Consider the following 57,671-nt stretch of genomic DNA (forward strand, 5'->3'; position numbering starts at 1 on the left):
AAACGCCGTAGCGCCGATGGTAGTGTGGGGCCTCCCCATGCGAGAGTAGGGAACTGCCAGGCATCAAATAAAGCAGAAGGCTCAGTCGAAAGACTGAGCCTTTTTGCGTTTACCAACAACCTGTCCATCGTGTTATCCAAAAGTATTCCTCCCACATCGCTAAACTACCCTCCACTGCACATCAGGCTATGAAATTCATCTACGCTCATTCCCAGCTTTCTAAGTTCACTGAATTTGCGAGATCTATCACAAATCGATTGTTAACAATTATGTAACATGATATTTACTTTTGTTTGCTGCTACCTGACGTTATACGCGCGCAGACAGTTCATGTTACAAGCTGGAGCGATTATTAAATGACAGAAAATACGCTAACTTCCCGTGGATCTACGACGGGAAGCGATACTCGTCGTCGCGTGTGGGCCATCGTTGGGGCATCCTCGGGCAACCTGGTCGAATGGTTCGATTTTTACGTTTACTCCTTTTGCTCGCTCTATTTCGCACATATTTTCTTTCCTTCCGGCAATACCACAACGCAGCTGCTGCAAACCGCCGGCGTTTTCGCTGCCGGATTTTTGATGCGTCCGATTGGCGGCTGGATATTCGGCCGTATCGCCGACAGGCACGGGCGCAAAACCTCTATGCTGATCTCCGTCTGCATGATGTGCTTTGGTTCACTGGTGATTGCCTGTTTACCCGGCTATGAAACCATTGGCACCTGGGCACCCGCGCTGCTGCTGCTGGCACGTCTTTTTCAGGGACTTTCGGTCGGCGGTGAGTACGGCACCAGCGCCACTTATATGAGTGAAGTGGCGATTGAGGGACGCAAAGGATTCTTTGCATCTTTTCAGTACGTCACCCTGATCGGCGGCCAGCTGATGGCGGTGCTGATAGTCGTCATCCTGCAGCAGGTAATGAGCCATGAAGATTTACGCGCCTGGGGATGGCGCATTCCGTTTGCGCTGGGTGCTGCACTGGCGCTTGTTGCTTTGTGGCTGCGCCGCCAGCTTGATGAAACCTCGAAGGAAGAGACGCGTAACCTGAAAGAGGCGGGCTCACTGAAAGGGCTGTGGCGAAATAAGAAAGCATTCATTATGGTGCTGGGCTTTACCGCAGGAGGCTCGCTGGTTTTCTATACCTTTACCACCTACATGCAAAAGTACCTGGTCAATACCACCGGCATGACGGCAGGTAAGGCCAGCATAGTGATGACCGCGGCGCTGTTTGTTTATATGCTGGTGCAGCCGCTGTTTGGTGCGCTGTCCGACAAAATAGGCCGGCGAAACTCGATGCTCTGCTTTGGCGGGCTGGCGACTATTTTCACCGTGCCCATTCTTACCGCGCTACAGCACGTTAGTTCCCCGTACGCCGCCTTTGCCCTGGTGATGTGCGCGCTGCTGATCGCCAGCTTTTACACCTCAATCAGCGGGATCATCAAAGCGGAGATGTTCCCGGCTCAGGTAAGGGCGTTGGGTGTCGGTCTCTCCTATGCCGTGGCAAATGCGTTATTTGGTGGGTCGGCAGAGTACGTGGCGCTGTCCTTCAAGTCTGCAGGAGCAGAGAGTGCATTTTTCTGGTACGTCACGGTGATGAGCGCGCTGGCATTTCTGGTATCGCTGATGCTGCACGGGAAGGGAAAAGGACTGAGGCTATAGCTACTGCTGGGCCAGCTGCCAAAGGGAGTAACCGGCGGCAGCGCCGGCGACATCCCAGGTGAAGTCTTTCCAGCTCCAGCCGGTTCCGGCAGGCCGGCTGTCCCAGAGTTCTTTTCCGGCGCCGAGGCTTATGGAAAACATCAGACCATAAGCCCCGCTGCGATCGCGGCTGATGCCCTGATGCTGCGCATATTCGTTACCGGCGGCGGCAAGCATCGCTGAAGCAATAAAGTGTTGTGCCTTATCCTGACCGCTCCAGCTATCCTTAGCCATATGGCTACAGCCCGTCAGCATGACTGAGAAAAGTATTATCGCTCCGCGCATCACTTACTCTCCATCATATCGACAGATCAGAGGATGCGACTGATCAGTCTGTCAATGCGGATCCGCCGCAGGCGGCGAATCAGCTTGCGCACTTTGACCGGATAATCAGCAATACTTTGCAAATCGCGATAGTGCTTCACTACAGAGGTGTGCTTGCGAATGAGCTCTAGCTCTTTATCGCGCTTAGCAGACAGCTGATGCAGCGGATCGTGGATAAGCACGGCGTTTTCAAGATCCAAACGCCATGCGCGCGGATTGAGGTTATTGCCGGTCAACAGCATCCACTCATCGTCAACCCACATACCTTTAAGATGATAGCTATTATCTTCATCTTTCCACAGGCGCACGATCAGCTGATCGTTATTTACGTAATACTGCAGGCGGCTGAGAAAGCGGCGAAGATTAATTTCGTAAAGGTAAGGCAGCGCGCCGATAATTTTGAAGGGCTGATCTTCAGGAATATAGAAATCGTTCGCGGTTTTGTCGCCGACGATAATCTCAACCTGCTTCCCCTGGCGCAGAAGATGAATAATATTGCGCACCAGCACGGCCGGGAGGTTGAAGTAGGGCGTGCAGATAACCAGCTTCTGCTCGGCGCACGGCATAAGATGAAAAATAGTCTTATTAAGCTGGCTGGATTTGCCTAAGCCAACCAGCGGCGTGACAGAAAGCTGGTCGTTATCCGCCTCGCCCTGAAACTCGTAACCGGTATCGCGCAGCTCCTGGCGATAGAGGCGAATATCGTTTTTGATTTCCGGACTCTTCGGACGCTCATCGCTATCAAGGCGGTTCACGCCGCGGCCCTGAACCAGATTACTGTCAACCCAGTCGAACATAATATCGGCCATTCGCGCATTGCGAATAAACTGATAACGGTCGTAGCGATATTTATCGTGCTGATGTAAATAGACATCATTGATGCTCGCGCCGCTGTAGAGCACGGCATCATCAATAATAAAACCTTTGAAATGCAGAACGCCCAGCGCTTCCCGGGTATTAATAGGAACGCCGTAGACGGGAACGTCCACACCGGCATTCTCGGCGGCAGTTCGGCAGTACCAGTCTGCATTTGTATTGGACGCCGCGGCACCAATGCGGCCGCGCTGGGCACGGTGCCAGTCCACCAGAATGCGCACGTCTAATTCAGGACGGTTGCGTTTGGCATCGTAAATGGCCTGCAATACGCTTTTGCCGGCATCGTCCTGCTCGAGATAAAGGGCAACGATGCAAATACGCCGCGTTGCGCTGGCGATTTTTGCCAGCAGCGTTTCCCGAAAATCGGCAGGAGAATAAAAGAACTCGACATCATCAACTGACTGAGAAAGCTTAGGTAGTTGAGCAAGGTGTTGTTGATGCTTGTTACGCTTGAATTTTGACAACATCACAGTGCAATCTTCTCTGATTAATCAAGGGTCCTCTGGTCGGTACAGACGACAGAAGCGTGCAATAATACCATTACTGCCGGTTAAAGTGGTCACATTTCCGGTAACTCTCAGGCTCATAGCCTCAGCGTTAAACCTGCAATACCGTCCTCAAGCTGAATATCTACCTCAAAGCCAAGCTTGCGCGCCAGCGCTATCATGCCGCGATTATTAGGCATCGTAATACCATTAAGCCGCTGTAAGCCGTGACCGCGGGTATAGCTGATGAGCTTTTCAAGCAGACGCCCGCCGAGGCCAAGCCCTTTCAAGTCGGAGCGAACCAGCACGGCGAATTCGGCGTCAATATTATCGGGATCGGAAATGGCGCGGCTCACCCCGAGGATCTCACTGCTCTGCTCAGTGGTGTGCACCGCCACAAAGGCCATTTCGCGATCGTAGTCTATCTGAGTCATGTTCGCTAAATCATCGTGGGTAAATTCGTTGATTTCGCTGAAGTATCGGTAGTAAAGATCCTCTTTGGTCACCCGGGCAATAAACTGCTGCAGCAGCGGTTCATCCTCCGGCAGAATTGGCCGGAAAAGGCAGCGTTCGCCGTTCTTCATGGTGACCCACTCTTCAAACTGATGGGGATAGGGGCGCACCGCCAGCCGGTCTTCGCTATTGCCGGTAAAAGGGGCGATATCCAGCGTTACATCAAGAGCGGTAAACTCACCGTTTGACACCAGCAGAGGGTGAATATCCAGTCGCTGGATCTCGGGACAGTCAACGATCAGATTTGAGACTTTCACCAGCAGCTGGCTCAGACCAATAATATCCAGCGGAAGAAGCGCGCTGCGCCCGCGGATCTTGCGGGTCTTGATCGCCTGGATGACCAGATAGCGGGCCAGGTTCATATTCAATGGCGGCAGCGCGACCGCCGCGCGATCCTCTATGCGCCACTCCACGCCGCCTTCACCCAGCACGATCAGCGGACCAAACAAAGGATCGTGTTCCACCATCACGCGCAGCTCCTGTGCACCGGCGCGGTTGGCCATGCTCTGTACCAGCAGGCCATGGATACGGGCCTGGGGCCACGTCATTTTTACGCGATCGAAAATGGCATTAGCGGCCTGTTCCACTTCTGCCGGCGTGCGCAGATACAGCATCACGCCCTGCACTTCCGACTTATGGGGAATGTCCGGCGAGCGGAGCTTGAGCGCAACCGGATAGCCAATCTGCCCGGCGATGTGCACCGCCTCCGCGCTGTCCGCCGCTATCCACGTTGGAAGCGTTTGGATCCCGTAGGCCTGCAATATTGGCTGAACTTCATGGGTATCGAGCCTGCTGGCGCCTTCCTCAATGGCCTGCAGCAGCAGGGCATGGGCCTGAGCCGTATCGGCGCTGAAGGCATCTGACAGCACTGGCGTTTCCCGCAGCTGCTTCTGATTGCGGCGATACTCGACCATATGCATAAAGGCGGTTATTGCACCTTCCGGCGTGCGGTAGGTGGGGATCCCGGCATCACTGAACAGGCGGCGGGCTTCCTGGGAAGAGAATTCTCCGCACCAGTTCGTCAGCACCGTAACATATTTGCCGCGCGGGTGTTCGGCCAGGACCTGAATCAGCGCCTGCGCGCTTTCCGTACCCGGCGCGGCGGCGCTTGGGGCGTGGATCACCAACAGCGCGTCATAGTCGCGGCTGTCGAGCAGCACCCGCAGCGCCTGCTGATAGTGTTGGCTGCTGGCGTCGTCGCGCAAATCAAGAGGATTGGAGGCCTGAACGCCATCCGGAAGCGTTGTTGTTAGCGCCGCCAGCGTCTCCTCGCTCAGGCTCGCCAGTTTGCCGTTGCGTAGCCAGAGTGCATCGAGAGCCAGTGCCGCCGGGGCAGCGCCATTGCTAACGATCATGATTTTCTCACCCCGTAGCGGACGCATATGGCTCAGTGTTTCGACAGCAGAAAACAGCTCGTGTGTATCCTGCACACGCAGCAGGCCGGCGCGCTGAATCGCCGCATCCCACGCCGGATCCATTCCGGCATTAACGTGCAGCAGGCGCTGCGCCTCCGGGCTGCGGCCGCTTTTGATAACCAATATTGGCTTATTGCGCGAAGCGCTGCGTGCGGCAGAAACGAAGCGGCGCGCGTCGCTCAGATGCTCAAGATAAAGCAGGATTGCGCTGGTTTTGCTGTCGCGGGCCAGGAAATCGAGCAGATCGTCTATATCAATATCCAGGCTGTCACCGAGGGCGATGAAGTAAGAAAAGCCCATCTCACGCTGCTGCGCCCAGTCGAGAATAGTATTCGACACTGCCGCCGATTGAGAAATAAAGGCCAGCTTGCCGGGGTGTATAGGTACCGGCGAAAAGCTGGCGTTCAGGCCCTGCCAGGGTGCAAGCAGCCCAAGGCTATTGGGCCCGAGCAGGCGCATCTGATAGCGGGCAGCGCAGGCTTTTAGCTCAGCGGCCTGCTCTGGCGGTGAGGAGAGGATAATGCAGGTTTTACAGCCTTTTTCACCCAGCGCCTCAAGTAGTGCCAGGTTGCGTTTAGCGTGGGTGCAAATTACTGCCAGCTCAGGGGCGAAGGGCAGGCTGGCGACATCGGGCCAGGCGAGGACGCCGAGCACGGCCTTTCTGCCGGGTGTCACCGGCAGTACCGGGCCGCTAAAGCCGCCGGCTAGCAGGTTACGCATCATCAAATAGCCTGCGCGCTGGGGTTTCATGGACGCGCCTATCACGGCGATCGATTTTGGTCTCAGTAACGCTTCCAGTCCTCGCTGGCTCATCGCAGTCTCCCTGGTTACCTGCTGCTGATGATTTTAAACGCAATTTGCCAATTACGCTGTGACGCTTCCCTTATGATGCGGTTTTCCTGCCAGATAGCGGGTGCGAAAAAGCTGGAAGTGGTCGCTCAGCGCGGAGGCGGCCTGGGTATCCCGGGCTAGATCCAGCAGGGCAATAGCCACTTCCGCCGTGCAGTATTGTCCTTCAGCGTGCGCTTCGCGCAGACCGTAGGCAGAAACCCGGGCGAGATCGACGGAGATAACCGGCAGCGCGTCCAGCCAGGGGCTCTTGCGAAACATCTTGCGGGCCTCGGTCCAGGTACCGTCCAGCATGATAAACAGCGGCGGTTTTCCCGCCGGCGGTGCCGCAAGTACTGTTCGCGTCTCGCCGGCGTAGGAGGCCGGAAACACCACGACCGGCTGGTAGTCAGGATGACGTACCAGATCGAGCAGCGCCTGCGGCGGCTCGGTGCGCGACCACTGAAAAGCGTCTGTGTCAGGCAGGATATCGGCGATCAACCGTCCGGTATTGCTGGGCTTCATGGGTTCAGTATCAAACATGACCAGGCAAAAGCGGCAGCGGGCATGGGATGGCGCGAGCGTATCACACAGGCACTGTTTCAGCGGAAGCAGGCAGCGCTGACAGCGCCGAATGCGGTTGCCGCGGGCCAGAAAAGGGCGGGTAGAGCGTGCCAGGCGCTCGGCGCGCAGGCGAAGGACGGCGTTATCAGTCATAAAGGCTATGCAGGAAAAAACGCCATTGTCGCAGAGGGGAAAGGCGCACACAAGGCGCCCCCCGGGAGATTAGCCCTGCATGGCCTCGTTAAGCCAGCTTTCGAAAGGTGCTTTAGGCACCGCACCGTTAAGCATGTCAACCACCTCACCTTTATGAAAAATCATAATGGTGGGGATGCTGCGGATGCGATAGCGCGCGCTGAGCTCGCGTTCTGCCTCGGTATTCACTTTGACAAAACGCATCTGGCTGCTGCGCTCTTCCGCCACATCCTCAAACACCGGCGCGAAGTTGCGGCATGGGCCGCACCAGGGGGCCCAAAAGTCGACCACCACCGGCAGGTCGTCCTTCAGAATTTTATCCAGCGTCTCATCGGTTGCATTGATAACGTCGCCGTCAAACAGATCGTGACCGCAGCGGCCACACTTTGCTGCTTCAAGCGGGCGATCGTCGGGAATGCGATTAAGCGCCTTACAGCTGGCACAAACGGTATTCATAGCTAACCTCTGGGTTACAGGTTTACATCGTGACCAGACAGGTTTCGATGTTTCAATAATGTTACTTATTATCGTTGTGATTGTTTTAAACGACAAAATGATTTATTCGATGAATGCAATAGTCGCGGACTTTGGAACGAAGTCATGGCGAAGCGGCACTACATCGGGTAATCTTCGCGCTTCGCGCAGCGCAGGTGGAGATAAATAATGAGCGACGAACTGAAGAATAAAAGCGGCAAGGTCAAAGTGATGTATGTCCGCAGTGATGATGACTCGGATAAACGCACGCACAACCCACGCACCGGTAAAGGTGGTGGACGCAGCGGAGCATCCCGCCCCGAAGCCGGACGTCGACCTTCACGTGATGGAAAAACCCACGATCGCGGCCCGCGGGATCGCGATGATCGGCCGCGTGAAACTTCCCCGTGGCGCACCGTTTCGCGCGCGCCGGGTGAAGAGGCTGCTGATAAGCCAGATCACGGCGGTATCAGCGGCAAAAGTTTTGTCGATCCGGAGGTTATTCGCCGCCAGCGCGCGGAAGAAACCCGCGTTTACGGCGAAAATGCCTGTCAGGCGCTATTTATGAGCCGCCCTGACTGCATCGTTCGCGCCTGGTTTATCCAGAGCGTCACTCCGCGCTTTAAAGAGGCGCTGCGCTGGATGGCGGCAAACCGCAAAGCCTATCACGTCGTGGACGACGCTGAGCTGACTAAAGCCTCCGGTACCGAACACCACGGCGGCGTGTGTTTCCTGATCAAAAAGCGTAACGGCACCAGCGTGCAGCAGTGGGTTCGCGAAGCGGCGGAAGAAGACTGCGTGCTGGCGCTGGAAGACGTTGGCAATCCGCATAACCTCGGCGCGATTATGCGTAGCTGCGCGCACTTCGGCGTGAAGGGCGTTATCGTTCAGGATGCCGCAGTAATGGAATCCGGCGCGGCTATCCGCACCGCAGAAGGCGGTGCCGAGCACGTTCAGCCGATCACCGGCGACAGCGTTATTGATGCACTTGAGCAGTTCCGCCGTGCGGGCTACGCGATTGTGACGACCTCCAGCCACAAAGGCACGCCGCTGTATAAAGCCGAACTGCCGAAGAAAATGGTGCTGGTGCTGGGTCAGGAGCGCGATGGCCTTTCAGATGCCGCGCTGGACAGCGCCGATCTGAGTGTAGCGATTGAAGGCACCGGCAACGTTGAGAGCCTGAACGTCTCTGTTGCTACCGGCGTGCTGCTTGCCGAATGGTGGCGCCAGAATAAAGCCTGATTTTGCAGGAACAGAAAACAATGCCAGCCTCGCGCTGGCATTTTTTTACTCGCTTTCTGCTGGCAGCACCGGCATCCAGTCGATGGGTGATTCGCCGCGCTGCGCCAGCCAGTCGTTGGCCTGCACAAAATGATTGCTGCCAAAAAATCCCCGGTGCGCCGATAGCGGGGACGGATGCGGCGCTTTCAGAATGCGATGGCGCCGGGGATCAATAATTGCCCCTTTCTTCTGCGCGTGCGCGCCCCACAACATAAAGACCACGCCTTCCCGATGCTCGTTAATCAGGGCAATCACCTTGTCTGTAAACGTCTCCCAACCGAGGCTGGCATGCGAGTGCGCCTGGCCGGCGCGCACGGTTAAAACCGTATTGAGCAGCAGAACTCCCTGGCGCGCCCAGCTTTCCAGATAGCCGTGCGTCGGACGGGTAAAGCCCGGGATCGTGGCTTCAAGTTCTTTATACATATTCAGCAGCGAAGGTGGGATAGCGATACCCGGGCGCACTGAAAAAGAGAGCCCGTGTGCCTGGCCCGGGCCGTGATAAGGATCCTGACCGAGGATGACAACTTTAACGTCGCTCAGCTCCGTATAGCGAAAGGCGTTGAAAACATCCTTTTGCGGCGGGTAAATGGTGGTGCCGGACTGGCGCTCGGCGGCCACCGTCTGCAGGGTATTGATAAAGTAGGGCTGCTCTTTTTCTGTGGCCAGCACCGTATGCCAGGTTAATGCCGTCATGATTTTCCTCTCCTGCACAATTTATCCGGCTAGCTTAACCACTTCTCGGCCTATAATAAAATTTTGCGGGATAAAGTGATGTTCGTTTCCAGGAAAAGTTTAATAATTACAACGATCTTTGCCATAAGTCATCCTGCTAATTTGATCTAAAACAAAAGTCATCCTGTATAACCACGGAGCACACGTGGTTTTTATTGATTTTAGTCAATGTTCCCGGGGTGTTCGACTGATATATATACACTCATACAACAATGGTTTTACCAATTGGCCAGAGTCCGGCCAGTGAAAATGAATGAGCCTTGGGAGGCATCAAATGATTACAGGTATCCAGATTACTAAAGCTGCTAACGACGATCTTCTGAACTCTTTCTGGCTGCTGGACAGCGAAAAGGGCGAAGCACGTTGTCTGGCTGCTAAAGGCGGTTTTACAGAAGATCAGGTGGTAAGCGTCAATAAACTGGGTGAAATCGAATACCGTGAAGTACCGGTAGACGTTCAGCCGGAAGTGCGTGTAGAAGGCGGTCAGCACCTTAACGTTAACGTTCTGCGCCGCGAAACGCTGGAAGATGCGGTTAAGCATCCGGAAAAATACCCGCAGCTGACTATTCGCGTTTCCGGCTACGCCGTGCGCTTTAACTCCCTGACGCCGGAACAGCAGCGCGATGTTATCGCTCGTACCTTTACCGAAAGCCTGTAATTTTCAGGCGCGGTAAATAAAAACGCCGGGACGTGAGTCCCGGCGTTTTTTATTCTTTATCCGTTGTTTGCTCAACGGCTGCGGCTGCGGCATTCGGCTTGCGACGCTTGCCAATGTTTTTGGTATCGCGATGGCGCTTTTTAACCCGCGGCTTCTCTTTGTCTTTCTCTTTTTTCTTTTCGTCGCGTTTTGCCTGCACCTTTTTCGACGGCTTGCCGTTCAGCTTCTCGCTTGGCGGGCGAGTGGTTGGGCGCAGCTCGTCAATCACGCGCGGTTTAAGCGGCTCGTCAATGTAGCGCCCGATTTTTCCCAGCAGCAGATGATCGTGGGCTTCAACCAGCGAGATCGCGGTACCCTTGCGCCCGGCGCGGCCGGTACGGCCGATACGGTGCAGATACGTGTCACCGCTGAGAGGCATGTCAAAGTTGAACACGTGGCTGACGTCAGGAATATCGATCCCGCGCGCGGCAACGTCAGTCGCGACCAGCACGTTGACGCGACCGTCGGTCAGGCGCTTAATCGCTTCGTTACGTTTGATCTGCACCATCTCACCTTCGAGATAGCAGTTGCTGATGTTCTGCTCGCGCAGCCAGGCGGCCAGCTCGTGCACGCGCTCGCGCTTGCGCACGAAAACGATGGCACGGGTAACATCTTCCTGCTGCAGCAGATGCATCAGCAGGGCAGTTTTATGCTTCAAATCATCTGCGCGGTAGTACCACTGGTGAATTTTCTTCCGCTCGCGGGTTGACGGCGTTGCGGAGACTTCAACCGGCTCTTCCAGCAGGCGCTCGGCGAAGTCTTTAATAGCGTCACCTTCCAGCGTGGCGGAGAACAGCAGCGTCTGCTTGCGCCAGCGGGTTTCTGCGGCAATAGTTTCAATATCCTGGGCAAAGCCCATATCCAGCATGCGATCCGCTTCATCCAGAATAAGCGTTTCGACCGCGCGGCAATCGAAGTTCTCTTCTTTAATGTACTGCAGCAGGCGGCCGGTGGTGGCCACTACAATATCCTGGTTTTCGCTGAACACTTCCGCGTGGTTCATGTACGCCACGCCGCCGGTGATGGTGGCGATATCAAGATGGGTATTTTTCGCCAGTTCGCGGGCGTGGTCGGCAACCTGCATTGCCAGCTCGCGGGTTGGCGTTACGATAAGAATACGCGGAGGGCCCGATTTTTTACGCGGAAAATCCAGCAGATGCTGCAACGCCGGCAGCAAATATGCCGCCGTTTTACCGGTGCCTGTCGGCGCTGAACCGAGAACATCACGGCCTTCCAGCGCAGGCGGAATGGCAGCGGCCTGAATGGCGGTTGGGCGTGTGAAGCCTTTTTCCTGGAGTGCGTCCAGAAGGCTATCGTCGAGTTCAAGTTCGGAAAAAGTCGTTACAGTCATCGTCTACCTCAGTGTGGGGCGCTGATTATAGACGTTATGGCCGCAATCTTCATCTGTTTGTATGGCTATCTGTTCTCGGGTATTGTGCTTAGCCCCTCATCACGGGGATATTTCAGGAACGTATAAAGAATGAGTCAGCCTAAATCCGCGCTGCGCCGCAATGGATTTACTTTTAAGCAATTTTTTGTCGCCCACGATCGCTGTGCGATGAAAGTCAGTACTGATGGGATCTTATTGGGCGCGTGGGCACCGGTTGCCGGCGTCAGGCGGGTATTGGACATCGGTACCGGCAGCGGCCTGCTGGCGCTAATGCTGGCCCAGCGTACGCCGCAGAGCGTGAAGATTGATGCCGTAGAGCTCGATAGCCAGGCTGCGGAACAGGCGCGTGAAAACGCCGCTGAGTCGCCGTGGGCGGCGCGTGTTGAAGTCCACCACGCGGATATTCTTTCCTGGCTACAGGCCGAGAATGGCCGCTACGAGCTTATCGTCTGTAACCCGCCTTACTATGAACAGGGTGTCGCGTGCGCAACGCCGGAGCGCGAGCAGGCCCGCTATACCACCACGCTCGATCATCAGAACCTGCTGCGCTGCGCGGTCAATGCCGTCACCGAAGAGGGTTTTTTCTGCGTCGTGCTGCCTGAAAGTATCAGCAGCGCCTTTACCGAACAGGCGCTGTCAATGGGATGGCATTTGCGCCTGCGCACCGACGTGGCGGAAACGGATCTTCGACTGCCGCACCGCGTGCTGCTGGCGTTCTCTCCCCGGGCGGGCGAGTGCTTCTCCGACCGACTGGTGCTTCGTGGGCCGGATCAGCACTACTCTGAAGGCTACACGGCGCTTACCCAGGCTTTTTATCTGTTTATGTGAGCCAGCGGCGACAGGATGGACGGTGCGCTATTTTCCTGTAGATCCGGATAATCGAGCGTGTAATGCAGGCCGCGACTCTCTTTGCGCATCATCGCGCAGCGCACAATCAGTTCGGCAACCTGAACCAGGTTACGCAACTCCAGCAGGTTGTTGGATACCCGAAAGCGGGAATAGTACTCATCCAGTTCCTGCTGCAGCACAGTGATGCGCCGCAGCGCCCGCTCAAGGCGTTTGGTCGTGCGTACTATGCCGACATAATCCCACATAAACAGCCGCAACTCGTGCCAGTTATGCTGAATAACGACCCGCTCGTCGGCGTCTTCAACCCGGCTTTCGTCCCAGGCGGGCAGGGTGTTAGCCTGGCGAACAAACGGCAGCCGCTTCTGGATATCCTCCGCCGCAGACCAGCCGTACACCAGACACTCCAGCAGCGAGTTTGACGCCATGCGATTGGCACCGTGCAGGCCGGTATAGCTGACCTCGCCGACGGCATAGAGACCATCTACGTCGGTACGCCCGTCGCTATCGACCATTACCCCGCCGCAGGTATAGTGCGCGGCCGGCACGACCGGCACGGGATCTTTCGTCAGATCGATACCGAGCCCCAGTAGTTTTTCATAAATCATCGGAAAGTGCTGGCGAACAAACTCCTCGGGCTTGTGGCTGATGTCCAGATACATACAGTCGACGCCGAGCCGCTTCATTTCGTGATCGATGGCGCGGGCGACCACATCGCGGGGGGCCAGCTCGGCGCGCTCGTCAAAATCCGGCATAAAACGCGTGCCGTCGGGGCGCTTGAGCCACGCGCCTTCGCCGCGCAGGGCTTCGGTTAGCAGGAAGTTACGCGCCTGCGGATGAAACAGGGCGGTGGGATGAAACTGGTTAAACTCCAGATTGGCAACCCGGCAGCCGGCGCGCCACGCCATTGCGATGCCGTCCCCGGAGGAGATATCCGGGTTGGTGGTGTATTGGTAAACCTTCGACGCGCCGCCGGTGGCCAGAACCACAGACCCTGCGGCGCAGGTTTCAACCTGCTCTTTATTGCGGTTCCACAGCCACGCGCCGACCACTCTTCGCGTGCCGGGCAGGCCGATTTTGTCCGAAATAATCAAATCTACGGCATTACTGCGCTCGAAGATTTGAATATTGGGATGATTGACGGCCTTGCTGACCAGCGTGGTTTCCACCTCTTTGCCGGTTGCATCCGCCGCGTGCAGGATCCGCCGGTGGCTGTGTCCGCCTTCGCGGGTCAGGTGGTAGCCCGACTCGCCGTTAGGCTGGATCTCGGTATCGAACAGCACGCCCTGATCGATAAGCCACTGTACGCATCGGCGGGCATTGCTGGCTACGAAGGAGACGGCCTGCCGCTCGCAGAGCCCTGCACCCGCGATAAGCGTATCCTCAATGTGCGATTCAATACTGTCTGTCTCATCAAATACGGCTGCAATCCCGCCCTGGGCGTAGAATGTCGAGCCTTCACTCACCGGCCCTTTACTGAGAACTATGACGGAGCTGTGTTCCGCCAGCCGCAGCGCCAGCGACAGACCCGCGGCCCCACTGCCAATAATAAGAACGTCGCAAGTGTAGTCAGGTTTGGTTTGCATAATGTGTTTAATGCGCTAAACAAGGTGTTCGGAGATTAGCACCGGTTAGCTGTTTTTTGCACGATTTTTTTCTTTTTGGTTGTGTCGACTAAACACTGCGGCCGTGGCTCCAGGTAGGGCTGTCATAAATAGTTACCCTCAGATTTTATGATGAAAAAAAAGCTGTGGTACGGTACTCTGCTGGCTGATTTCAGACGTTTATTTTCGATATGACGCTGCATAAAGGACGGGTGGACTTATAATGAGTGATAATGATCAGTCTGCCGTAATGAACTAAAAGCAAAGGCGTAACTGAACTTTACAGCGACGACGCACTCAAACAGGTGCTTGCTCAGGGTGCAGTATTGGAATGGCGTTCTGATTACGCATGGGAATTAGGTTTGAGGAGACATTACCTCGGATGAGCGAGCAGTTAACGGATCAGGTCCTTGTCGAGCGGGTCCAAAAGGGAGACCAGAAAGCCTTCAATCTGCTGGTGGTGCGCTATCAGCATAAAGTGGCGAGCCTGGTTTCCCGCTATGTCCCATCGGGCGACGTGCCTGATGTGGTTCAAGAGTCTTTTATAAAGGCCTATCGGGCGCTGGATTCCTTCCGGGGAGACAGTGCTTTCTATACCTGGCTGTACCGCATCGCGGTGAATACAGCAAAGAATTACCTGGTTGCTCAGGGAAGACGCCCGCCATCAAGCGATGTTGACGCAAGCGAAGCTGAAAATTACGAAAGTGGCGGTGCGCTGAAAGAAATTTCGAACCCTGAGAACTTAATGTTGTCAGAAGAACTGAGACAAATAGTGTTCCGTACTATTGAGTCGCTCCCTGAGGATTTACGTATGGCAATTACGTTGCGGGAGTTGGATGGCCTGAGCTATGAAGAGATAGCCGTCATTATGGATTGTCCGGTCGGTACGGTACGTTCACGCATTTTTCGGGCGCGTGAAGCTATTGATAATAAAGTTCAACCGCTTATCAGGCGTTGACGATAGCGGAATACTGAAAAGGTATTTAGGCATGCAGAAAGAAAAACTTTCCGCCTTAATGGATGGTGAAATGCTGGATAACGAGCTGTTCAATGAACTGGCTCACTCTCCAGAATTGCAAAAAACGTGGCAGAGCTATCACCTCATTCGCGACACGATGCGCGGCGAAACCGCGCAGATGGCGCAGTTTGATATCTCCGCCAGTGTAATGGCCGCCATTGAGAATGAACCTGTACGTCAGGCGACGCCTCTTATCCCTGAATCTCAGCCAGCCCCGCACCAGTGGCAGAAGATGTCTTTCTGGCAAAAAATGCGCCCGTGGGCAGGCTCCCTGACCCAGATGGGTGTGGCCGCGTGCGTTTCTCTTGCAGTTATCGTCGGCGTTCAGCAGTACAACGGACGCGGTGAAGCCTCATCCCAGCCTGAAGCGCCGGTATTCAATACGATGCCGATGCTGGGTAAAGCCAGCCCGGTCAGCCTGGGCGTGCCTGCAGACGCCAATGCCGGAACCGGCCAGCAGGCGCAGGTTCAGGAGCAGCGTCGCCGTATCAACGCCATGCTACAGGACTATGAGCTGCAGCGTCGCCTGCACTCGGAACAGCTGCAGTTTGAGCAGTCTCAGACGCAGCAAGCTGCGGTGCAGTCCGTACCGGGTTATCAAACGTTAGGAACGCAATCGCAGTAATGAAGCAACTTTGGTGTGCTATGTCACTTGTGGCTGGTAGCCTGTTCTTCTCTGTTAACGCCTCGGCTGATGCATCGTCCGGGGCGTTATTGCAGGAGATGAATCTGGCCAGTCAGTCCCTCAATTATGAGCTGTCATTTGTTAGCATTAACAAGCAGGGCGTTGAATCACTGCGCTATCGTCACGTTCGGCTAAAGAGCCAGGCGCTGGCGCAGCTCCTGCAGCTTGACGGTCCGCGCCGCGAAGTTGTCCAGCGCGGGAATGAAATCAGCTATTTTGAACCTGGCCTCGATCCGTTCACCCTGAACGGTGACTACATCGTCGACTCTTTGCCCTCACTGGTTTATACCGATTTCAAACGGCTTGCGCCTTACTATGATTTCATCTCAGTAGGCCGCACGCGCATTGCCGATCGCCTGTGCGAAGTGATTCGCGTCGTGGCGAGGGACGGCACGCGCTTTAGTTATATCGTCTGGATGGATACGGAAACCAAGCTGCCGATGCGGGTGGATTTGCTGGACCGCGATGGCGAAACGCTCGAACAGTTTCGCGTGATAGCATTCAGCGTCGGTGACGAAGTCAGCAGCAGCATGGAGAGCCTGTCCAAAGCCAGTCTGCCGCCGCTGCTCTCCGTACCCGCCGGCGATAACATCAAATTCAACTGGTCGCCAGAGTGGGTGCCGCAGGGGTTTGTGGAAGTTGCAGGCAGCCGCCGCACGCTGCCCACTATCGAAACGCCTGTAGAGTCGCGCCTCTACTCTGATGGGCTATTTAGCTTTTCGGTTAACGTCAATCGCGCGAATGCCAACAGCGGAGAGCAGCTGATCCGCACCGGACGCCGCACGGTTAGCACCACCGTTCGCGATAATGCAGAAATCACTATTGTCGGCGAGCTGCCGCCGCAAACGGCGAAGCGCATCGCCGACAGTATTCAGTTCAGAGGCGCGCAATGATTAAAGAGTGGGCAACGGTAGTTTCCTGGCATAACGGCCAGGCACTGGTAAGCTGCGATGTAAAATCCTCCTGCAGCAGCTGCTCATCGCGAGCCGGCTGCGGCAGCCGGGTTCTCAACAAGCTCGGGCCGCAGACCGAACATACCATTCGCGTTCCCAGTGCCGAGCCGCTGAGCGTCGGTCAGAAAGTCGAGCTGGGTATCAGCGAAGGCAGCCTGCTCACTTCCGCTATGCTGGTATATATGACGCCGCTGCTGGGATTATTCGTTATTGCTGCGCTGTTTCAGATTTTGTTCAGCAGCGATCTGGCCGCCTTTGCCGGTGGCGTGCTGGGCGGCGTCGGCGGTTTCCTGATTGCCCGCGGTTTCTCCCCGCGCCTGGCCTCCCGCGAAGGCTGGCAGCCGATTATTCTGAGCGTTGGCCTGCCGCCCAATCTCCTGCGCGTAGAGACCACCTCTTCTGACGCCAGCCAGTAGCCTTTATCTTTGCTTACATCTGTCTTGCGATCTGCATTCTGTTAACCGCTATCCTTGCCGGAAGAGCATTTCCTGGCAACCGGGTTGTAGTGTAGAATGCGGCGTTTTCGAACGCTTAATCGTCAGGCGCAGACCCGCAGCCTCCAGGAATTCGTAAGGCATAACTAACGCTAACTATGAAGAATATACGTAACTTTTCCATCATTGCTCACATTGACCACGGTAAGTCGACCCTTTCGGACCGTATTATCCAGATTTGCGGTGGCCTTACCGAGCGTGAAATGGCGGCTCAGGTGCTTGACTCCATGGATCTGGAGCGCGAGCGCGGCATTACCATTAAAGCGCAAAGCGTAACCCTGGATTACAAAGCCTCAGACGGTGAAACCTACCAGCTGAACTTCATCGACACGCCCGGCCACGTTGACTTCTCTTACGAAGTCTCCCGCTCCCTCGCCGCCTGCGAAGGCGCGCTGCTGGTTGTTGATGCCGGGCAGGGCGTTGAAGCGCAGACCCTGGCGAACTGCTATACCGCGCTGGAAATGGATCTGGAAGTAGTGCCGGTACTCAACAAGATTGACCTGCCGGCCGCGGATCCCGAGCGTGTAGCAGAAGAAATTGAAGACATTGTCGGTATCGATGCCACCGACGCGGTGCGCTGCTCCGCTAAAACAGGCGTTGGCGTACAGGACGTCCTGGAGCGCCTGGTGCGCGATATCCCGGCGCCGGAAGGCGATCCGAACGCACCGCTGCAGGCGCTGATTATCGACTCCTGGTTCGATAACTACCTTGGCGTGGTATCGCTGGTCCGTATTAAAAACGGCACCATGCGTAAAGGCGACAAAATTAAAGTGATCAGTACCGGCCAGGTCTACAATGCCGATCGTCTCGGCATCTTTACGCCAAAGCGGGTCGATCGCAACGAGCTGAACTGCGGCGAAGTGGGCTGGCTGGTCTGCGCTATCAAAGATATCCTCGGCGCGCCGGTAGGCGATACCCTGACCACGGCCCGCAACCCGGCAGACAAAGCGCTGCCCGGTTTTAAAAAGGTAAAACCGCAGGTTTACGCCGGCCTGTTCCCGGTAAGCTCTGATGATTACGAAAGCTTCCGCGACGCACTCGGCAAGCTGAGCCTTAACGATGCTTCCCTGTTCTACGAGCCGGAAAGCTCTACCGCGCTGGGCTTTGGCTTCCGCTGCGGCTTCCTCGGCCTGCTGCACATGGAGATCATCCAGGAGCGCCTTGAGCGTGAATACGATCTGGATCTGATCACCACCGCGCCAACAGTAGTCTACGAAGTGCAGACTACCAATAAAGAGATCGTCTACGTCGACAGCCCGTCCAAGCTGCCGCCGCTGAACAACATCGAAGAGCTGCGCGAGCCTATCGCCGAGTGCCACATGCTGCTTCCGCAGGAGTTTCTCGGCAACGTGATCACCCTGTGCATCGAGAAGCGCGGCGTACAGACCAATATGGTTTATCACGGCAATCAGGTGGCGCTGACCTATGAAATCCCCATGGCGGAAGTGGTGCTCGATTTCTTCGATCGCCTGAAATCCACCTCCCGCGGATACGCCTCGCTGGATTACAACTTCAAGCGTTTCCAGGCCTCCAACATGGTGCGCGTCGATGTACTGATTAACGGTGACCGCGTTGATGCCCTGGCGCTGATCACCCATAACGATAATGCCCCGTATCGCGGTCGCGAGCTGGTGGAGAAGATGAAAGAGCTTATTCCGCGCCAGCAGTTTGATATTGCGATCCAGGCGGCAATTGGCAACCACATCATTGCCCGCTCTACGGTTAAACAGCTGCGTAAGAACGTCCTGGCAAAATGCTACGGCGGCGACGTCAGCCGTAAGAAAAAGCTGCTGCAGAAACAGAAAGACGGTAAAAAGCGCATGAAGCAAGTCGGCAACGTAGAGCTGCCGCAGGAAGCGTTCCTTGCGATTCTGCACGTGGGTAAAGACGGTAAATAATTAATAAGGAGTTGGCATGGCAAACATGTTTGCCCTGGTCCTCGTTATCGCCACCCTGGTGACAGGAATTTTGTGGTGCGTGGACAAATTCGTATTTGCGCCGAAGCGCCGCGAGCGCCAGGCGGAGGCTCAGGCAGCTACGGGCGATGCGCTGGATAATAAAACCCTCAGCAAAGTGGGCCCCAAGCCTGGCTGGCTGGAAACCGGCGCATCGGTATTCCCGGTGCTGGCTATCGTGCTTATCGTTCGCTCGTTTATTTATGAGCCGTTTCAGATCCCGTCAGGTTCAATGATGCCGACGCTGCTGATTGGTGACTTTATTCTGGTGGAGAAATTCGCCTACGGAATCAAAGATCCTATCTACCAGAAAACGCTGATTGAAACCGGTCACCCGAAGCGCGGCGATATTGTGGTATTCAAATATCCGAAAGATCCGAGCCTCGACTACATCAAGCGCGCCGTGGGCCTGCCTGGTGACAAAGTAACGTATAATCCGGTTGCCAAAGAGGTGACGATTCAGCCGAACTGCCGCTCCGGCCAGGCCTGCGACAGCGCGCTGCCGGTGACGTATTCCAACGTTGAGCCGAGCGACTTCGTGCAGACCTTTGCCAGCCGCGACGGCGGTGAAGCCACCAGCGGTTTCTGGCAGCTGCCGCAGGGCGAAAGCAAAGAGAACGGCATTCGTCTCGACGGGCGTGAAGAAGCGCTGGGTGACGTCACCCACCATATTCTGACCGTGCCTATCGCACAGGACCAGCTGGGCGCCTATTATCAGCAGTCCGGTCAGCCTCTGGCGACCTGGATAGTGCCGCCGGGGCACTACTTTATGATGGGCGACAACCGCGATAACAGCGCCGACAGCCGCTACTGGGGCTTTGTGCCTGAAGCGAACCTGGTTGGCAAAGCGGTAGGCATTTGGATGAGCTTCGACAAGCAGGAAGGCGAATGGCCGACCGGCGTGCGCTTAAGCCGCATCGGTGGTATTCACTAATTCCCGCCGCCTCACGCGCTGCCATTGTTATGATGGCAGCGCGAATTATTTCCCAGATTAATTCCTTCAGACTAACGACATCCCCGGTCGTTGCGTATAGAATGTCCCCCCGAAGTTTCATACTGGTACCCCAAAGGGATCCACAGCACACGAAACCGCGTTGACTTTCGTTCAGGTCGGTTCCGTGTGCTGAATTTTTTACGCATTCATCTATTGGTAACGCATGAACCCCATCGTAATTAATCGGCTTCAACGGAAGCTGGGCTACACTTTTCAACATCAGGATCTGTTGCAGCAGGCATTAACGCACCGCAGCGCGAGCAGCAAGCACAACGAGCGTCTGGAATTTCTCGGCGACTCCATTCTTAGCTATGTGATTGCTAACGCTCTTTATCACCGCTTCCCGCGGGTCGATGAAGGCGACATGAGCCGCATGCGCGCCACGCTGGTGCGCGGCAATACGCTGGCCGAACTTGCCCGGGAATTTGAACTGGGCGAATGCCTGCGCCTCGGGCCGGGCGAGCTGAAAAGCGGCGGATTCCGTCGCGAATCGATCCTCGCGGACACCGTTGAGGCACTGATCGGCGGTATCTTCCTTGACAGCGACATTCAGACCGTCGAGCGAATGATCCTCAACTGGTATCAGACCCGGCTGGATGAAATCAGCCCGGGCGACAAGCAAAAAGATCCGAAAACGCGTTTGCAGGAATATTTACAGGGTCGCCACCTGCCGCTGCCTTCCTATCTGGTTGTGCAGGTGCGTGGCGAAGCCCACGATCAGGAATTTACTATCCACTGCCAGGTCAGCGGCCTGAGCGAACCGGTGGTCGGCACAGGTTCCAGCCGCCGCAAGGCGGAACAGGCTGCCGCCGAACAGGCGCTGATAAAACTGGAGCTGGAATGAGCGACGACAAAACCTACTGCGGATTTATTGCCATCGTTGGACGCCCCAACGTCGGCAAATCCACACTGCTGAATAATCTGCTCGGGCAGAAAATCTCGATTACCTCGCGTAAAGCGCAGACGACCCGCCACCGCATTGTCGGGATCCACACGGAAGGCGCCTACCAGGCGATTTACGTCGATACCCCCGGCCTGCACATGGAAGAGAAGCGTGCCATCAACCGCCTGATGAACAAAGCGGCCAGCAGCTCTATCGGCGACGTTGAGCTGGTGATTTTCGTTGTAGAAGGCACGCGCTGGACGGCGGACGACGAGATGGTGCTAAACAAACTGCGCGACGCCCGTGCGCCGGTTATTCTCGCCATTAACAAAGTGGATAACGTGCAGGAAAAAGCGGACCTGCTGCCGCACCTGCAGTTCCTCGGCAGCCAGATGAACTTCCTCGATATCGTGCCGATCTCTGCGGAAACCGGATTCAATGTCGATACCGTAGCCGGGATCGTCAGAAAGCACCTGCCGGAATCCATTCACCACTTCCCGGAAGATTACATTACCGACCGCTCTCAGCGCTTTATGGCCTCCGAGATCATCCGCGAAAAGCTGATGCGCTTTCTCGGCGCCGAGCTGCCGTACTCCGTGACGGTTGAGATCGAGCGTTTCCAGACCAACGAGCGCGGCGGCTACGATGTCAACGGCCTGATCCTCGTCGAGCGCGAAGGGCAGAAGAAGATGGTGATTGGCAACAAAGGCGCCAAAATCAAAACCATCGGCATTGAGGCCCGTAAGGACATGCAGGAGATGTTTGAAGCCCCTGTGCACCTTGAGCTGTGGGTTAAAGTCAAATCCGGCTGGGCCGACGACGAGCGCGCCCTGCGCAGTCTCGGTTATGTTGACGATCTCTGATATTTACTGCTTTTCCTGCCGCAGGCGCGCCCGTCGCGCCTGCTCTTCCTTGCCGCAGCGAGCCTGCCGCCCGGTAGCATCGAGCTTATTACCCTCCTGCCACAATAAACAGACAGAGACTTTACGCTAATGGACGGCTGGCAGCGCGCGTTTGTCCTGCACTCGCGTCCCTGGAGCGAGACCAGCCTGATGCTGGACGTCTTCACGGAAGAGTCGGGCCGCGTGCGGCTGGTGGCAAAAGGTGCGCGCTCCAAACGCTCGAACCTGAAAGGCGCGCTTCAGCCTTTTACGCCGCTGCTGGTGCGCTTTGGCGGGCGTGGTGAAGTGAAAACCCTGCGCAGCGCTGAAGCCGTCTCCCTGGCGCTGCCCCTGAGCGGCATCACGCTCTACAGCGGGCTGTACGTTAACGAGCTGCTCTCCCGGGTGCTGGAGAGCGAAACCCGCTTCTCCGAGCTGTTCTTCGATTACCTGCACTGCATTCAGGCGCTGGCCGGTGCCAGCGGCACGCCGGAACCGGCCCTGCGCCGCTTCGAGCTGGCGCTGCTGGCGCACCTCGGCTACGGCGTTGATTACCTGCACTGCGCGGGCAGCGGCGATCCGGTAGAGCCGGGCATGACCTACCGCTATCGGGAAGAGAAGGGCTTTATTGCCAGCCTGGTTATTGATAACAGCACGTTTACCGGGCACCATTTGCAGGCCCTCGCCAGCCGGGAGTTTCCTGATGCGGACACTCTGCGAGCGGCAAAGCGCTTTACCCGCATCGCGCTAAAGCCGTATCTTGGCGGCAAGCCGCTGAAGAGCAGGGAATTGTTCCGCCAGTTTGTGCCCAGGCGCGGCGGTGAAAAGAGTGAATAACCGAATATAAGATATCGAGGATTGTCATGGCTGAATTACTGTTAGGCGTCAACATCGACCATATCGCTACTTTGCGCAACGCCCGCGGCACTGCCTATCCGGATCCGGTACAGGCCGCTTTTATCGCCGAGCAGGCCGGCGCTGACGGCATCACCGTGCACCTGCGCGAGGACCGTCGGCACATCACCGATCGCGATGTGCGCATCCTGCGCCAGACCCTTGATACCCGCATGAACCTGGAAATGGCCGTCACCGAAGAGATGCTGGCTATTGCCTGTGAAACCAGGCCGCACTTCTGCTGCCTGGTGCCGGAAAAGCGTCAGGAAGTGACTACTGAAGGCGGGCTGGACGTTGCCGGACAGCGCGACAAAATGCGCGACGCCTGCAAAAAACTGGCCGATGCCGGCATTCTGGTCTCGCTGTTTATTGACGCAGACGATGAGCAAATTAAAGCGGCAGCCGAGGTGGGCGCGCCGTTCATTGAAATTCATACCGGCTGCTACGCCGATGCTGAAACTCCTGAGCAGCAGACCCGCGAGCTGGATCGTATCGCCCGCGCCGCTACCCTGGCGGTAAGCCTCGGGCTTAAAGTGAACGCCGGCCACGGCCTGACCTATCACAACGTCAAGCCGATTGCGGCCCTGCCTGAAATGCACGAGCTGAACATCGGCCATGCGATTATTGGCCGGGCGGTGATGAGCGGGCTCAAAGACGCGGTATCCGAGATGAAGCGCCTGATGCTGGAAGCGCGTCAGTAATGGCTATTCTGGGACTGGGTACCGATATTGTCGAAATCGCCAGAATCGAAGCCGCCGTGCAGCGCAGCGGCGATCGGCTGGCGCGTCGGGTGCTCAGCGACTACGAGTGGTCAATCTGGGAGGCGCACCAGCAGCAGGTGCGCTTTCTGGCCAAGCGCTTTGCGGTAAAAGAAGCCGCATCAAAGGCGCTGGGCACCGGCATTCGCAACGGGCTGGCCTTTGAGCAGTTCGAGGTTTACAACGACGAGCTGGGAAAACCGAAGCTGCGCCTGCTGGGCGAAGCGCAGAAGCTGGCTGACAGGCTCGGCGTCGCCGCTATCCACGTCACCCTTGCGGACGAACGCCACTACGCCTGCGCGACAGTCATTATCGAGAGTTAAATCTTATCCGCGTGGTGCAGCTGGACAAACTTGTCCCACAGCTGCTCTTCGCTTTCGCGATGTGCCGGGTCTTTAGTGATGGTATTGGGGATCGGGCACACCTTCTGGCAGGTAGGCGTATCGTAGTGGCCGATGCACTCGGTGCAGCGATCGCTGTCAATCTGGTAAATGCTCTCGCCCATTGAGATTGCTTCGTTCGGGCACTCGGGTTCGCACATATCGCAGTTGATGCAGCGCTTGGTGATAAGTAGTGACATGTTTCTGGTAACCGTAAAACGGGCGATCGCAGGATCTTCAATCAGCCGGTTGGGATAATATTTGCCGCCGCGCGAAAGGCGCCGCGGCGCGTTCTCTCCCTGCGCGAAGCGCGGCCGGCACTTTACCACACAATGGTGATACACCCAACAAGCGTCATGGTTTACCCCCTTTGCCTTCACACCAGCTTTTTCACCAGCGCCTCGCTGTGGCGGATCCTGTCCGGCGCGTGCTCCAGATCCTGCTGTACCAGCCCCATAAACAGTAAATCGGTCAGCATCATCTGCGCGCTGGTGGAGGAGATAGCCGCGCTGCGGGTGGCCTGCTCTTCGGCGATAGTGTACAGGCAGTGCCTCGCCCGCTGCTGCAGCGTATTAGGGGAAAAGCCGGTGATGGCCAGAATGCTGCCGCCCGCCCGCAGGGCCTCTTCCACCGCGAGGTTAATCTCCCGTCGCTCGCCGGAGTATGAGATAGCCAGCAGCAGATCGTCCGGCGACATCGCCTGCACGGTGGCGAGCAGGGCGTGCATATCCTGCTCGGAAACCGCGCTCAGGCCAATCTTGCGCAGCTTCCAGCCAAAATTCTGCGCCACCAGCCCGGAAGCGCCGATGCCGGTAATCACGATCCGCCGGGCGCGGCGCAGCATCGCCACGCTCTCCAGCAGCTTGTCTTCGGTATTGACGTCCAGCGAGGCGTGCATCGCCGCTACGTTATCCTTTATCAGCTTTTCCCCCACCAGCCGCAGCGGATCGTCGCCGAGGATCTGATTGTGGACCGGTACGGAGTGGGGATTAGGATTGCTGGCGAGCGCTTCGCTCAGGGCCAGCTTCAGCGCCGGAAATCCTTTAAACCCGAGCTTCTGGGCGAACTTCACCACGCTTGACTGGCTGACGCCGGCAAATTCTGCCAGCTGCTGGGAGCTTAAGTGGCGGGACTGGTCAGGCTGGGACAGAATAAAGTCGGCTAATTTTTTATCGCTCTGCGCCAGATTCGGATAGCGCTGGCGGATGTTAATCAAACAATTCATTAATTCTCCGAAATGCGTCATGTTCAGCGCTGTTGGAATATTTTATTCCAGTATAGGGGATTATTCCGCCCATCACGATTCTAATCGGACTATTCAGCAGGAATTTAACGAATTGATGATTACAATCAAATGGATACGATGTTAACAAAATCGTACCGAACTGGTTTTTCAGACGTTTTTGGAAATGAGAGGTTTAGCCTGTTAGGCTGGTCACCTGGAGTTCCGCCACTGCTAAGGAGAAGGATTTGGCAAACGATCCCCGCCGGGTTGTATTTTTTGACCTTGATGGCACCCTGCACCGGCAGGATATGTTCGGCAGCTTTATGCTTTACGCACTTCGCCGCCATCCGCTTAATATTCCGCTGGTGATTCTGCTGCTGCCGGTGTCCCTGATTGGTTTTCTGATCAAAGGCTGGGGGGCGCGCTGGCCGGTTAGCGTGCTGGTCTGGGGCGTGACGGTGGGGCACAGCGAGGCGCATCTGCGTACGCTGGAGGCGAAATTTGTCACCTGGTTCCGCAGCCGGGTCATGGCCTTTCCGCAGGTGCACGAGCAGCTTACCGGCTACCTGACCAGCGGCAGCGCCGATGTCTGGCTTATTACCGGGTCGCCAAAGCATCTGGTGGAGCTGGTCTATTATGATGCGCCCTGGCTTGGCCAGGTCAATCTGATTGGCAGCGCCGTCGAGCGCCGCTATGGGGGCTGGGTGCTGGCGCTACGCTGTTTTGGCCAGGAGAAGGTGAAGCAGCTCTCGGGCCGAATCGGCACGCCGCTGCAGCTGTACAGCGGCTACAGTGACAGCAGCCAGGACAATCCGCTGCTGCACTTTTGCGAACACCGCTGGCGCGTCACGCCGCAGGGATCGCTCCAGCAGCTGGAGTGACGTCCCGGGCGAAATAAGCAGGACGGGTTAGGGGGCGCTGTGTATAATGCGCCGCGATTTTCTACCGGAGTAGTCAACGTGTCTGAAACTGAACATCCCCACGAGTACTGGATGCGCCACGCGCTTACCCTTGCCCGGCGCGCCTGGGACGAAGGCGAAGTACCCGTCGGCGCGGTGCTGGTCCACGCGGGAAAGGTGATTGGCGAAGGCTGGAACCGCCCTATTGGCCGGCACGATCCTACCGCCCACGCGGAGATCATGGCCCTGCGCCAGGGCGGCGCGGTGCTGCAAAACTACCGCCTGATTGACGCCACCCTGTACGTGACGCTGGAGCCGTGCGTGATGTGCGCGGGTGCGATGGTGCACAGCCGCATTGGGCGCCTGGTCTTTGGCGCGCGGGATGCGAAAACTGGCGCGGCGGGATCGCTGATCGATATTCTGCATCATCCAGGAATGAATCACCGGGTGGAGATAACGGAAGGGATCATGCGCGACGAGTGCGCGGCGATGCTGAGCGACTTCTTTCGCCAGCGCCGGGCGCAGAAAAAAGCGCTGAAAGGGGGCTGCTGCTAGTTGGATACGCTCTTCGGGTGGTGCATCCACCAGTATTCGGCGCCGGAATCTCCCGGCGGCGAGAGCAGCCTCAGCAGCCCGTCCCGCCTGTCGTCCAGCTCCTGCGGCTGCACTGCGGGATAAGCCTCGGATATCGCCAGCTCGCGGCTGGCCTGCTTCTCCTGCTCCGCCAGATAACCCACCAGGCTTATCTCATATTTCCGGATGTTCTCGACATAGTTATACGCTTCGTGACCGCGCGCGTAGCCGTACGTCAGCCTGCTGTACCACTGCTTCTGGCTGAGCAGGGGAAGGCGCTGCTTAACGTCGGCCCAGCTGTCGGGATTGCCTTTCTGCTTTTGCGTCAGCGCCCGGGCGTCAAGCATGTGGGCATAGCCCATATTGTAGGCCGCCAGCGCAAACCAGATACGCTCGTCTTTCGGCACGCTGTCGGGCACCTTTCCCATCATATCGATAAGGTAGCGCATACCGCCGCTGATGCTCTGCTCGGCGTCGGTCCTGTCCGTTAACCCCAGGCTCTGGGCGGTGTTTTTGGTCAGCATCATCATTCCGCGCACGCCGGTGGGGGAGGTGGCCTGCGGATCCCAGTGCGACTCCTGCCAGGCGATCGCCGCCAGCAGGCGCCAGTCAATCTCCCGGGCGTATTTCTGGAACAGCGGCTGGAGGCCCGGCAGCTGATTTTCAACCGCGCGCAGGAAAGTGCGGGTATCGAAATAGTCGAAATCATCGCCGTGGCCGAGATACTTCTCTTCCAGCCGCGCCAGGGTGGCGTCTTCATTAATGCTGTTGAAGAAATCGAGCATCGCGGCGGAGAGCGTATTGTCGCTGTCTTTCTGGCTAAACCAGGTGACCGGCTGCTCGTCTGTGACGTCGAGCGCGACCGCCAGTTCGGGATGCACCCGCTGGAACAGGCCAATAGCGATAGAGTCAGCGATAGTAAAATCGAGCTTGCCGTTAATCACGTCTTCCATCAGCTCAACGCTGCCGCGCCGGTCGTCCACGGTCCACGCCAGGCTGGGATACTTCTTTGCGCGCAGCGCCTGCAAATCGCTGAGGGCGGCCAGGCCGGGAGCGATCACCAGTTGTCCTGCGGCGATATTACTCAGGCTGCGCGGGCGCAGGCTCCCTTTGCGGTAAACCAGCTGCTGGGAAACCGAGTAGTAGGTCGGCCCCGCCTGATAGTTTTTGACCCGATCGCGGTTATAAACCAGCCCGGCGGCCAGCATATCGGCGCTGCCGCTGTCCAGATCGTCAAACAGCTGGCTGATATTCTGGCGCACGGTAACCTTGAGCTTCACGCCAAGATAGTCCGCAAACTGGCGGGCCAGCTCGTAGTCGAGGCCGCTTTTGCTGTCGTTAATGGTGAAATAGGTGAGCGGGGATACCACGGTACTCACGCGCAGCTCGCCCCGCGCTTGGATAGCCGCGATGCGATTTTCTGGTTTACTAAACCAGGGAACGGAGGGCCACAGCGCCGCGGCGAGCAGTAAGGTGACAACGCCAATAAACAGATAATTAATTTTTAACTTTTTCAAATAGTTAATTCTCTGTCAGCGGGCCGGCCTCAGGCGTTAGTGAACATGGAAAAGGTAAGGAAAACGTCATGGTGGCGGCATTTTGCTTAACAATCCGCCAGTCCGCAACTAATTCGTGCGATTTGTCACACCAATTGATAAAGCCGCTTGCCAACTTTATTTCGACGCAAACGGTTACGTCGCCGCGCCCGATGCTCTATAATGGCGCCCGTTTCGCCATTGCGCACACTGAAACCCCGAAGACGAGAGAGATATGATGGAAATTCTGCGCGGTTCGCCTGCACTGTCCGCTTTCCGTACGACCAAACTGCTGGCCCGCTTTCAGGCAGCCAACCTTCCGGTTAACAACATCTACGCTGAATATGTCCACTTCGCCGAGCTGAGCGCGCCGCTCTCAGACCAGGAGCAGCGCCGGCTGGCCAGCCTGCTGACCTACGGCCCGACCCTCAGCAGCCATACTCCCGCCGGTAAGTTACTGCTCGTTACGCCGCGTCCCGGCACCATCTCCCCCTGGTCTTCTAAAGCAACGGATATCGCCCACAACTGCGGATTAGAGCAGGTTGTACGCATTGAGCGCGGTGTGGCGTATTACGTTGAAGCGTCAACGCTGAGCGACGCGCAGTGGAAGCAGGTGGCGGATACCCTGCACGACAGAATGATGGAGAGCGTTTTCAGCGCGCTGGAGAGTGCAGAAAGCCTGTTCGCCCACCACCAGCCCGCGCCGGTGTCCAGCGTTGATATGCTGGGGCAGGGGCGCAGGGCGCTGGAAGAGGCTAACCAGCGGCTTGGGCTGGCGCTGGCGGAAGATGAAATTGACTATCTGCTCGACGCCTTTACCACCCTGAACCGCAACCCGAACGACATCGAACTGTATATGTTTGCGCAGGCCAATTCCGAGCACTGCCGCCACAAAATTTTCAACGCCGACTGGGTGATCGACGGCGAGCAGCAGCCGAAATCGCTGTTTAAAATGATCAAAAACACCTTTGAGCAGACACCGGACTACGTACTCTCTGCTTATAAAGACAACGCGGCGGTGATGGAAGGTTCAGAGGTCGGACGCTTCTTCGCCGACGGCGGCAGCGATAGCTACAGCTACCACCAGGAGCCGGCCCATATCCTGATGAAGGTGGAAACCCACAACCACCCGACCGCCATTTCACCGTGGCCGGGCGCAGCAACGGGTTCCGGCGGTGAGATCCGCGATGAGGGCGCCACCGGGCGCGGCGCGAAGCCGAAAGCGGGACTGTCGGGCTTCTCCGTCTCCAACCTGCGCATTCCGGGCTTTGAGCAGCCGTGGGAAGAGGACTTCGGTAAACCCGAACGTATCGTTACCGCGCTGGACATCATGACCGACGGCCCGCTGGGCGGCGCGGCGTTCAACAACGAATTTGGCCGTCCGGCGCTGACCGGCTACTTCCGCACCTACGAAGAGAAGGTCAGCAGCCACAACGGCGAAGAGCTGCGCGGCTATCACAAGCCGATTATGCTGGCGGGCGGCATCGGCAACATCCGCGCCGACCACGTGCAGAAAGGTGAAATTACCGTAGGCGCGAAACTTATCGTGCTGGGCGGCCCGGCGATGAACATTGGCCTGGGCGGCGGTGCGGCTTCCTCGATGGCCTCCGGCCAGTCCGATGCCGATCTCGATTTTGCCTCGGTGCAGCGCGATAACCCGGAAATGGAGCGCCGTTGCCAGGAGGTTATTGACCGCTGCTGGCAGATGGGCGAGAACAACCCGATCCTGTTTATCCACGATGTGGGCGCGGGCGGCCTTTCTAACGCTATGCCGGAGCTGGTGAGCGACGGCGGGCGCGGCGGGAAATTTCAGCTGCGCGATATCCTCAGCGACGAGCCGGGCATGAGCCCGCTGGAAATCTGGTGCAACGAATCTCAGGAGCGCTACGTGCTGGCTGTATCCCCGGATCAGCTGCCGCTGTTCGATGCGCTGTGCCGCCGCGAACGCGCGCCTTACGCGGTGATCGGTGAAGCCACCGAAGAGCAGCATTTAACCCTGAGCGATACCCACTTCGACAATCAGCCAATCGACCTGCCGCTGGACGTGCTGCTGGGCAAAACCCCGAAAATGACCCGCGACGTGCAGACCCTGAACGCGGCGGGCAGCGCGCTGGATCGCCGGGATATCATCCTCGCCGATGCGGTGAACCGCGTCCTGCACCTGCCTGCAGTGGCAGAAAAAACGTTTCTTATTACTATCGGCGACCGTACCGTAACCGGCATGGTGGCCCGCGATCAGATGATTGGCCCGTGGCAGATCCCGGTAGCCGACTGCGCGGTAACCACCGCCAGCCTCGACAGCTACTACGGCGAGGCGATGTCGATTGGCGAGCGCGCCCCGGTAGCGCTGCTGGACTTTGCCGCCTCGGCCCGCATGGCGGTGGGCGAAGCCCTGACCAACCTGGCGGGAACCCAGGTTGGCGCGCTGAACCGCGTGAAGCTCTCCGCAAACTGGATGGCCGCAGCCGGTCATCCGGGAGAGGACGCCGGGCTGTACGCCGCGGTGAAAGCGGTGGGCGAGGAGCTGTGCCCGGCGCTGGGCCTGACAATTCCGGTGGGCAAAGACTCCATGTCGATGAAAACCCGCTGGCAGGAGGGCAGCGAGGAGCGTGAAATGACCTCCCCGCTGTCGCTGGTGATTTCGGCTTTTGCCCGCGTGGAAGACGTGCGCGGCACCGTCACGCCGCAGCTTTCCACCGACGATAACGCGCTGCTGCTGATTGACCTCGGCGAAGGCCGCAACGCCCTGGGCGCCACCGCGCTGGCGCAGGTCTACCGCCAGCTTGGTGATGAAGCTGCCGACGTGCGCAGCCCTGAGCTGCTTAAGGGTTTCTGGAACGCCATGCAGCAGCTGGTGGCGGATCGCAAACTGCTGGCCTGGCACGATCGCTCCGACGGCGGCCTGCTGGTCACGCTGGCGGAGATGGCTTTTGCCGGCCACTGCGGTATTGAGGTGGATATCGCCGCGCTCGGCGACGATCCCCTGGCGGCGCTGTTTAATGAAGAGCTGGGCGGCGTCATTCAGGTGCGGGCAGAGGACCGCGCCGCGGTTGAAGCCATCTTCAGCGAGCACGGTCTGGCGTCCTGCGTCCATAACCTCGGTCGCGCTGTCGAAGGCGATCGCTTTGTTATCTCCGCCGACGGGCGTCCGGTATTCAGCGAAAGCCGCTCCCAGCTGCGCATGTGGTGGGCGGAAACCACCTGGCAGATGCAGCGCCTGCGCGATAACCCCGAATGTGCCGACAGCGAGCATGAGGCCAAGGCCATTGAGAGCGATCCGGGCCTGAACGTGAAGCTGACTTTCGATCTCAACGACGACGTAGCGGCCCCGTTTATTGCCACCGGCGCGCGACCGAAAGTTGCGGTGCTGCGCGAGCAGGGGGTTAACTCCCACGTTGAAATGGCAGCGGCATTCCACCGCGCCGGTTTTGACGCTATCGACGTACACATGAGCGATCTGCTGGCGGGGCGCCGCGGCCTGGAAGACTTCCAGGCGCTGGTAGCCTGCGGCGGCTTCTCTTACGGCGACGTGCTCGGCGCCGGGGAAGGCTGGGCGAAATCGATCCTGTTCAACGAGCGGGTGCGTGACGAATTCGAAACCTTCTTCCACCGTCCGCAGACGCTGGCGCTGGGCGTGTGCAACGGCTGCCAGATGATGTCCAATCTGCGCGAGCTTATTCCCGGCAGCGAACTGTGGCCGCGCTTTGTACGTAATCACTCGGATCGTTTCGAAGCCCGCTTCAGCCTGGTGGAAGTGACCCAGAGCCCGTCGCTGCTGCTGCAGGGCATGGTGGGATCGCAGATACCGATCGCCGTCTCCCACGGGGAAGGGCGCGTCGAGCTTCGCGACGATGCGCATCTGGCCCAGCTCGAAAGTAAAGGCCTGGTGGCGCTGCGCTACGTCGATAATGCGGGCAGCGTAACCGAACGCTACCCGGCGAACCCGAACGGCTCCCCGAACGGGATCACCGCGGTCACCAGCGAAACGGGTCGCGTTACCATCATGATGCCGCACCCGGAGCGCGTATTCCGCACTGTGGCCAACTCCTGGCATCCTGAAGGCTGGGGCGAAGACGGACCGTGGATGCGTATCTTCCGCAACGCACGTAAACAGCTCGGTTAAACTGAAGACTGTTGACAGAGCCCTTCTTCGCGAAGGGCTTTTTTTATGATGTAGGGTATTGCCGCGAGTCGGAAAAAAGCGACACTACCGCAATTGCGGTGTCTCTTTTTGGTGACACTTATCCTTTTGATTTTTATGCTTATTGTTTTTAAGTGCTAATTTGTGTCTTTGATTGACGACATTTTGTGTCCTTTGCCAACAGAAATGCATTCCTCTTAAAAAGTCGTAAATGGTTAATTATCATTAAGTTAATAATATTTGTTGATTGCTGGCACGATTACTGCATAATACTGCGCAGTGGCTCATTCACCCTCTTATGTCAGCCCCTTCGGGACGCGCTACATAAACTTCGAATGACGCACAACAAGGTGCCTGCCGTCCAATTATTGATATCAGCTTTGCTATATCAGCCACCGGGCGAAACGTTGAGTTAGGCACCGCCTTATTCCATAACAGCGCCGGGTATCTACCCGGCGCTGTTGTATCTGGCCCCCGTCCTCAGTTACCCTTTCGATACCGCTACTCTCCGGAATGAGTTCATTGAAACGCTGGTCCCTCTTTCCCCGTTCCCTGCGCCAGCTGGTTATGCTGTCCTTCCTCGTCATTTTGCTGCCGCTTCTCGTGCTGGCCTGGCAGGCGTGGCAGAGTCTGAACGTCCTCAGCGACAGGGCGGCGACCACTAACCGCACCACCCTGGTTGAAGCCCGTCGCAGCGAAGCTATGACCAACGCGGCGCTGGAAATGGAGCGCAGCTACCGGCAGTTCTGCGTGCTGGATGACGCCACGCTGGCCGACGTCTATCAGGGGCAGCGCAAGCGCTACAGCGACATGCTGACCGCCCACGAAGGCGTGCTGCCGGATACGCGGCTTTACCAGCGGCTGCGCCAGCACCTCGACGCCCTGACGGAATTGCGCTGCAGCAACAGCGCCCCCGACGCTCAGGCAATGGCCGAGCTGGACGCCTTTTCCTCCCTTAACACGGAGATGGTGCAGGCCACCCGCACGGTGGTTTTTTCCCGCGGCCAGCAGCTGCAGCAGGAGATTGCCGAGCGCGGCCAGTTCTTCGGCTGGCTGGCGCTGGTGCTGTTTCTGCTGAGCCTGACCATGATGTTGCTCTTCACGCGGATGATCATCGGTCCGGTAAAGGGTATTGAAAGCATGATTAACCGGCTGGGAGAGGGCGAAAGCCTGGCGGGAAGCGGCGTTTTTAAAGGCCCGCGCGAGCTGCGTTCAGTGGGCAAGCGCATTCTCTGGCTGAGTGAACGCCTGAACTGGCTGGAGTCCCAGCGCCACCAGTTTCTGCGCCACCTCTCTCACGAATTAAAAACTCCGCTGGCCAGCATGCGCGAGGGCACCGAGCTGCTGGCGGACGGTGTGGTAGGCCCACTGACGCCCGAGCAGCAAGAAGTGGTCGCGATCCTCGACAGCAGCAGCCGCAATCTGCAAACCCTGATTGAGCAGCTGCTGGACTACAACCGCAAGCTGGCGGAATCCGGTGCTGTAACCGAGCCGGTGGCGCTGACGCCGTTGGTGGACGGCATTATCCAGGCGCACAGTTTGCCGGCGCGGGCTAAACTGATGCAGACCCGCCTGGAACTCGGCGCGCTCTATTGCCAGGCGGAGCCCGAGCTTCTGCGAAGCGCGATAGATAATCTTTATTCCAACGCGATACACTATGGCACGCAGGGCTCGGAAATCGTGCTGCGCAGCAGCGTGCAGGGCAAACAGGTGTTTATCGACATTGCCAATCGTGGTGAGCCCATACCGGATGATGAAAAAAACATGATTTTTGAGCCGTTTTATCAGGGCAGCCGCCAGCGCAAAGGCGCGGTGAAAGGCAGCGGGCTCGGACTCAGTATCGCGCGGGACTGCGTGCGCCAGATGCAGGGAAGGCTAACGCTGGTGGGGGATGCGCCGGACACCATCTGTTTTCGGATTGAACTTCCGCTTTCAGGCAGGGACAAACCCCTAAAATGAAGCCATAACGGGTGAATATGCTATCTCTTTTTCGACATTGGTTAGCCGGCGGCGCTTTACTGCTGCTGGCTGGATGCAACTCTCCGCTTTCCATTCAGCCGGCGCCTTCTCACGGCGCGATGAAAAATATTCCCGGCCAGCAGGTTACTGACTTTCTGGCCACCGACTGCAACGATATCTGGCTCCTGCGCGGCGATGTTGCCGAGCGCAACCCGCTCTACTGGCTGCGGGGAATGGACTGCGCCAGCCGTCTTTCCGCCTCTGATGCCCGTAAAGAGGCGCGACAGCACACCCGTCAGAGCTGGCAGGATATCTTCCGTCGCGGCATTTTACTCTCAGGCGCGCGGATAACGCCTCCGGAGCGGCGCAGCATCGTGAATCAGGCCGACAGCGTCAGCGGCCAGATTCCCGGCCACGTCCGGGCGCTGTATCAGCTGTGGCGCGAAAGCCAGCTCCAGCAGCTCCAGCTGGCGGATACCCGCACGCGCTACAGCCAGCTTCAACAGTCCGCTGATGCCGAGCTGGACGTGATGCGCGCGCAGCAGCAGACCCTGCGTGAAGAGCTCGCGCTCACCACCCGCAAGCTGGAAAACCTGACCGACATTGAACGCCAGCTCTCCAGCCGCAAACCGGCGGGGAGCAGCCTGCTGCCGGACGGCGGCCACGCCGACGATCCGCAGCACGACGCCGGCAGCGACACCAAGGAGAAATAATGACCGAAGGCAAGCGCGCGCGCCTGCTGCTGGTGGACGACGATCCGGGGCTGCTCAAGCTGCTCGGCCTGCGTCTTTCCAGCGAAGGTTTTAGCGTGACCACCGCAGAAAGCGGGCACGAAGGGCTGCGGATCCTCGGCCGGGAGAAAATCGACCTGGTCATTAGCGATCTGCGGATGGATGAAATGGACGGCCTGCAGCTGTTTGCCGAGATCCAGAAGGCACATCCCGGTATGCCGGTGATCATACTGACCGCGCACGGTTCGATCCCGGAAGCCGTCAGCGCCACCCGCGAAGGCGTCTTTAGCTTTCTGACCAAGCCGGTGGACAAAGACGCGCTGTACAAAGCGATTGACGAAGCACTGCTTCACACTGCGGCCTCCAGCGACGAGGGGTGGCGGGCGGCTATCGTTACCCGCAGCCCGATCATGCTGCGCCTGCTGGATCAGGCCAAAATGGTGGCAATGTCTGACGTCAGCGTGCTGATCCAGGGCCAGAGCGGCACCGGCAAAGAGATCTTTGCCCAGGCGATCCACAACGCCAGCCCCCGCAGCGCCGCGCCCTTTGTTGCCATCAACTGCGGCGCGCTTCCGGAGCAGCTGCTGGAATCCGAGCTGTTTGGCCACGCGCGCGGGGCGTTTACCGGCGCGGTGAGCAATCGCGAAGGGCTGTTTCAGGCCGCCGAAGGCGGTACGCTGTTTCTTGATGAAATCGGCGATATGCCGCAGCCCCTGCAGGTGAAGCTGCTGCGGGTGTTACAGGAGCGCAAGGTGCGGCCGCTCGGCAGCAACCGCGATCTGGATATCGACGTGCGCATTATCTCTGCCACCCACCGCGATCTGCCGAAGGTGATGGCGGAAGGGGAGTTTCGCGAAGATCTGTTTTATCGCCTGAATGTGGTGAGCCTGAAAATTCCGCCGCTGTCGGCACGCGCGGAAGATATTCCGCTGCTGGCGGGCCATCTGCTGCGCCAGGCCGCCAGCCGCCACAAGCCGTTTGTGCGCGCCTTTTCCACCGATGCAATGAAGCGCCTGATAGCGGCCAGCTGGCCGGGCAACGTACGTCAGCTGGTGAACGTGATTGAGCAGTGCGTGGCGCTGACCGCCTCGCCGGTGATTGGCGAAGCGCTGGTGGAACAGGCGCTGGAGGGGGAGAATACCGCGCTGCCCACCTTCGCCGACGCGCGCAACCAGTTTGAGCTCAACTACCTGCGCAAGCTTTTGCAAATCACCAAAGGCAACGTCACCCACGCGGCGCGAATGGCCGGGCGCAACCGCACCGAGTTTTACAAGCTGCTGTCGCGCCACGAACTGGACGCCGGAGACTTTAAAGAGTAGCCCGGCGCCAGCTCCGACGTTATGATACCGGGCAACCGATTACGCGACTACGATGACAGGATTATCATGAAAAAGATTGATGCGATTATTAAGCCGTTCAAACTCGATGACGTGCGCGAGGCGCTGGCCGAAGTCGGCATTACCGGCATGACCGTGACTGAAGTAAAAGGCTTTGGTCGTCAGAAGGGCCACACGGAGCTGTATCGCGGCGCGGAGTACATGGTGGATTTTCTGCCGAAGGTGAAAATTGAAATCGTGGTGCCTGACGATATCGTCGAAACCTGCGTCGATACCATTATCCGTACAGCCCAGACCGGCAAAATCGGCGACGGCAAAATTTTCGTTTTCGATGTGGCGCGGGTTATTCGTATCCGCACCGGCGAAGAGGACGACGCGGCTATCTGATAGCCGCCCGGGCGGCCCGCAACGGGCCGCCAGCATTCTCTCTTATTCCTGGTCCGGCAGGGGTACCGACGTCCGGCCCAGCAGCTTTCTCAGGCATACCGCAACCGCAATCACCGCAACAGCACAGAGCGTCCACTCGCCCATTTGCCTGAAGAAGTGCCCGTACGCGGCAACCGCCGCCTCACCAATCTGCGATTCGGTGGTTTCCTGGGCGACGACTCCCGCCAGCCAGTTCGCCACCGCGCCCGTTGCCAGCATGTAGATCCCGGTTAACACCCCGGTCACGCCGGGCATGTTAAGGCGGGTTATCTGCGCCATCGCCACCGGATCGATAAATAGCTCGGCAAATCCCATCAGCGCCAGGCCGGCAATCATCATGCCCATTGAGGCATGTCCGTGCAGCTGTCCGCTGCGGGCGTTAAGCGCCAGCAGCAAAAAGCCGCCGCCCATCAGCAGCAGCCCCAGCGCAAACTTGAGCCACACCCGCAGGGGCGAGGTGATTCCGCCCTCGGGCCGCGCCAGCCATGCCAGCACCACGCCCGCAGCCATCACCGCCACGGCATTGACCGACTGGAAGAGGGCGGTAGGTACTTCGATGCCCAGCAGATGCCGCTCCACGAAGCGATCGATAAACAGGCTGATGGAGCTGCCGCCCTGCTGAGCCAGCACCCAGAACAGCGTCCCGGTAAGCATCAGCAGGACAATTTGCCCCAGCGCCCGGCGGTGTTCCGGGTGGCGAATCATCAGGCGCGCCACCATCTGAACGGCAAACGCGCAGACCAGCGCCAGTAGCCAGCCGGCGAGATTGTTTTGCAGCAGCAGGGTGAAGAAAACCGGTGCCAGGCTCAGCATCACCAGCAGCCAGCCCCAGACCGGCAGCGGCCCTTTTTTGGCCTTCAGCGCCGGCTTATTCACGCCGGCAGTGTTGCGAAAATGGCGGTGGCCGCTGAGGAAGATCAGCAGCCCGATAAACATGCCCACCCCCGCCAGCGCAAAGCCGACGTGCCAGCCGTACAGCTGGGCGGTTAGCCCGCAGGCGATGGGCGCAGCGATGGAGCCGATGTTGCCGGCGGCGTACAGCAGGGAGAACCCGCCGTCGCGGCGGCTGTCGTCCGGGGTGTACAGCTCGCCCAGCAGCACGCTGATATTGGATTTAAACAGGCCGTAGCCGCAGATAATGATCGCCAGCGCGAGGTACAGACTCCACGTTGAGTCAGATTCAACACCGAGGACTACGTGGCCGAGGGTCATTAAGAGCGCACCGGTAATCACCGCTGTGCGGTTGCCGAGCAGGCGGTCGGCTAGCCAGCCGCCGAGAATAGGAGTTACATAGACCAGAGATGCGTAGGCGCTGAAGAGGCTGATTGCATGGCTGTCGTCAAAGCCAAGCTGGTGGGTGAGATAGAGGATGAGCAGGGCACGCATGCCGTAAAAGCTGAAATATTCCCAGATTTGAATCGCGACGATGTAGTAAATCGCGCGCGGTTGTGAGGGTGTTTTCATATCATCTCCTTGCGGCGAAAAAAAGGGGAAGTGGCAAGCCACTTCCCCTTAGTGCTTAACGTTACTTGGTGTTTTCTTTCAGCACGTTAACGGTGTAACGACCGTCTGCCTGGCGATAGGCACCGTGGATATCGGTTTCAAAGCCCGGATAGTGGGCGCCAATTTCGCACAGCATCTGCAGGAATTCAAGAACCGGACGGCTCTCTTCGGTGATCATCTCACCCGGCATGACCAGCGGAACTCCCGGAGGATACGGCAGGATCATGTTCGCGTTGACGCGACCAACCATCTCTTCGAGATAAACTTCCTCGGTTTCACCGTGCAGCTCTTTCTGGAAAGCAGCATACGGGGTGATAACCATTTTCGGCAGCACTTCGAAGGCGCGGAACATCAGGTCCGGCAGGTTGTGATGCATGATCAGTTTGTGGATGTTCTGTGCCAGCTCCTGAATACGCATGTTTTCGTAGAATTCAGGATTCTCACGATACAGCGACGGCAGCATGTTTTTCACGCGCAGGTTCAGGTCGAAGGCGCGTTTGAAGTCGGTCAGCGCGCGCAGCAGGCTCAGAGCCTTGGTTTTATCGATACCGATGCTGAACAGGAACAGCATGTTGTACGGGCCGGTTTTCTCAACCACGATACCGTGTTCATCAAGGTATTTAGACACGATGCTGGCCGGAATACCGAAATCAGCCATGGTACCGTCTTCTTTCATACCCGGAGTCAGCAGAGTGACTTTGATCGGGTCGAGGTACATGTGGTCGCTGTCGATATTTTTAAAGCCGTGCCAGTTGCTGTCTGGATCCAGCGACCAGCATTCAGGCTGATCGATTTCATCCGGCTGCCACGCGTCGAAGAACCAGCTTTCTGCTTCGCCTTTCAGACGTTTGATCTCTTTACGGAAGCGGATAGCGCGTTCGATAGAGTCGTTGATCAGACGCTTACCGGCATTGCCTTTCATCATCGCCGCGGCGGTTTCGGTGGAGGCCACGATACCGTAGTGCGGAGATGTAGAGGTGTGCATCATGTAGGCTTCGCTAAAGGTTTCTTCGTTAACGTCACCTTTCACGTGGATCATTGAAGCCTGAGAGAACGCCGCCAGCAGTTTGTGGGTGGACTGGGTTTCGTAAATAACTTTACCTTCCACGCGACCGCCGCTCATGCCGCATTTGCCGGCATAAATCGGGGAGAAGTTGGTGTAAGGCACCCACGCGGAGTCAAAGTGGATGGATTTAACATCCAGCGTTTTCTTGATGAAGTCAGTGTTGTACAGCAGGCCATCGTAAGTGGAGTTGGTGACGACTGCGTGTACCGGCCAGGTAGCGTTAGGGGTTTCTTCTACGCGTTTGGCGATGGTGTCGTGTGAGAACTCGCTCTGCGGGATACCGCCGAGAATACCGTAGGCGTTACGGGTCGGGCGGAAGTAGATCGGCGTAATGTCGCTCATCATCATCAGATGGGTCAGCGATTTGTGGCAGTTACGGTCAATCATGATGGTGCTGCCTGCCGGGGCAGAGTACATACCGATGATTTTGTTCGCCGTAGAGGTGCCGTTTGTCACCATGTAGCTGCGTTCTGCGTTAAAGACGCGGGCGATATACTCTTCCGCTTCTTTATGCGGACCGCTGTGGTCCAGCAGGGAGCCCAGCTCGGACACGGAGATGGAGATATCGGACTTCATGGTGTTGGCGCCGTAGAAGTCATAGAACAGGCTGCCTACCGGGCTTTTCTGGAAAGCGGTACCGCCCATGTGGCCCGGAGTACAGAAGGTGTATTTACCTTCGCGAACGTATTTGAACAGCGCTTTGGTCAGCGGCGGCAGAATAGTATCGATGTACTCGTCGGTGCTCTGTTTGATTTTTGCAGCGATGTCGTCAGCCGCATTCAAAGCATATTCGAAGAAGCGAACGTGCATACGCAGGTCGTTAAGGCTAACGTCCAGCGTGGACTGGTTGTTGGCAAAGGCATAAACCGGCATGTGCTCGTTCATTTTGCTGATTTCTTCGCACAGGCTCAGGTTGTAGGTGTCCCAGTCGAAGACCACGCCGCACAGGCGGGCATTGTTTTCAATCAGTTTCAGCAGATCTTCACGGTCGTTAGGATAAACAATCTGGAAGTCCAGGCGCTCAAGGGCGCGGTGCAATTCGCGAATGGGTTCTTCTTTGAAGTAGACACCCATGTGATTCATGATTGCGATAACGTTCATAGTCGTATCTCCAGGTGTAGAAAGCCCTTCCTGTCGCGGTGTGACAGGGCAGAAAGGGCTTTTTTAGAAAGGGTTACTTAGTGGGCGTTAGCAGCTTTAGCAGCAGCGGCTTCGGCGTTGTGCTGACGCTGGCCCAGTTTGCGGCCGTAGAACATCAGGATGATCAGGCTCACGATGAAGGTACCGGACAGTTCAAATGAACCCGCACCCATCAGCGCGATGAAGCAGAAGCAGCAGCCGAAGAAGGAGCAAATCAGGCTTGCCAGGTTGCGCAGGTTGACGCCATCGAAGCGAACCAGGTCAACGCAGGAGTAGAAGTAAGGCAGCATGGTCAGCAGTACCGCAATACCGGTCAGCTCGCCGAACAGGTCGGAAGCTTTACCGCCTTCGGAGCTCATGAAGGTGATGAGGATCATCAGCGCGGTCATTTTGCAGGATGCCAGCAGCAGGCCTTTCTTAGGCACGCCGTTTTTATCCATCTCGCCGTATACTTTCGGGAAGTTGCCGTCTTTCGCTGCGCGGGCACCGGCCTGACCAACCAGCATCATCCAGGAACCCAGAGACGTCAGGCAGGCGAATGCGGTGAAGGCAGACACCAGCGGTGCAGCCCAGCTGCCGAGAATCGTTGAGGCGCTGATAGCGAACGGCGCACCGGATGCAGCCATCTGCGAAGCAGGGTACATACCGGCAATAACCTGAGTTGCGGCAACATATACCAGACCAGCCAGCGCGGTACCCATCATGGTAGCCATCGGCACGGTGCGTTTCGGATCTTTAACCATACCGGTACTTACCGCTGCGGATTCAACCCCAACGAAGGCCCACAGGCAGAGCAGCACGCTGTTAATCACCGCGCGGGAGTCGCCGACGTGAGAGGTATTCCAGTTTGCTTTATAGGTAGCAACGTCAAACCAGTGCCAGCCCGCAACAGCGGTCATGATTACCGGGATAAGTACCAGAATCAGGCCCATAGAGGTCAGACGGCTTACCCAGGCGCCACCCAGCAGGTTGACGAAGGTGAAGATCCAGACGATGGCGATACAGGCGATACCTGCTGCAACCGGCTCGTTCAATACCGGGAAGAAGGTTGAAAGATAAGAGACGGCGGTGATGCCGATTGCCAGATTACCAATCCAGTTTGCATGGTAATAAAGGACGCCAGTCTGGAAACCGAAGGCCGGAGAAAGCTCGCCAGCGTAAGCGATAGGACCACCTTCCTGCGGGTTCTTGGTTGCCAGGCGGGCATAAACATACGCCAGAGACATGGCACCGATAATCGATATTACCCAGCCGAAAATAGAAATTGCCCCGATGCTGGCAAGGTTCGCGGGTAATAGTGCAATCCCACTCCCCATCATGTTACCGGCGACGACACCGGTACAGGCTAACAGCCCGATCTTTTTTGCGGAACTCATGTTTCGTTTTCTCCTCATTTTATTTTGGAGGCGCGGATCATGATGTGGAGCTTAAGGTGATCCGACCGACTGGCGACAAGCTTAAAACTCACGAGAGGAGAAGTCCTAAAGATAAGGTGAAGTAAAATAAAACATCACACAAATGACAAGTTGAGCTTTTTCGTTCACATGTCATGATATCAAAATGATATCAACAAAAGATAAATGTTCAGTAATTTCATGGGTTTGATTTAAATTCTTGTGTTGCTTTTTTGTGTGTTTTCTCGGGTGGGTGTTTATTTAAAAATAACATTTTTAGGCGAGGCGATAACATATAAATAACTTCACTGCGCCCGGGAAAGGGGCGCAGTGAAAGAATATTTATTCTGCAGAAAGAAAATTGTCTAAATAAGGAACGACGCGGGTTATTGAGGTCTGGAACAAACCATTCTCAATCCAGTAAAGGGTATTATCCCCGGGGCGTAAATTAAAGGCAGTAATATAGGCATCGGCAGCAAGGCGATTCTCGCCCTTCATTTCGTACACTTTGCCGAGAAGGACATAATTCAACCACGACATCTCTCTTGCAATGCCGCTGTTAATTTCATCGTAGGCGTCGTTCACGTGGCCCTGACTCAATTTCTCAATGGTCTTTATCTGGTAGAACACCGACGTCTGCTCGATTTGCGGGATCTCGCTGATGCGGTCGATATTGGCATACAGCGCGCTGAGCTGCTTATCATCCAGAGACTGCTGTGAGTGGCGCAGGGCGTCCACCAGCACTTTTTCCGCCGAGGCATAGGTAAAGTCCGGTGACTGCTTAATGACCTCGTCCAGAATGGCGCTGGCCTTGCCCAGAGAATCGATATCACCCTTCATCATCAGCATGTGGGCTTCATAAAACTGCGCCAGCGACGGGCTGCGCGAGGGCTGAAACTGGCGCAGCATGGTCTGCATATCTTCTGGCCACGGCTGCATCAGCGAGCGGGAAAGGCTGTTCATCATATCATTCTGGATTGAGAGCTGATTGTCGCTGGTAATGAAGTAGCGTTTGTCGAGCATCACCGAACCGTCGGCATTATCAATCAGCTTCACCGACATGAAGCACTGCTGGGCGCGGTAGTGGCGCTGGTTAACAAACTCGATGGTCATCGTCTTACCCGAGTTGCTCGGCTCGTTGACGTTATAGTTGGTCTTGTCGTGAACCATAAAGGTGGAGAATGTGTTCAGCGATGTGGTAATCAGGCTGCCGAGGCCCACCGCGTAGGAGTGCTGCGATGCCCAGTTGTTGCAGCTGTTGCCGTTAACCAGATGAATATCAATATCGCGCGGGTTGAGCAGAAGGCGAGTTTTGGTCACCGGCGGGTGGGTATGCAGAGTGGAAAGCGCCACCAGCGTTACGCAGGTACCGAGGGCCAGCAGAAACAGGCACCACACCCAGAAGGAGGTTCGGGAACGTGTTTTTACCGGCGGCGGTGCGGCTGTTTCAGCCTCGGCGGGCGGTGCCGTTTTTATCACTCCTGCAAACTCGCTCAGCGCGGGCGCGGGCGCGGGCTCTGCGGCGGGAAGCGGTGGGGCGTCACCTTCCATGCACCACACTACCGGCGCGGTGAGCTTATAGCCGCGCTTGGGCACCGTGATGATATATTCCGGACTATTTTCTTCTGAGTCTTTCAACGACTTACGTAATTCCGAAATGCTTTGGGTCACCACATGATTGGTGACCACATTGCGCGTCCAGACATTATCAATGAGCTCGTCGCGGCTTAAAACCTCATCCGGATGGTGGGCAAAATAGACCAGTAGATCGATCAGGCGCGGCTCGAGCGTTAGCTGACGTCCCTGCCGGCTGATTTGATTAATGGAAGGGGTAACCAGCCACTCACCGATGAGGACTACAGATTGCTGCATAGCGTTAGGAGCTCAGTCTAAATAGAGGAAAGAAGCAATCATAACATACTTCGAAAGGCGCGTTTTCTACGCGGGGTGCCGAATACCGGCGGGGAATGGGGCGTTGACTTGCGGTAAGGTTTTGCAGGCGGCGCGCAGCCGCCTGCGATACGTTCACACTGTTTTACAGCACTTTGTGCGGGCCAAAGCACTCATAGTGAATGCGCTCGGCGTTAACGCCCTGCGCCACCAGCTGGCCTGCGGCAAACTGCATAAAACCCACCGGACCGCAGAGATAAAACTGCATCTTCGGATCCGCAAGCTGGGCCTGCAGAGGACGCAGCTCCATCAGGCCACGGGTATCGTAGGTGTCGCCGGCGGCCGGCGTGCGGTACCAGACATGAGAGCTAAAGTGCGGCAGGCGTGCACCAAGGGCCGCGACTTCGCTGGCGAAAGCGTGGACGCTGCCGTTTTCCGCCGCGTGCAGCCAGTTAACCTGCGCCGGATGCTGCGCGGCGGCCAGGCTGTCCAGCATGGCGAGCATCGGTGTCTGGCCGACGCCGGCAGAAATCAGGGTTACCGGTGCGTCAGGGTCGACCTGCAAAAAGAAGTCCCCGGCCGGTGCCGCCAGCTTCACCACGTCCCCCACGGCGGAGCGATCGTGTAGCCAGCTGGAAACCTGGCCGCCCTCTTCGCGCTTCACCGCAATACGGTAGCCTTTATGGTTCGGCTTGCGGGTCAGGGAGTACTGGCGGATCTCCTGATGCTCAAAGCCCTCCGGCTTCAGCCAGATAGCCAGATACTGGCCGGGCTGATAATCCGCAACGTCGCCGCCGTCTGCTGCTTCCAGTTCAAAACTGGTGATCAGCGCGCTCTGCGGCTCTTTACTGACAATGCGGAACTCACGGGTGCCTGACCAGCCGCCGCTTTTGCTGGCGTGCTCCTGATAGATCTGGCCTTCGCGTTTGATAAACACATCTGCCAGCACGCCGTAGGCTTTGCCCCAGGCGGTAAGCACTTCTTCACCCGGGCTGAGCATTTCATCAAGAGTCGCCAGCAGATGGGTGCCTACGATGTTGTACTGCTCGGGTTTAATCTGGAAACTGGTGTGCTTTTGGGCGATTTTCTCGACGGCGGGGAGCAGCGCGGGCAGATTTTCAATATTGCTGGCGTAGGCGGCAATGGCGTTGAACAGCGCTTCACGCTGGTCGCCGTTGCGCTGGTTGCTCATATTGAAAATCTCTTTCAGTTCCGGGTTGTACTTGAACATACGGTCGTAAAAGTGGGCCGTCAGTTTTGGGCCAGTCTGGAGCAGAAGAGGGATGGTGGCTTTCACCGTAGCAATGGTTTGTGCGTCTAGCATAGCATTTGTCCTGTTTAACATATCTAATCATGTATTTTAAATGCATGTTATAGCGATACCCACATCATTGTAAATGGTTCTTTGCCGGATGCGCATTATTCATCACAAACCTGAAAAAGAATTTGCCACAAAGTGTTTAAGTTTTTGTTCCCAAAATCCCTTGCCTGACGGCAAGGTAATCGTTTGCGTAAAATCCATTGTCAAGACCTGTTATCCCTTAACTAATCAGTTATACTGTCCGCCGTTGCCCAAAAGGGCCCTTTTTTAAGCGGTTATTACTGTTAGCTGAGTCAGGAGATGCGGATGTTAAAGCGTGAAATGAACATTGCCGATTATGATGCCGAATTATGGCAGGCTATGGAGCAAGAGAAAGTACGTCAGGAAGAGCACATCGAACTGATCGCCTCCGAAAACTACACCAGCCCGCGCGTAATGCAGGCCCAGGGTTCTCAGTTAACCAATAAATACGCTGAAGGCTACCCGGGCAAGCGCTACTACGGCGGCTGCGAATACGTTGATATCGTTGAGCAGCTGGCTATCGACCGCGCGAAAGAGCTGTTTGGCGCCGATTACGCCAACGTCCAGCCGCACTCAGGATCTCAGGCTAACTTTGCTGTTTATACCGCGCTGCTGCAGCCGGGTGACACCGTGCTGGGTATGAACCTGGCGCAGGGCGGCCACCTGACGCACGGCTCCCCGGTAAACTTCTCGGGCAAGCTGTATAACATCATCCCTTATGGCATTGATGAGTCAGGCAAAATTGACTATGACGATATGGCTAAGCAGGCGCAGACCCACAAGCCGAAAATGATCATCGGCGGCTTCTCTGCTTACTCCGGCATTGTCGACTGGGCAAAAATGCGCGAAATCGCCGACAGCATCGGTGCATACCTGTTCGTTGATATGGCCCACGTAGCAGGCCTTATCGCCGCTGGCGTCTACCCGAACCCGGTTCCGCATGCGCACGTGGTTACCACTACCACCCACAAAACCCTGGCTGGTCCGCGCGGCGGCCTGATCCTGGCGAAAGGCGGCAGCGAAGAGCTGTATAAGAAACTGAACTCCGCCGTTTTCCCAAGCGCGCAGGGCGGCCCGCTGATGCACGTTATCGCCGCCAAAGCCGTGGCGCTGAAAGAAGCGATGGAACCGGCGTTCAAGGTGTACCAGCAGCAAGTTGCGAAGAACGCCAAAGCGATGGTGGAAGTGTTCCTGAACCGCGGTTACAAAGTGGTTTCCGGCGGCACAGAAAACCACCTGTTCCTGCTGGATCTGGTGGATAAAAACCTGACAGGTAAAGAAGCCGACGCCGCGCTGGGCCGCGCTAACATTACCGTTAACAAAAACAGCGTGCCGAACGATCCGAAGAGCCCGTTTGTCACTTCCGGGATCCGCATCGGCTCTCCGGCAGTGACTCGCCGCGGCTTTAAAGAAGCAGAAGTGAAAGAGCTGGCGGGCTGGATGTGCGACGTGCTGGACAACATCAATGATGAAGCCACCATCGAGCGTGTTAAGGGTAAAGTGCTGGATATCTGCGCGCGCTTCCCGGTTTACGCCTGATTTTTACATCTTAGAGTGTGTTAAAAAGGCCGCGAAAGCGGCCTTTTTGTTGGGGTGATGCGTACCCATTCGATAGAACGATGCCAGTTAAGATTTATGCTAACGCTTTTCAATGAATGTTAATTTTAGTACGCGACCCTCAGTAGCTATATACGCGCTTTTATTCGAACCACTCAGAGCCCACCGACTTCCAAATACCGGATCGGCAATTTCACTATATCCTGATGATCTTAAATAATTAATTAAAATATTTTTATTGACACTGCCGCTATATTCGATCTCTTCTATTTGTGGCGCACTACCATCTGCTGTCCGATAATGAATAATCGCGCCGCTGCTCAGCATTGGAGCATTTATAACTTCGTTTGAAGCGAGTAATTTAAAGCTAAGCCAGTCATTACGTGTATAGTCGACGCTGTCCGCAAGCGCGATTGATAATATTTTATAAGTCAATATTACAGTAGCCAATAAGCTAACAGCCATTAGCCATCTTATTAATTTTTTCACGATAGCTCCTTTGTTGGGATTACACCCAGATTTAAATGAATGCCGCTATCAGTAATGATGCTGACGATATCGTTATTGAAACTATTATACGGAGTTATCGATGTCATGAAAGAGGGCAGTAAGCCATAAAATGGTTTCGCTTTTTTATGTAAGGATGGGTCCGGAAACAACAGTGGGCGGAAAAGTTTATTTTTATAATTGCCAATAGCACCATAGTGATCCCACCGCCTTAGCGCATCTTGTTGACTGACAATTCTCAGGTGTGAAAAATAGTTCATTGGCCTCGTTACCCGGTAGAAACCAAGGAGATCTGAAACTAAATCCTCAGCGCTGAATCCACTGTCGGTGGCCCAACTAAAAGGGAAAGATGCCTGAAGATTTTCAAATCGAAGAGCAGTCCTCATCATTATTGCAAGAATAATACTGTATTTAGACTCCTGACTCCGGCCTTTTTTTATACTCCAGCGAGCATGAGCCCCGACGCCGAATCGTCGACCATATTTAGACATAGACTGAGAGTAAGTGATAGTATAACGGGGATCAGGAGAGTTTTCACCGGTATCAAATTGCTTGAGGATATTGATAATGTCTGTTCCTGCTGCATGGCCAAGATCAATCCACCCTAGTATTTCTGAGTAAACCAAGCCATATTTAGCGTTGGCTATACTCGAAATATTGATAATATCGCTTCTTTTACTCATTAATCATTCCATTGATATAGATACTTTTTCGTATGTTACTTTATCGATAGTGAGCAGTCATAGTGATAACGTGGATTTTCAGATAATTCTATGGCTTTTGTGATTCTTTATAAGGTTTTAAATAACATGAATGATTAATAACAAGTGATGAAAATATTCAGCAGAGCCAGCAATATCTTCCTGACGAAGATCAACCAAAGTCTGACGGGAATGCAGACATTCCCGTCAATAATACAAAACACCTTGTCGTCGGATTTTTTAACGTCTGTCCAGCGACCACGCTCCCGGCCCAACTATAGCCAGCAGTAAAAAGGCGGCTGCGATACTGATGTTCTTATAGAAGTTAATCATATTTGCCGGAACATCAGCCGCGGCCATATTCCAGTAGTGGTGGCCGATGACTGCTGTACCGAGCGTATAGAAAATAAAGATCACCGCCAGCGGGCGAGTAAAAAAGCCGAGAATAATCAGAATGGCAACCGGGACTTCCATAATCACGGCGATAGCGGCGGCCAGGGCAGGCATTGGCGCGCCTACTGAAGCCATATACTCAACCGTACCGCTAAAGCCGGTCATTTTTGGAATACCGAAGATAAGAAATAGCGCGACGACGCCGATACGGGCGACAAGCAGCAACAGCGGGCGCGAAGCGCCGAAATCGAAATAGCGAAGAGCGTTCATGACGTATCCTTGTAAAGGGTTAACAGTTCAAAAATAAGCCACTCTTTTACTTTTCGCCATTCGCCAGCCTGCTGCAGTGAAAATAAATGATTAAGTTCTTACTGACCGCGCAGGGTTAAGCCTACGTCTCCGCCGGGATGTACTCCCAGCAGCGTCTCTTTTGAATAACCGCTCTCCTGCATCAGGCAGACGCAGGCGGCGTCAAAAATAGCCAGCAGCAGCACAATTGAGGTGGTCGCCAGCATATTGAGCGGGTCGGCCTCCTCCCTGACGCCGGTTGAGATAACCAGCGATGCGGCGCGGGCGATAGCGGAGTCGGGATTTTCGGTGACCGCCAGCAGCGAAACGCCTCTGGTCACCAGCCCCGGCAGCAGACGGGTCAGCTCGTCGGAGTTGCCGCCGCGTGAGATCATGATAAGCAGGTCGTCAGCCTGTAAAAATCCCAAATCACCGTGGGCGGCATCGGTGGCGCTCAGATAGATAGCGGGCCGCTCCACGCAGGCCAGCATGTGGGCGATTTTTCGCGCCGCAATGCCCGAGGTGCCCACGCCGGTCACCACTATTTTGCCTTTACAGCCGCGCAGCGCCGCCATCAGCAACTGCCAGCGCTGTTCGTCGAGATGGTTATTAAGCCCCGCCAGCGCCCGGCTGTAGAGCTGCCAGGTTGCGCTGGCCTGCTGCCACGAGGTGCTCATATATCCTCCTTCATCAGCTGGCGGTACTTCATATGATCGTTATACATCTCGTGGAACACCCGGTATTTGCGATCGTAATACTGCTTGATGCGGTTGGTCTGCGGCGTCACCGTCTTGCCAATCCGGCTCATGGCCGACATCGCTTCGGGAAAAGTATCAAATACGTCGGCCGCCACGGTGCCCATCATCGCGCTGCCCAAAAGCATTGCCTCGCTCTCTTCCGGCAGCAGCATGGCGCAGCCGGTAGCATTAGCGTGCTCCTGTACAAAAACCGGGTTTTTAGTACCGCCGCCGCTGGCCATTACCGTATCAATGGCGTAACCGCTTTGATTCATGGTTTCGATAATATGCCGTGTCCCCAGAGCGATAGCCTGGATGGTGGCGAGATACTGCAGCGCCATATCTTCCGGCGTGCGGGAAAGCTTCAGGCCGCTGATAGCGCCGGTCAGGGTTGGATTGGCGCGGGGCGAGCGATTGCCGTGGAAGTAGGGGAGGATATGCATATCCTGAGTTAAAAAAGCGATATTCTCAGGCTCGCCGGCCATTTTGCGCAGCAGCGCATTAAGCACCTCGTAGATGGTTTTGCCCTGGCTTTTGGCCTGCGCCATCAGCGTTTCGCAGCAGGGATGGGACTGAATAATATGGTCAATAAGCGCCCCGGTGGCCGACTGGCCGCCTTCATTAAGCCAGTATCCCGGCAGCACCGCGGAGTAATACGGTCCCCAGACGCCGCTAATAAAGCGCGCCTCTTCAGAGATAGCCATGTGCCCGGTTGAGGTTCCGCCAATCAGCGCGATGCGGCGGTCGAAATCCGCCACTTCGCCGGTAACGCCGCAGGCGCCGAGCGTGCCCAGCGTGCCCGCATGGGCGTCAATGATCGACACGCTGACTGCGGTGCCGGGAATAAGTCCCATCTCTGACGCCGCGCGCTGGCTCAGCCCGCGCCCGAGCGGCTCGCCCATGGTTTTGACGTAGCGGCCAATCTTCTCCGCGTCGTGCTCCAGCAGATCCTCAAGCCCTATCTGGCGAAAATAGCTCGCGTCCCAGCGGTCTTCGTGTCCCATATAGGTCCACTTGCACACCGTGGAGCACAGCGAGCGGGTATCGTCGCCGGTAGCGCGCCAGGTCAGAAAATCGGGCAGATCGAAATAGTAGCCGGCGTTGGCCCAGGTATTCGGCATGTGCTGCTTGAGCCACAAGAGCTTGGGCGTCTGCATCTCCGGAGAGATAATGCCGCCTACGTAATCCAGCACCCGGTGGTGCAGGGCGTTGATCCTGTCTGCCTGGGCAATGGCCCGATGATCCATCCACACAATGATGTTCTGCTCGCCGCGCCCGGTGGGGCTCACCGTCAGCGGCTTGCCCTCTTTATCCAGCACCACCAGCGAGCAGGTGGCGTCAAAGCCAAGCCCCTTCACCTGAATAGGATTGATATCGGACTGGTTTATCGCATCGCGCACCGCGTTACACACCGCCTGCCAGATATTGTCCGACGACTGCTCCACGAAATCCGCCTGCGGGCGGTAAATCTCGATGGCCCGGCTGGCCTGGCCGACCATCCTGCCGTTCAAATCGAAAATGCCCGCTCTTGCGCTGCCGGTGCCGACATCCACGCCAATAAAATAACTCGCCATCATTATTCTCCCGAAATCAGGCTTTACGATTCTGTAATGCGATAAAGAGGATCAGTACCGCGCCCCACAGGGCCATGGTCAGGTAGCTGCTGATCCCCAGCAGATTAAAGCCGCTCTCCAGCATCTGCAGGACGATCAGCGCCAGCACCAGCCCGACGATGCGGCCAAAACCGCCGTCCGGGTTAATGCCGCCCAGGACCGAGGCCAGGATAGTCACCAGCAGATAGGATTCGCCGTAGCCGGCCTTCGCTGAATTAAACTTGGCCATCATCAGGATCGCCGCCAGCCAGCCCAGCAGGGCCGATATGACATATACCGCCACCTGCACCCGCGCAGTATTAACGCCGCTGTAGCGTGTCGCCTGTTCGTTGGAGCCTACCAGATACAGGCTGCGGCCCAGAGTGGTGCGCTCCAGCAGCACCCACAGTAAAATCGCCACCAGCACGAACAGCAGTAGCGCCACCGGAATACCGCCCAGCGAAGCGTTGCCCAGATACTGAATGGCCGCCGGAAAACCGGAAATGACCGTGCCGTTTGAGAGCAGAACATTGAGCCCGGAAAGCAGGGTCATGGTGCCAAGGGTGGCAAGTATTGGCGACACTCCAACCCAGGCAATTAGCATTCCGTTTAACGTGCCTATAGCGACCGCCAGCGCGGCACCCGCCAGCAGCGCCAGCGCCAGGAACAGCGGGTTGTCCGGGTGGCTGACGATAATGGCCGCCATCACCAGCGAGCAGGCGTTGGCCCCGGCAATAATCGACAAATTAATGCCGCCGGTAAGCATGGTCATTCCCATGCCCAGCGCCAGCATACCCAGCACCGGCAGCTGCGATCCCATTGACTGGAAGTTGGCGATGCTCAGAAAGCGGCTGCCCAGCAGCAGGGAGAAAATCACCGCTACCGCGACAATGATCAGGCACTGCAGGCGGATAATGGCATCGCCGGGCAGGGCGCGCGCAAGGGTTCTCATGTTAAATCTCCTTCGCCAGTTTGCGTTTCTCATTCCACGCCGTCGCGCTGATGCTCACCAGAATAATGGCGCCGCTGAACACCGGGTGCCAGTACGAGGAAATCCCGAGCAGCGTCATGCCATTTTGTAAAAAGGCCAGCAGGGTCACGCCGAGCAGGGTACCGGTTAAGGTACCGCGCCCGCCGCTCATGCTGGTACCGCCCAGCACCACGGCGGCCAGCACCGTTAATTCAAAACCGAGCAGGGAGTTAGGCGCCACCGACTGGGTTATCTGCGCCTGCACCACCGCGGCGACGCCGGCCAGAATGCCCATATAGCCGTACACGCAAAAATGCAGCTTCAGCAGATTCAGTCCCAGGCGCGACGCCGCGTCGCGGTTGCCGCCCATGGCATAAATCTGCCGGCCCAGCCGGGTAAAGTTCATCAGTAATGCGGTGGCGATAATTACCGCCGCAAGGCACAGTAGCGGCAGGGTAAGACCGTAGTCGTAGCCGTCGGCAGCGGTGAATGTGAACCAGCTGATGCCGTTCATAAACCAGTCCGGGAAGCCGTACAGCCAGGTGCCTTTAGTGGCATATACCAGCAGGCCGTAATACACGTTGAGAGTGGCGATAGTAATGATGATTGCCGGAACCCGCAGCCACCACACCAGCAGCCCGTTAATCATGCCCAGCGCCAGCCCGACGACAATCGCCAGTCCCAGGGCCAGCGCAAAATTGCCTCCGTGGGCGATAACCCAGCTCGCCATCGCGTACTGGGCGATGGCGGTGGTGGCGGGAAAAGAGATATCGATGCCGCCGGAAATCAGCACCACGAACAGGCCGCAGGCGAGGATGCCGAGGATCGCGTAGCTGGTGGCAACATCGGTCAGGTTACCCAGCGTTAAAAATTCGTCAGTGTTGATCCCAAGCCCAACGGCCAGGACGACGATCAGCAGCCCGAGCCAAAATTCATGTTGCCCGAGCAGGCGAGAGAAACCGCTATTCATTGATGACCTCCACGACCTTTGCAATCTCCTCTTCCGTGCAGCGGTGAGGGTTGAACTCCGCTACCAGCCGGCCCCGGCGCATCACCAGCACCCGGTGGCTGTTGTAGTAGGCCTCCGGGATCTCGTCGCAGATCATCAGTACCGCCATGCCCTGCTCGGCCAGATCTCGGGCGATCTGATAGATGCCCTCTTTATTGGCGATATCGACGCCGACGGTCGGAGAGTCGAGGATCAGGATCTGCGGGCGGGTGGCGACCCATTTGGCAATCGCAATGCGCTGGGCGTTGCCGCCGGAGAGCGTTTTAACCGGCAGCTGCGGATCCGAGACTTTGATATTCAGATCGCGGATCAGGCCCTCTACCAGCGCGTCTGCTTTCGCTCTGTCGAGCAATCCGCTGCGGGTGTGCAGCTGGTCAAACACCGTCACCAGCGTATTGTCATAGATGGATTGCTCCATGATGAGGCCCTGGGTGAGGCGATCTTCCGAGACATAGCCAATACCGTGCTTAATGGCATCGTGATTGTTCCTGAAGCTGACGCGGTTTCCGCCGATCCACATTTCGCCGCTGTCGGGATGCGTCATGCCGAACAGGCTCAGGCACAGCTCCGTGCGCCCGGCGCCCAGCAGGCCGACGATCGACACTATCTCGCCGCCGCACAGCGAAAGGTTAATGTCCTGGTATTTGCCTTTGCGGCTGAGGTTGCGGAGTTCCAGTATCGGCACTTGATCGACTGAGGGCTCTTCCGGCAGCGGGCTGTAGTGAAAGCGCTGCCCGGTCATCAGGAAGGCCAGCTCGTGGCTGTCGAGATCCCGCGCGGGCCAGGTGCCAACCAGCTTGCCGTCGCGCATTACGCTGATCCGATCCGCGACTTCCATGACCTCATCCAGCCTGTGGCTGACGAACACCACGCAGATGCCGGCGGCCTTCAGCTCGTTAACCACTTTCAGCAGGCCGTTGACTTCCTGGCGGGTCAGGGAAGCGGTCGGTTCATCCATGATGACCAGCCGCGCGTCGGCGGCGATCGCCCGGCAGATGGCGACCAGCTGCCTGTCGGCAATCGACAGCTTCTCCACTTTTTTATCGGGATCGATAGTGACGCCAATGCGCTGCATCGCCGCCAGCGCCTGGCGCTTCATCGCCCCGCGGCGCACCCAGATATCGCCGCCGGGCAGGTAGCGGTTGACCGCAATATTTTCCGCCACGCTAAAGTTAGGGAATAGCGAGAGATCCTGGTAGATAACCTGGATCCCGTAATGGGAGGAGAGCTGCGGCGTCAGGTGGTGGAACAGTTTGCCGTCGAGCTGAATTTGCGCGCCTTTCTCCGGCTGGTAGACCCCGGAGATCACTTTAATAATGGTGCTCTTGCCGCAGCCGTTTTGTCCGGCCAGACAGTGAACTTCGCCCTTGTTGAGCGTAAGGTTCACATTATCCAGCGCCAGCACGCCCGGGAACTGCTTGCTGATCTGCTCAAGGGTGATAAATGCGGTGGTGTCCGGCATCGACAATACTCCTGCTGGCGCCCCGCGGGGCGCCTGAACTATTCGGGGATACAGAAGATGGGGTGTGCGGGCCTGAGCCTCAAAAACCGAGAGACTGGGCGTTATCTTTGGTGACTTCCAGAATCTTGTTGAAGCGGATCACTTTTTTATCCATATCGACGTCCGCTTTACCTAACCCGTCGATAGCCAGATCTTTGGTCACTTCTTTGCCCTGCAGCAGCTGGTCGGCAACGGTTACCAGCGCGTAGCCGGCATCTTTCGGATCCCACAGCAGCGCTTTTTTAATATCGCCGCGCATCAGGTACGGCGCCGCCTGGGCCGGCATGGCAATGCCAACCACCGCAAGCTTATCCTTGGCACGCTTCTTCTGCACCGCCTGCCCGGCGCCAATCGGACCGAGAGAGCCAAAGCCGATGATGCCCTTCATCTGCGGGTAGGTTTTCATTAGATCCAGGGTAGTGGCGTAGGACTTGTCGATACTCTCCGCTACCGGCAGGCGGGTCGTAACTTCAAACATCTCCGGATACTTCTCTTTTTGATACTTCACCGCGGCATCGGCCCAGGCGTTGTGCAGCGGCACGGTTAAGGAGCCCACGTAGATGGCGTAGCCGCCTTTGCCGCCCATATCCCTGGCAAGCTCGTCAACGTTGGCCTGAGCATATTTTTCGCTGTCGATAGTCTCAATATCCCACTGGCCGATGTGCTGATCCGGCGACTCGTGGGTCAGCACCACGATGCCGTTATCCCGCGCCTTTTTCAGTACGGGTTCCAGCACTTTGGCATCGTTAGGCACCACGATGATGGCGTTCACCTTCTTGGCAATCAGATCCTCAATAACCTTTACCTGCTGAGCGGGGTCCGGCGTTGAGGGACCGGTCTGATAAGCGTTAACGTCAAGCTTCTTCGCCGCTTCGCTGACGCCGGTCTCCATGCGGTTAAACCATGGAATGCCGGTGACTTTTGCCACCACGGCAATCTCATATTTCTCTGCGGCGGCGGCAGAGGACAACATGCAGGCCGACATCATCGCTGCGCTAATCAGGGCGTATTTGAATTTCATCGTTCTACCTTCTTGTGGGGACAGGGGCATGCTACGGATCGGAGATTAGCAACGAAGGAAAGAGGAAATGAACAGAGAATAGGCGAAGTGTGACCGCAATCCGTTTATGTTTAATTTATGTTAAATATTGGTTATTTTTATGTTTATAATGGTGCGATATGACTGTACTTTTTCAATATTTCTTGTTAATTAAATTTTTTATTTAACATAAAGCCAGCAATTTTTTATCAATTCACTGAGCCTAACCCGTAGTCTCGCCAGCCATTACGCGATGGGTAAGGCGAATAAAACTAATAATTGTGAACTGAATCGAGCCCGGCAACGTCGGTACTAGTTCCCGAGGCGGGCTTCAACATACAGGTATCCGATGCCAAGCAGCTGGCGGGAGCGATCCAGCGTACCGAAGTTGATTTGCGTATTCATTGCCTGCGGACGGTCGCCGCGATCGAAAGGGTTAAAGCCGGTCTGCTGAATAATGGTCTGCCGCCAGCTCTCTCCAAACGCGCAGCTGCGACCATATAACCATATCTGATTGATATTAAGAATATTCAGGAAGTTGTACAGACTTAACCCAATGGCGCTCGCTGCATTTTCTACCCACAGGGTAATTCGGTTGTCGCCTCGTTCACGGGCGGCAATGAGCTGCGCGGTGCTCAGGTTATTTGGATCGCACGCGTCGCTGCCCGGCTGCGACTTGAGCCAGACGCGGGCCTGTTTTTTCAGCGCGCTCAGGGAGGCGACGGTTTCCAGACAACCGTAGCGGCCACAGTCGCACGCTGTTCCGTCCGGATCGACGATAGTGTGGCCTATCTGCCCGCTGCCGTAGAGGCTGCCGCGCCATATCTGATTATCAAGAAGGAATGACGATCCGATGCCGTAGTCGACATTTATTACGCAGAAGTTATCCAGCGCCTGCGGATTTTGCCACTTCTCCGCCAGCGCCAGCATCACGCAGTCGTTATCCACTCTCACCTGAACACCCAGCCGCTCTTCCAGCAGATATTTTAATTCCAGCGGCGATGCCCACGGCGCCTGAGGCATCGTTTGCGACACGCCGGTGACGGGATCGACCTGACCGTGAACCCCGAGAGCGAGGTTAATGATCTGCGACGGATAACGCTGGCGGTAGTAACGGTAGTGGGCGGCAATGGCGGCAATCAGCGCCAGCGGTTCATGCAGCGAAATCCGCTCCTCCCTGGCCTCACCCACCGCCATCAGCCGGCTGTCGGCCAGCTGGCTTTCAAGGCGCGTGGGGGTAACGTTCATGCACAGCGTCCACGCGCCGTTCCCGGGGAGCTGATAGCTGCCGCCGTTGAGGCCCCTTGCGCTGAGCTTTTCCGCGGAATGTACGATGCTGCCCTCGCTCAGCAGCTCTTCAAGAATATTGCCCACCGCCGGGATGGATAGCCCGGAAAGCGATGCCAGACGTGATTTGCTCAGCTGCTTTTCACGCCAGAGATACTCCAGAAAGATCTGCTTATTAGCCTGCCGGACCCGGCTATTGTTCCATCCTGAACGACCCATCTACTTAACTCCCTTAACTAAATTGCGTGAGCATTGCGCATTTTAACGCTCCCACTGCGCTATAGACTGCGCGAAAAGCACATTTTACTTCAATTTATTGAGTGGAGCGGCAGATGTACAGTGCAGTCAAGGTATGGCAGGAAACTCTCACATTGCCCACGTGGACGACGGGCGATGAAGATCCCAACCCCATGTTTCTGGAGAACCGCGTTTATCAGGGATCGTCCGGCGCCGTCTGGCCCTATGGCGTGATTGATACGCTCAGCGGTAAGAAAGAGATGCGCGACTACCGCGCCGTCTGGCTGGAGAATGATTTCATCCGCATTCTGCTGCTTCCGGAGCTCGGCGGGCGCATCCATCGGGCGTACGACAAAGTTAACCAGCGTGATTTCGTTTACTACAACGAAGTGGTCAAACCGGCGCTGGTGGGGCTGCTCGGGCCGTGGATCTCTGGCGGTATTGAGTTCAACTGGCCTCAGCATCATCGTCCGACCACCTTTATGCCGGTGGACGTTAATATCCAGCCCGGTGAAAACGGTGAACAGACCGTATGGCTTGGTGAAGTCGAACCCATGCGCGGTCTGCAGATTATGGCCGGTTTTACCCTGTATCCCGACCGCGCGCTGGTAGAGATTGCGGGAAAGGTCTTTAACGGCAACGCCACGCCGCGCCACTTCTTATGGTGGGCTAACCCGGCGGTGAAGGGGGGAGACGATCATCAAAGTATTTTTCCACCGGACGTTACCGCCGTGTTCGATCACGGCAAGCGCGCAGTCTCGGCGTTCCCCATTGCCCACGGTACCTATTACAAAGTGGACTACTCGGCGGGGGTGGATATCTCACGTTATAAAAATGTGCCGGTACCGACCTCATACATGGCAGAGAAGTCAGACTACGATT

At 56.8% G+C, this 57,671-nt stretch carries 50 protein-coding genes and 1 pseudogene (1 of these 51 running past the window's edge); 25 read left to right on the top strand and 26 right to left on the bottom strand.

Translation table 11 applies throughout. The features are described 5' to 3' along the window. Window positions 1–356: 356 nt before the first annotated feature. On the top strand, window positions 357–1,655 hold the full coding sequence (locus tag QZ766_RS22770) for an MFS family transporter (protein ID WP_297207688.1): 1,299 nt from the start codon (window positions 357–359) through the stop codon (window positions 1,653–1,655). Here QZ766_RS22770 and QZ766_RS22775 read toward each other — a convergent pair whose 3' ends face one another. From QZ766_RS22775 to trxC, 5 genes are all read right to left on the bottom strand, one after another. Further along, on the bottom strand, window positions 1,656–1,979 hold the full coding sequence (locus tag QZ766_RS22775) for a YfiM family lipoprotein (RefSeq protein WP_297207691.1): 324 nt from the start codon (window positions 1,977–1,979) through the stop codon (window positions 1,656–1,658). 26 nt (window positions 1,980–2,005) lie between these two features. Further along, window positions 2,006–3,361, bottom strand: a complete 1,356-nt coding sequence (gene pssA / locus QZ766_RS22780; protein WP_297207790.1) for a CDP-diacylglycerol--serine O-phosphatidyltransferase — start codon at window positions 3,359–3,361, stop codon at window positions 2,006–2,008. Between the two features lie 116 nt (window positions 3,362–3,477). Further along, the gene (pat, locus tag QZ766_RS22785) at window positions 3,478–6,120 is read right to left on the bottom strand and encodes a protein lysine acetyltransferase (protein WP_297207693.1); all 2,643 of its coding nucleotides are present in this window, start codon (window positions 6,118–6,120) and stop codon (window positions 3,478–3,480) included. A 51-nt stretch (window positions 6,121–6,171) separates the two neighbouring features. Then, window positions 6,172–6,852 carry a tRNA-uridine aminocarboxypropyltransferase gene (locus tag QZ766_RS22790; RefSeq protein ID WP_297207694.1) on the bottom strand — a complete coding sequence of 227 codons (681 nt, stop codon included), beginning with the start codon at window positions 6,850–6,852 and terminating at the stop codon, window positions 6,172–6,174. Window positions 6,853–6,921: 69 nt separating this feature from the next. Beyond that, window positions 6,922–7,347: a thioredoxin TrxC gene (gene trxC / locus QZ766_RS22795; protein ID WP_297207697.1), complete on the bottom strand. Its 426-nt coding sequence runs from the start codon at window positions 7,345–7,347 to the stop codon at window positions 6,922–6,924. A gap of 207 nt (window positions 7,348–7,554) precedes the next feature. Here trxC and QZ766_RS22800 point away from each other — a divergent pair, with 207 nt between their 5' ends. Continuing rightward, window positions 7,555–8,607, top strand: a complete 1,053-nt coding sequence (locus QZ766_RS22800) for a tRNA/rRNA methyltransferase (protein ID WP_297207700.1) — start codon at window positions 7,555–7,557, stop codon at window positions 8,605–8,607. Window positions 8,608–8,652: 45 nt separating this feature from the next. On the opposite strand, the gene ung is transcribed toward QZ766_RS22800, so the two are convergent. Beyond that, on the bottom strand, window positions 8,653–9,342 hold the full coding sequence (gene ung, locus QZ766_RS22805) for a uracil-DNA glycosylase (RefSeq protein WP_297207793.1): 690 nt from the start codon (window positions 9,340–9,342) through the stop codon (window positions 8,653–8,655). A gap of 310 nt (window positions 9,343–9,652) precedes the next feature. Between ung and grcA the strand changes: the two genes are divergently transcribed. After that, on the top strand, window positions 9,653–10,036 hold the full coding sequence (gene grcA / locus QZ766_RS22810) for an autonomous glycyl radical cofactor GrcA (protein ID WP_297207702.1): 384 nt from the start codon (window positions 9,653–9,655) through the stop codon (window positions 10,034–10,036). Window positions 10,037–10,085: 49 nt separating this feature from the next. On the opposite strand, the gene srmB is transcribed toward grcA, so the two are convergent. Further along, window positions 10,086–11,426 carry an ATP-dependent RNA helicase SrmB gene (srmB, locus tag QZ766_RS22815; protein WP_297207705.1) on the bottom strand — a complete coding sequence of 447 codons (1,341 nt, stop codon included), beginning with the start codon at window positions 11,424–11,426 and terminating at the stop codon, window positions 10,086–10,088. Between the two features lie 129 nt (window positions 11,427–11,555). Between srmB and QZ766_RS22820 the strand changes: the two genes are divergently transcribed. Continuing rightward, complete coding sequence (locus QZ766_RS22820) at window positions 11,556–12,293, top strand: tRNA1(Val) (adenine(37)-N6)-methyltransferase (RefSeq protein ID WP_297207708.1); 738 nt, start codon at window positions 11,556–11,558, stop codon at window positions 12,291–12,293. On the opposite strand, the gene nadB is transcribed toward QZ766_RS22820, so the two are convergent. Continuing rightward, window positions 12,278–13,897, bottom strand: a complete 1,620-nt coding sequence (gene nadB, locus QZ766_RS22825; protein ID WP_297207711.1) for an L-aspartate oxidase — start codon at window positions 13,895–13,897, stop codon at window positions 12,278–12,280. The two genes, QZ766_RS22820 and nadB, sit on opposite strands and share 16 nt — an antisense overlap. Window positions 13,898–14,220: 323 nt before the next feature. On the opposite strand from nadB, the gene rseD reads away from it, so the two are divergent. The 12 genes from rseD (at window position 14,221) to acpS (ending at window position 23,753) form a co-directional block, all read left to right on the top strand. Beyond that, window positions 14,221–14,301: a rpoE leader peptide RseD gene (gene rseD / locus QZ766_RS23130; RefSeq protein WP_366509467.1), complete on the top strand. Its 81-nt coding sequence runs from the start codon at window positions 14,221–14,223 to the stop codon at window positions 14,299–14,301. Then, window positions 14,298–14,873, top strand: coding sequence for an RNA polymerase sigma factor RpoE (rpoE, locus tag QZ766_RS22830; protein ID WP_297207712.1), 576 nt, complete (start codon window positions 14,298–14,300; stop codon window positions 14,871–14,873). Before rseD ends, rpoE begins: the two co-directional genes overlap by 4 nt. Window positions 14,874–14,904: 31 nt before the next feature. Then, complete coding sequence (gene rseA / locus QZ766_RS22835) at window positions 14,905–15,558, top strand: anti-sigma-E factor RseA (protein ID WP_297207714.1); 654 nt, start codon at window positions 14,905–14,907, stop codon at window positions 15,556–15,558. Beyond that, window positions 15,558–16,511 (top strand): sigma-E factor regulatory protein RseB, encoded by a 954-nt coding sequence (rseB, locus tag QZ766_RS22840; RefSeq protein ID WP_297207716.1) that lies wholly within the window; start codon window positions 15,558–15,560, stop codon window positions 16,509–16,511. Before rseA ends, rseB begins: the two co-directional genes overlap by 1 nt. Beyond that, window positions 16,508–16,987: a SoxR-reducing system protein RseC gene (gene rseC / locus QZ766_RS22845; RefSeq protein ID WP_297207718.1), complete on the top strand. Its 480-nt coding sequence runs from the start codon at window positions 16,508–16,510 to the stop codon at window positions 16,985–16,987. Before rseB ends, rseC begins: the two co-directional genes overlap by 4 nt. A 176-nt stretch (window positions 16,988–17,163) precedes the next feature. Then, a complete protein-coding gene (gene lepA / locus QZ766_RS22850) occupies window positions 17,164–18,963 on the top strand; it encodes a translation elongation factor 4 (RefSeq protein ID WP_297207720.1) in 1,800 nt (599 codons plus the stop codon). Window positions 18,964–18,979: 16 nt separating this feature from the next. After that, window positions 18,980–19,954, top strand: a complete 975-nt coding sequence (gene lepB, locus QZ766_RS22855; RefSeq protein WP_297207722.1) for a signal peptidase I — start codon at window positions 18,980–18,982, stop codon at window positions 19,952–19,954. A 223-nt stretch (window positions 19,955–20,177) separates the two neighbouring features. Continuing rightward, a complete protein-coding gene (gene rnc, locus QZ766_RS22860; protein ID WP_297207725.1) occupies window positions 20,178–20,858 on the top strand; it encodes a ribonuclease III in 681 nt (226 codons plus the stop codon). Then, window positions 20,855–21,760, top strand: a complete 906-nt coding sequence (gene era, locus QZ766_RS22865; RefSeq protein WP_297207729.1) for a GTPase Era — start codon at window positions 20,855–20,857, stop codon at window positions 21,758–21,760. The genes rnc and era overlap by 4 nt, the downstream gene beginning before the upstream one ends. A gap of 129 nt (window positions 21,761–21,889) precedes the next feature. Next, window positions 21,890–22,615 (top strand): DNA repair protein RecO, encoded by a 726-nt coding sequence (gene recO, locus QZ766_RS22870; RefSeq protein WP_297207731.1) that lies wholly within the window; start codon window positions 21,890–21,892, stop codon window positions 22,613–22,615. Window positions 22,616–22,641: 26 nt separating this feature from the next. Beyond that, complete coding sequence (pdxJ, locus tag QZ766_RS22875) at window positions 22,642–23,373, top strand: pyridoxine 5'-phosphate synthase (protein ID WP_297207732.1); 732 nt, start codon at window positions 22,642–22,644, stop codon at window positions 23,371–23,373. After that, window positions 23,373–23,753 carry a holo-ACP synthase gene (acpS, locus tag QZ766_RS22880; RefSeq protein WP_297207734.1) on the top strand — a complete coding sequence of 127 codons (381 nt, stop codon included), beginning with the start codon at window positions 23,373–23,375 and terminating at the stop codon, window positions 23,751–23,753. The genes pdxJ and acpS overlap by 1 nt, the downstream gene beginning before the upstream one ends. On the opposite strand, the gene QZ766_RS22885 is transcribed toward acpS, so the two are convergent. Next, window positions 23,750–24,010 (bottom strand): YfhL family 4Fe-4S dicluster ferredoxin, encoded by a 261-nt coding sequence (locus QZ766_RS22885; RefSeq protein ID WP_297207736.1) that lies wholly within the window; start codon window positions 24,008–24,010, stop codon window positions 23,750–23,752. The genes acpS and QZ766_RS22885 overlap by 4 nt on opposite strands. 176 nt (window positions 24,011–24,186) lie before the next feature. Next, window positions 24,187–25,035 carry a MurR/RpiR family transcriptional regulator gene (locus QZ766_RS22890; protein ID WP_297207738.1) on the bottom strand — a complete coding sequence of 283 codons (849 nt, stop codon included), beginning with the start codon at window positions 25,033–25,035 and terminating at the stop codon, window positions 24,187–24,189. 245 nt (window positions 25,036–25,280) lie between these two features. Between QZ766_RS22890 and yfhb the strand changes: the two genes are divergently transcribed. Further along, window positions 25,281–25,916, top strand: coding sequence for a phosphatidylglycerophosphatase C (gene yfhb / locus QZ766_RS22895; RefSeq protein WP_297207740.1), 636 nt, complete (start codon window positions 25,281–25,283; stop codon window positions 25,914–25,916). A gap of 39 nt (window positions 25,917–25,955) precedes the next feature. Next, entirely contained in the window at window positions 25,956–26,489 is a 534-nt protein-coding gene (gene tadA / locus QZ766_RS22900; RefSeq protein WP_297207741.1) for a tRNA adenosine(34) deaminase TadA, read from the top strand. Between the two features lie 80 nt (window positions 26,490–26,569). Here the strand turns inward: tadA and mltF are convergent. Then, window positions 26,570–28,057: pseudogene (mltF, locus tag QZ766_RS22905) on the bottom strand (membrane-bound lytic murein transglycosylase MltF); the annotation flags it as partial. Window positions 28,058–28,277: 220 nt separating this feature from the next. Between mltF and purL the strand changes: the two are divergent. The 5 genes from purL (at window position 28,278) to glnB (ending at window position 36,597) form a co-directional block, all read left to right on the top strand. Continuing rightward, window positions 28,278–32,165: a phosphoribosylformylglycinamidine synthase gene (purL, locus tag QZ766_RS22910; protein WP_297207743.1), complete on the top strand. Its 3,888-nt coding sequence runs from the start codon at window positions 28,278–28,280 to the stop codon at window positions 32,163–32,165. Window positions 32,166–32,705: 540 nt separating this feature from the next. Continuing rightward, a complete protein-coding gene (locus tag QZ766_RS22915; protein ID WP_297207744.1) occupies window positions 32,706–34,142 on the top strand; it encodes a HAMP domain-containing sensor histidine kinase in 1,437 nt (478 codons plus the stop codon). Window positions 34,143–34,159: 17 nt separating this feature from the next. Then, window positions 34,160–34,855, top strand: coding sequence for a two-component system QseEF-associated lipoprotein QseG (gene qseG / locus QZ766_RS22920; RefSeq protein WP_297207746.1), 696 nt, complete (start codon window positions 34,160–34,162; stop codon window positions 34,853–34,855). Beyond that, the gene (gene glrR / locus QZ766_RS22925; RefSeq protein WP_297207748.1) at window positions 34,855–36,192 is read left to right on the top strand and encodes a two-component system response regulator GlrR; all 1,338 of its coding nucleotides are present in this window, start codon (window positions 34,855–34,857) and stop codon (window positions 36,190–36,192) included. The genes qseG and glrR overlap by 1 nt, the downstream gene beginning before the upstream one ends. A gap of 66 nt (window positions 36,193–36,258) precedes the next feature. After that, a complete protein-coding gene (gene glnB / locus QZ766_RS22930) occupies window positions 36,259–36,597 on the top strand; it encodes a nitrogen regulatory protein P-II (RefSeq protein WP_000717696.1) in 339 nt (112 codons plus the stop codon). 42 nt (window positions 36,598–36,639) lie between these two features. Here the strand turns inward: glnB and QZ766_RS22935 are convergent, their stop codons facing one another. The 5 genes from QZ766_RS22935 to hmpA all read right to left on the bottom strand — a co-directional run bounded on the left by QZ766_RS22935 (window position 36,640) and on the right by hmpA (window position 44,953). Then, window positions 36,640–38,100, bottom strand: a complete 1,461-nt coding sequence (locus QZ766_RS22935) for an oligopeptide:H+ symporter (protein ID WP_297207754.1) — start codon at window positions 38,098–38,100, stop codon at window positions 36,640–36,642. 61 nt (window positions 38,101–38,161) lie between these two features. Beyond that, complete coding sequence (gene cadA / locus QZ766_RS22940; protein ID WP_297207756.1) at window positions 38,162–40,306, bottom strand: lysine decarboxylase CadA; 2,145 nt, start codon at window positions 40,304–40,306, stop codon at window positions 38,162–38,164. Window positions 40,307–40,383: 77 nt separating this feature from the next. Beyond that, complete coding sequence (gene cadB, locus QZ766_RS22945; protein WP_297207758.1) at window positions 40,384–41,721, bottom strand: cadaverine/lysine antiporter; 1,338 nt, start codon at window positions 41,719–41,721, stop codon at window positions 40,384–40,386. A gap of 360 nt (window positions 41,722–42,081) precedes the next feature. After that, window positions 42,082–43,611 carry a lysine decarboxylation/transport transcriptional activator CadC gene (gene cadC, locus QZ766_RS22950; RefSeq protein WP_297207759.1) on the bottom strand — a complete coding sequence of 510 codons (1,530 nt, stop codon included), beginning with the start codon at window positions 43,609–43,611 and terminating at the stop codon, window positions 42,082–42,084. A 163-nt stretch (window positions 43,612–43,774) separates the two neighbouring features. Continuing rightward, window positions 43,775–44,953, bottom strand: a complete 1,179-nt coding sequence (gene hmpA / locus QZ766_RS22955; RefSeq protein WP_297207761.1) for an NO-inducible flavohemoprotein — start codon at window positions 44,951–44,953, stop codon at window positions 43,775–43,777. Window positions 44,954–45,256: 303 nt separating this feature from the next. On the opposite strand from hmpA, the gene glyA reads away from it, so the two are divergent. Then, on the top strand, window positions 45,257–46,510 hold the full coding sequence (gene glyA, locus QZ766_RS22960; protein WP_297207762.1) for a serine hydroxymethyltransferase: 1,254 nt from the start codon (window positions 45,257–45,259) through the stop codon (window positions 46,508–46,510). A 99-nt stretch (window positions 46,511–46,609) separates the two neighbouring features. Here the strand turns inward: glyA and QZ766_RS22965 are convergent, their stop codons facing one another. The 10 genes from QZ766_RS22965 to QZ766_RS23010 all read right to left on the bottom strand — a co-directional run bounded on the left by QZ766_RS22965 (window position 46,610) and on the right by QZ766_RS23010 (window position 56,771). Further along, complete coding sequence (locus tag QZ766_RS22965; RefSeq protein ID WP_297207764.1) at window positions 46,610–47,017, bottom strand: hypothetical protein; 408 nt, start codon at window positions 47,015–47,017, stop codon at window positions 46,610–46,612. Continuing rightward, complete coding sequence (locus QZ766_RS22970; protein ID WP_297207766.1) at window positions 47,014–47,718, bottom strand: hypothetical protein; 705 nt, start codon at window positions 47,716–47,718, stop codon at window positions 47,014–47,016. The genes QZ766_RS22965 and QZ766_RS22970 overlap by 4 nt, the downstream gene beginning before the upstream one ends. Window positions 47,719–47,976: 258 nt before the next feature. Then, window positions 47,977–48,399, bottom strand: coding sequence for a DoxX family protein (locus QZ766_RS22975; protein WP_297207769.1), 423 nt, complete (start codon window positions 48,397–48,399; stop codon window positions 47,977–47,979). A gap of 98 nt (window positions 48,400–48,497) precedes the next feature. Next, window positions 48,498–49,094: an SIS domain-containing protein gene (locus QZ766_RS22980; protein ID WP_297207772.1), complete on the bottom strand. Its 597-nt coding sequence runs from the start codon at window positions 49,092–49,094 to the stop codon at window positions 48,498–48,500. Further along, the gene (locus QZ766_RS22985) at window positions 49,091–50,728 is read right to left on the bottom strand and encodes an FGGY-family carbohydrate kinase (RefSeq protein WP_297207795.1); all 1,638 of its coding nucleotides are present in this window, start codon (window positions 50,726–50,728) and stop codon (window positions 49,091–49,093) included. Before QZ766_RS22985 ends, QZ766_RS22980 begins: the two co-directional genes overlap by 4 nt. Window positions 50,729–50,744: 16 nt before the next feature. Continuing rightward, window positions 50,745–51,698 (bottom strand): ABC transporter permease, encoded by a 954-nt coding sequence (locus QZ766_RS22990; RefSeq protein ID WP_297207777.1) that lies wholly within the window; start codon window positions 51,696–51,698, stop codon window positions 50,745–50,747. Between the two features lies 1 nt (window position 51,699). Then, a complete protein-coding gene (locus QZ766_RS22995; protein WP_297207779.1) occupies window positions 51,700–52,686 on the bottom strand; it encodes an ABC transporter permease in 987 nt (328 codons plus the stop codon). Further along, window positions 52,679–54,187, bottom strand: coding sequence for a sugar ABC transporter ATP-binding protein (locus QZ766_RS23000; RefSeq protein WP_297207781.1), 1,509 nt, complete (start codon window positions 54,185–54,187; stop codon window positions 52,679–52,681). Before QZ766_RS23000 ends, QZ766_RS22995 begins: the two co-directional genes overlap by 8 nt. Before the next feature lie 79 nt (window positions 54,188–54,266). Then, window positions 54,267–55,247, bottom strand: a complete 981-nt coding sequence (locus tag QZ766_RS23005) for an autoinducer 2 ABC transporter substrate-binding protein (protein WP_297207783.1) — start codon at window positions 55,245–55,247, stop codon at window positions 54,267–54,269. A gap of 330 nt (window positions 55,248–55,577) precedes the next feature. Continuing rightward, a complete protein-coding gene (locus tag QZ766_RS23010; RefSeq protein ID WP_297207784.1) occupies window positions 55,578–56,771 on the bottom strand; it encodes an ROK family protein in 1,194 nt (397 codons plus the stop codon). A 113-nt stretch (window positions 56,772–56,884) separates the two neighbouring features. Here QZ766_RS23010 and QZ766_RS23015 point away from each other — a divergent pair, with 113 nt between their 5' ends. Beyond that, window positions 56,885–57,671: the start of a DUF5107 domain-containing protein gene (locus QZ766_RS23015; protein ID WP_297207786.1), read on the top strand. Its footprint extends 2,480 nt past the window's final position; 787 of the gene's 3,267 nt are visible here — the first part of the coding sequence; it begins with the start codon at window positions 56,885–56,887; its stop codon lies beyond the right edge, outside the window.

Origin of the sequence: uncultured Pluralibacter sp., assembly GCF_913775985.1 — a bacterium.
Lineage (GTDB): Bacteria > Pseudomonadota > Gammaproteobacteria > Enterobacterales > Enterobacteriaceae > Pluralibacter.

What these genes read in the sequence shown, in the direction of transcription:
- lepB (WP_297207722.1), top strand. Translation starts at nt 18,980, where the DNA reads ATGGCAAACATGTTTGCCCTGGTCCTCGTTATCGCCACCCTGGTGACA.
- trxC (WP_297207697.1), bottom strand. Translation starts at nt 7,347, where the DNA reads ATGAATACCGTTTGTGCCAGCTGTAAGGCGCTTAATCGCATTCCCGAC.
- recO (WP_297207731.1), top strand. Translation starts at nt 21,890, where the DNA reads ATGGACGGCTGGCAGCGCGCGTTTGTCCTGCACTCGCGTCCCTGGAGC.
- rnc (WP_297207725.1), top strand. Translation starts at nt 20,178, where the DNA reads ATGAACCCCATCGTAATTAATCGGCTTCAACGGAAGCTGGGCTACACT.
- QZ766_RS22820 (WP_297207708.1), top strand. Translation starts at nt 11,556, where the DNA reads ATGAGTCAGCCTAAATCCGCGCTGCGCCGCAATGGATTTACTTTTAAG.
- QZ766_RS22985 (WP_297207795.1), bottom strand. Translation starts at nt 50,728, where the DNA reads ATGGCGAGTTATTTTATTGGCGTGGATGTCGGCACCGGCAGCGCAAGA.
- pdxJ (WP_297207732.1), top strand. Translation starts at nt 22,642, where the DNA reads ATGGCTGAATTACTGTTAGGCGTCAACATCGACCATATCGCTACTTTG.
- QZ766_RS22935 (WP_297207754.1), bottom strand. Translation starts at nt 38,100, where the DNA reads ATGAAAACACCCTCACAACCGCGCGCGATTTACTACATCGTCGCGATT.
- QZ766_RS22790 (WP_297207694.1), bottom strand. Translation starts at nt 6,852, where the DNA reads ATGACTGATAACGCCGTCCTTCGCCTGCGCGCCGAGCGCCTGGCACGC.
- QZ766_RS22975 (WP_297207769.1), bottom strand. Translation starts at nt 48,399, where the DNA reads ATGAACGCTCTTCGCTATTTCGATTTCGGCGCTTCGCGCCCGCTGTTG.
- rseB (WP_297207716.1), top strand. Translation starts at nt 15,558, where the DNA reads ATGAAGCAACTTTGGTGTGCTATGTCACTTGTGGCTGGTAGCCTGTTC.
- QZ766_RS22800 (WP_297207700.1), top strand. Translation starts at nt 7,555, where the DNA reads ATGAGCGACGAACTGAAGAATAAAAGCGGCAAGGTCAAAGTGATGTAT.
- QZ766_RS22970 (WP_297207766.1), bottom strand. Translation starts at nt 47,718, where the DNA reads ATGAGTAAAAGAAGCGATATTATCAATATTTCGAGTATAGCCAACGCT.
- grcA (WP_297207702.1), top strand. Translation starts at nt 9,653, where the DNA reads ATGATTACAGGTATCCAGATTACTAAAGCTGCTAACGACGATCTTCTG.
- QZ766_RS22775 (WP_297207691.1), bottom strand. Translation starts at nt 1,979, where the DNA reads ATGCGCGGAGCGATAATACTTTTCTCAGTCATGCTGACGGGCTGTAGC.
- nadB (WP_297207711.1), bottom strand. Translation starts at nt 13,897, where the DNA reads ATGCAAACCAAACCTGACTACACTTGCGACGTTCTTATTATTGGCAGT.
- pssA (WP_297207790.1), bottom strand. Translation starts at nt 3,361, where the DNA reads ATGTTGTCAAAATTCAAGCGTAACAAGCATCAACAACACCTTGCTCAA.
- lepA (WP_297207720.1), top strand. Translation starts at nt 17,164, where the DNA reads ATGAAGAATATACGTAACTTTTCCATCATTGCTCACATTGACCACGGT.
- glnB (WP_000717696.1), top strand. Translation starts at nt 36,259, where the DNA reads ATGAAAAAGATTGATGCGATTATTAAGCCGTTCAAACTCGATGACGTG.
- cadC (WP_297207759.1), bottom strand. Translation starts at nt 43,611, where the DNA reads ATGCAGCAATCTGTAGTCCTCATCGGTGAGTGGCTGGTTACCCCTTCC.
- QZ766_RS23010 (WP_297207784.1), bottom strand. Translation starts at nt 56,771, where the DNA reads ATGGGTCGTTCAGGATGGAACAATAGCCGGGTCCGGCAGGCTAATAAG.
- era (WP_297207729.1), top strand. Translation starts at nt 20,855, where the DNA reads ATGAGCGACGACAAAACCTACTGCGGATTTATTGCCATCGTTGGACGC.
- QZ766_RS22990 (WP_297207777.1), bottom strand. Translation starts at nt 51,698, where the DNA reads ATGAGAACCCTTGCGCGCGCCCTGCCCGGCGATGCCATTATCCGCCTG.
- QZ766_RS22980 (WP_297207772.1), bottom strand. Translation starts at nt 49,094, where the DNA reads ATGAGCACCTCGTGGCAGCAGGCCAGCGCAACCTGGCAGCTCTACAGC.
- srmB (WP_297207705.1), bottom strand. Translation starts at nt 11,426, where the DNA reads ATGACTGTAACGACTTTTTCCGAACTTGAACTCGACGATAGCCTTCTG.
- rpoE (WP_297207712.1), top strand. Translation starts at nt 14,298, where the DNA reads ATGAGCGAGCAGTTAACGGATCAGGTCCTTGTCGAGCGGGTCCAAAAG.
- QZ766_RS22995 (WP_297207779.1), bottom strand. Translation starts at nt 52,686, where the DNA reads ATGAATAGCGGTTTCTCTCGCCTGCTCGGGCAACATGAATTTTGGCTC.
- rseC (WP_297207718.1), top strand. Translation starts at nt 16,508, where the DNA reads ATGATTAAAGAGTGGGCAACGGTAGTTTCCTGGCATAACGGCCAGGCA.
- cadA (WP_297207756.1), bottom strand. Translation starts at nt 40,306, where the DNA reads ATGAACGTTATCGCAATCATGAATCACATGGGTGTCTACTTCAAAGAA.
- purL (WP_297207743.1), top strand. Translation starts at nt 28,278, where the DNA reads ATGATGGAAATTCTGCGCGGTTCGCCTGCACTGTCCGCTTTCCGTACG.
- QZ766_RS23005 (WP_297207783.1), bottom strand. Translation starts at nt 55,247, where the DNA reads ATGAAATTCAAATACGCCCTGATTAGCGCAGCGATGATGTCGGCCTGC.
- cadB (WP_297207758.1), bottom strand. Translation starts at nt 41,721, where the DNA reads ATGAGTTCCGCAAAAAAGATCGGGCTGTTAGCCTGTACCGGTGTCGTC.
- rseA (WP_297207714.1), top strand. Translation starts at nt 14,905, where the DNA reads ATGCAGAAAGAAAAACTTTCCGCCTTAATGGATGGTGAAATGCTGGAT.
- QZ766_RS22885 (WP_297207736.1), bottom strand. Translation starts at nt 24,010, where the DNA reads ATGTCACTACTTATCACCAAGCGCTGCATCAACTGCGATATGTGCGAA.
- qseG (WP_297207746.1), top strand. Translation starts at nt 34,160, where the DNA reads ATGCTATCTCTTTTTCGACATTGGTTAGCCGGCGGCGCTTTACTGCTG.
- hmpA (WP_297207761.1), bottom strand. Translation starts at nt 44,953, where the DNA reads ATGCTAGACGCACAAACCATTGCTACGGTGAAAGCCACCATCCCTCTT.
- QZ766_RS23000 (WP_297207781.1), bottom strand. Translation starts at nt 54,187, where the DNA reads ATGCCGGACACCACCGCATTTATCACCCTTGAGCAGATCAGCAAGCAG.
- glyA (WP_297207762.1), top strand. Translation starts at nt 45,257, where the DNA reads ATGTTAAAGCGTGAAATGAACATTGCCGATTATGATGCCGAATTATGG.
- acpS (WP_297207734.1), top strand. Translation starts at nt 23,373, where the DNA reads ATGGCTATTCTGGGACTGGGTACCGATATTGTCGAAATCGCCAGAATC.
- pat (WP_297207693.1), bottom strand. Translation starts at nt 6,120, where the DNA reads ATGAGCCAGCGAGGACTGGAAGCGTTACTGAGACCAAAATCGATCGCC.
- QZ766_RS22890 (WP_297207738.1), bottom strand. Translation starts at nt 25,035, where the DNA reads ATGAATTGTTTGATTAACATCCGCCAGCGCTATCCGAATCTGGCGCAG.
- QZ766_RS22770 (WP_297207688.1), top strand. Translation starts at nt 357, where the DNA reads ATGACAGAAAATACGCTAACTTCCCGTGGATCTACGACGGGAAGCGAT.
- glrR (WP_297207748.1), top strand. Translation starts at nt 34,855, where the DNA reads ATGACCGAAGGCAAGCGCGCGCGCCTGCTGCTGGTGGACGACGATCCG.